The following is a 54323-nucleotide window of genomic DNA, read 5'->3' as shown; positions in this document are numbered from 1 at the left end:
AAACTCTACTTTGCTTTAAACGATGTTTAGACATACTTGTTACCTAAATGTCATGTGTTGTTGCTGTTCAGGATTAAAAGTTGTATCAAATTATCTTCAGAATGTTCATGTTAATGAGCATTTCATTTAGCGTTCTTGCGGTAAATACATCACCCTCTGTTTTTTATCCTTTGCCCGTTCAAGCGCAAGGGAATTTCCTTGCGGCAAAAAATTTATACCTGGGTACCGGCGGTGGGCTTTGGATCCACGATGTGCATGGCAAAGTGCTATTTTACGATGGTCGTACCTTGTTGCCTCGTAAGGGCAGTCTTCTGCAGTTTCCTTCAGAAAAAGTGGCGTTTCTTAACGGTGAGTTTTGGAGTTATTTCGATAATGAGGTGTATAGACACAATCCGGGTATTGGTAATGAACTCGCGTTCAGTTTAAGCCCGGGTGCCGAGATCGCTAATATCGGTGTATCGGGTGATTATATATGGGTAACAGATGGCAGTAATTTTTATACTTATGATACCCAGTCCTTAGAGTTTTCCACCTACTCATTACTTAAATTATATCGATACAACAACAGCAGTGACATTGTGGTCAATGATGCGGAAAAGGTGTTGTCAAAATGGGTGTTAGCGACAAGCTCGGGAGTTTATATCTCTGAGAATCAAGAGTTTACTCATATCGCCGCCTCAAAGAAAAAACCGATTGAGACGGTCTACTTTTCAAAAACAAGACATGAACTTGTCATCGGCACGTTAAATGGTGCGGTTATTGTTGATCTTGAAAATCCAGATAAAGAGACTTATGTGCAAGGTTCGAATGTACTGTCTGTTGCTGAAACGGCCGAGCAATACTGGATTGGGACGGAGCATGGACTGATTAGTTACAATTTTATTACGGGGCAGGTTACACGGTTTGAACAAGTCGCGAATCAAAAATTCTCCTTGCCGGGTGAGAAAATATATTCGTTGGTCAATGATCACGCTGGTGGAATGTGGATCGCAACGAATAATGGTATCCGATATTTCTCTTTGTACAGCAATAGGTTCTCTAGAAAATCGATCATTGGAAAGGGAATGAATGCCAGCAATATATTGATAAATAAGATAAAGCCTATCAGCAGTAGTCGTTCTTGGGTCGCTTCCTCTACGGGCTTGTATTTAGTCGACGCTCAAAGCAGTGAAAACCCAGTTCGTGTTTATTCTAAGCCTGTGAAGGACTTTGAAGTGATAGGCTCTTCCATTTGGTTAGCAACCGAAAATGGTATTATTATTTTTAATATCAAAACGTTAGCTATGGAATCAATCCGGTTACCCAGAGCCATTGAAGGTCTCCACATTGAGAACTTTGCGCTGCAAGCCGATAACGTACTTTGGTTTAGTTCTGGACAGAGTCTTTATTCATTGTCGCTCGATACCATGGCTTTGACCACTTTTGGAACCGATTGGTTAGTGGATAAATTTTTGCCAGCGAAAATTACGGGTATCAATATTGGTTTGCAAGGTCGTGTCTATATTGGTACTGATCACGGATTTTACGCTTTTGTTGATAAGAGAATTAGCTTTATCCGTTCGAGTGAGCGATTTGGTAAAGTTGTCGATATTGTAACAGCCAAAGATGGATCGCAATGGTTCGCGGGGAGTTATGGTGTTTATCGCATCCCTTATAATACTCATGCGATTGAAGAGATTGCTCTCATTGAGGCCAATATTAGTCCAAATTGCTTGATAAGTGATGATAACGGCGTTTGGTTAGGATCGTCAAAAGGTCTTAGTTACTACGGCTTAGATGGTCAACTGCAGAAACACATCGGTTCGCCATTTGGCCTGATCACTAATGAGTTGGTGTCGGGAGCATGCGCACGGTTTTACAGTGAGGAAAAGCAATCCTCAACGCTGGTTTTAGGCTCAAAATATGGAGTCGTTACGGCCTTATCGCATGAGTTATTAGAGTCCCAAATACCACATAGTCGAGCATTGCTTAGTCAGATAAGTGTTAATCAACAGACCGTGTCTCTTGGTGGGGCAACGGTTGATTTAGAAGCGATTCCTTACGGCTCATCCATTGGCTTTAAGCTCGGAACTCTGCCTGCCACATTTGCACCGGCGATGGAGTATAGGCTTAACCATGACGAGGCTTGGAGTGAGTTTGAGGGCGGGTTATTAACATTGGATCATTTACTGCCAGGTGACTATACACTCGAAGTAAAACCGATGAATGACGCCCAGTATCGATTTGCGGCGACCACTCAACAGTTTTCTATTGCTGAACCTTGGTATTTGACTCGCTGGGCGGTGGCTAGCTTGCTTATTATGTTGACCGGTTTAGTGATGGTTCTTGTTTTTTGGCGGTCGCGTTATGTCACTTTTGCTAACCGACACTTAAAAGCGCAAGTCGCATTAAAAACGGACCAATTGAGCCACCAAAGTCGTATCTTATTGACGACGAACCAACAACTTAAAAAGCAACTATCCGTTAAAAATGCGTTGGTCGCCCACACCGCTAAAGCACTTTCCGATGAGGTCTCCCATATTGCCGCGATGATGCCCAGTTGGAATGATGACCCCAGTCGGTCACCAATCTTGACATTGAAAAGCGGGCTGGCTCAACTGAGTAATAGCCAAGAGGGATCAGGAACCGTGTGTTGTGATGTGATCTTAATTTTGGAATCTGTGCTCAAGGCTTGGAAAGGTGAATTGGTCAAAGCCGGGATTGAGCTTGATATTAAAGTTGAAACTAATCATAGGCATGTATCGTTGTTATATTTCAACTTGGATATTATTTTCAATAGCTTGGTTGCGAGTGTTATTAAGAGAAATTTTAAGTCACAGAGTATGGTGGTATTGGTTGAAGAGGTGAAAGAACATTTAGTCGTTACCCTTCTTGATCATGGAATGCCTTTCCCTAAACTGGCTTCATCAATAAATGAGGGGAATGGAAAGTCGACGGATCTCAATATCGAAAAATTACCTTTATTGATGAATCAAAGTGGTGGTGAACTTAACGCATTTGTTTCTGATTCACAGAACAAGGTTCAGCTTTCTTGGCCGATTAAGTATCAGGCATTGGATAACATCGAATCGAGTACGATAGAACAGATTAAAACTATTCACATAGCAGCATCAACGCCAGAACAACAAAAGCTCAGTGCGGAGCAAGAATGGAAGAATAAAGTGTCGCAGCTTGTCAGTGAGCATTATGCTGATGCTGAGTTTGGTACCGCTATCGCGGCAAAGTATTTGTTTATGTCTGAGAGAAGCTTACAACGGCGTTTCAAATCTGCTTACGATAAGACATTTAAAGAGCACCTTAGCGAAGTTCGTCTGGAGCATGCTTGTGAAAGATTGTTGGCTGGAGAAAAAGTGTCAGACGTCGCATTTGATTCAGGCTTTAATGACCCCTCCTATTTTAGCCAACGATTTAAGCATCATTTTGGAATGCCTCCTTCTAAGTTTGCGGAAAACAACGAAGACTAATTAGGACGGGGTTCATTCCTGTATAAGCCTAAAATAAAACTATTGGCCTCGACATTCGTGTTGGGGCTTTTTTATGATTCTACGAGATACGAGATACGAGATACGAGATACGAGATACGAGATACGAGATACGAGATACGAGATACGAGATACGAGATACGAGATACGAGATACGAGAGGGTAAGCTGAGAGTTTAAAGATTGTTTGGATGGTGAAGTCGGGAATAAAAGAAAAAAAATGTCGTGGTATAGCCGGGGGGACTATACCACGGGTGCCAAGGACACCTTCGCTTGCTGCCGGAGTGATATGGCAAGCCACATCACCTCTGGAATAAAATTAAAGAGAAGGGATTTCTCTTCGATGAGATAACTATACGGCCAGCTACTTATTTTACTTATAAAATTAACGCCAGATGCCTGTAATAAAAGCGACAACTTTATAAGTTGCTGATATTTATTGTTTATTTTTAGTTTTGGATGGTTGTCATGATCGAACTAAACGAGGCGATTGTTAAAAGTAACGTTTTTGACGTAAATGTTTTTAACGAAACTTACGAGTGTATATTTTCGAAAAAATTGATTTCACACAATGGAATTGTGAGTATATCTGTGTATTATGCGTGTTAATAACAATCTTTCTCATTATCAATCACGAATTGGGTGTTTATGAAACTCTCACAACTAGAGCAAGGCAAAGCGGCTTCTATTGTTGCACTTACAGGCCTAACACCAGAGGTTAGAAAAAAACTAATGGTCATGGGTTTGTTGCCAAAAACCGAGGTGACACTTATCCGTCGCGCACCTATGGGTGACCCGCTGCAAGTTGAGGTGAGAGGCGTTTCTATCGCCATTCGTGAAAGTATCGCAGAACAAATCGAGGTTATCTAAAATGGATTATCAAGTTTTAACCGTTGGTAACCCGAATAGTGGTAAAACAACATTATTTAATGCACTGACTGGCGCTAAACAGCACGTGGGTAACTGGGTTGGTGTCACCGTAGAAAAGAAGATCGGTGTTTACTCACATGCGGGAGATCAATTTCAGCTAACGGATTTACCGGGCATCTACGCACTAGATAGTGGCAATGATGCAAACAGCATTGATGAATCTATTGCCTCGCGTGCGGTACTGACTCATCCTGCCGACGTTATCATCAATGTGGTTGATGCGAGTTGTTTGGAACGTAGCTTATACATGACATTGCAATTGCGAGAGTTGGGGCGTCCAATGATCGTAGTATTGAATAAAATGGATGTATTAAAGCGTGAACGTCAGGTGATTAATCTTAAAGCGCTAGAGAAAGAGTTAGGTTGTCCTGTTCTAAGTTTGTCTGCAAACGACAAAGGTCAAGTAGTTCGCTTTAAAGAACGCTTACATAAGCTGTTAGTTCAAGGTGTGAGCCTTGCTCCTATTTCTATTGATTATGATCCCGCGTTAGAAGCACTGATTCCTTCTGTTGAAGTACAGTTTGAGGAAGCGGATGTTTCTCCTCGAGCGCTCGCGATTCGTGCTTTAGAAAATGATTACTTGGTATTGAACGGGCTGGCTCCGCAAACTCGTACTCAAATTGATGGCGTGCGTCTTGGGGCTGAATTTGATATCGACCTTGCTGTTGCTGATGCGAAATACACTTTCTTGCATGATCTTTGTAAACGTGTTCGTCGCAGTGAAGGAAAGCTCAGCCGGAACTTTACTGAAAAGGCAGACCAATTCATTCTTAATAAATGGGTGGGGATTCCTTTCTTCTTCGTCATTATGTATCTGATGTTTATGTTCTCCATTAACATTGGTAGCGCGTTCATCGATTTCTTTGATATTGGTGTCGGTGCGCTATTGGTTGACGGTGGTCATCACTTACTAGACGGTCACTTACCAGTTTGGTTCGTAACGATACTGGCTGACGGTATTGGTGGTGGTATCCAAACGGTCGCGACCTTTATTCCTGTTATCTCAGCGCTTTACTTGTTCTTAGCGGTTTTAGAAAGCTCGGGTTACATGGCTCGCGCTGCCTTTGTACTTGATAAAGTGATGCAAAAGATTGGCTTACCAGGCAAAGCGTTTGTACCTTTGGTACTTGGTTTTGGCTGTAATGTACCTTCCATCATGGCAACGCGTACTCTTGATCAAGAACGTGAGCGCAAACTGGCAGCATCGATGGCACCGTTTATGTCATGTGGTGCTCGTTTACCGGTATACGCACTGTTCGCAGCCGCGTTTTTCCCTAGTTCTGGACAAAACGTGGTGTTTGCTCTTTACATCATGGGTATCGTTGCTTCTGTGTTCACGGGTCTGTTCCTTAAAAAAACCATCTATCCTGGTAGCAGTGATAGCTTGGTCATGGAAATGCCGGATTACGAATTGCCAACCGTGCAAAACGTGATGCTAAAAACATGGCAGAAACTGAAGCGTTTCGTACTTGGCGCAGGTAAAACCATCGTGATGGTTGTGGCTATTCTTAGCTTCCTAAACTCTCTCGGTATGGACGGTAGCTTTGGTAATGAAGACAGTGAAAACTCTGTGCTATCTAAGGCAGCTCAAATAGTGACACCTGTCTTTCAACCGATTGGTATTACTGAAGAGAACTGGCCTGCCACGGTTGGTATCATTACGGGGATCTTCGCCAAAGAAGCCGTTGTTGGTACGCTAAACAGCTTATACACAACGCCTTCTGACGAAGAGGCGGCTGAGTTTGACTTAGCAGCAAGCCTACACGAAGCAGTCATGACGATCCCTGAAAACCTAGCTGGTTTGAGCTACTCAGATCCATTAGGTATTGAAGTTGGCGACTTGTCTGACTCTAGCTCTGTGGCAGCTGACCAAGAAGTGGATACCTCTATCTTTGGCAACTTGAAAGACAAGTTTGTATCTGGTCATGCGGCATTCGCTTACTTGATTCTTATCTTGCTTTACACGCCTTGTGTGGCAGCGATGGGGGCTTATGTTCGTGAATTTGGTCAGACTTTTGCACGTTTCATTGCGGTTTGGACGATGGCGCTTGGCTATTTCGGTGCGACCTTCTATTACCAAGCGGCAAATTTCGCAGTTCACCCTATCAGCAGCGCGGTATGGATGGTAGCGATTGCCGGAGGTTTTGTACTGACTTATCGAGTCTTTAAGAAAGTCGGCCGTAAGCAACAAGTATTAGAGGTGCAAGTGGTATGATCTTAACTGAACTTCATCAATACATTGATAACCGAGGCGTCGCAGCGCGTAAAGAACTCGCTGCAAAATTTGGTCTGAGTGAAGACGGCGTCGATGCAATGCTGAATGTGTGGGTCAAGAAAGGCAAAATCTCGCGTTTGGTTGATACTAACAAACATGGGCATACCACCCGTATACGTTACACCATCAGCAAACAAGAGGGTCTGTCTCTTAACGTGATGATGTAGTTCAGAGTTTTGTATACTCGTTGAAAATAGCGAGAGTAGAACATTAAAAGCCGCTCAACGATTGTAGAGCGGCTTTTTGTTATGTGCTTTTTCTCAACGATCTTGTTTTAAAGCGTAATGTGATGAGTTCGAATTACGCTTTTTTGAAGATAGAACTCAGTGACAGAACATTTTGTATACGAGTTAGGATAGTGGTTTGCTCTTCTTCACTGCGCTGCTCGCCTTTGGTATTACCCCATACTGGACCTGGCCATGCGATATCGTCTTTGAAGCGTGCTATATGGTGGATGTGCAGTTGTGGCACCATATTACCCAGCGCACCAAGGTTCAATTTGTCTGGTTGGAACGTGGCTTCAAGTGCTTGGCTTACCGCCTGAGATTCATGTAGGAACTGTTGTTGCTCTTTCATGGGTAAGTGGTGCAACTCTTTGAGGTCGGCACGTTTTGGTACCAAGATAACCCAAGGCACAGCGTTATCTTTGTGTAGCAGAGCCAAGCTCAGTGGAAATTCGCCGATAAGTGTGGTGTCTTTCGCAAGTTGCGGGTGAAGTTCGAAGCTCATGATCTTTCCAATTAATTGTTTTACATGAGTATAAGGTTGGAGGTGGAATGTGGCTAGGGCTTACGTTCTTAATCAGCAGATTCCGACCACGTTAGTGCCTCACTGTAGGGTATGATGGTCGGGTAGAAATATGTTTCGTCATCTCTTAGAGCGACGAAGGAATATAGTCGCAGATCGCTTATTGAGTCGGACGGTGAGTTGCATAGATAATCGAACCTCCAGAGACAATAAAAGGTTGGCGCTTTCACACCAACCTTTCTAATTTTCTCGAACTTCGAATCGCTTACATGCGTTCTAGCGTGTCGATACCTAGAAGCGATAGACCTTGCTTGATAGTCTTAGCTGTCAGTGCTGCGAGTTTCAGACGGCTTTGTTTCACCGTTTCATCTTCAGCAACTAGGATAGGGCACGCTTCGTAGAAGCTAGAGAACTGGCCAGCAAGTTCGAACAGGTAGCTACACATGATGTGTGGTTGACCTTCGCGAGCAACAGACTGTACGGCTTCTTCAAATTGCAGAAGCTTAGCAATAAGTGCTTTCTCTTTCTCTTCAGTGATTTTGATTTCACCTTCAAGCGAGTCCATCGAAATGCCCGCTTTAGCAAAGATTGAAGCAACACGAGTGTATGCGTATTGCATGTAGGGTGCAGTGTTACCTTCGAACGCAAGCATATTGTCCCAATCGAACACGTAGTCCGTTGTACGGTGCTTTGAAAGGTCTGCGTACTTAACTGATGCCATCGCTACGGTGTTAGCGATCGCTTTCTTTTCGTCTTCTGCGAGTTCTGGGTTCTTCGATTCGATCAGCTGCGCAGCACGAACTTCGGCTTCATCAAGAAGATCAGCAAGACGAACAGTACCGCCAGCACGAGTCTTGAAGGGTTTACCATCTTTCCCTAGCATCATGCCGAACGCGTGATGTTCTAGAGAAACAGATTCTGGGACATAACCCGCTTTACGAACGATAGACCAAGCTTGCATTAGGTGTTGGTGTTGACGTGAGTCGATAAAGTACAGTACGCGGTCTGCGCCCAGTTCTTCAAAACGGTATTTTGCACAAGCAATATCCGTTGTTGTGTAAAGGAAGCCGCCGTCACGTTTCTGGATGATAACACCCATTGGGTCGCCATCTTTGTTTTTGTATTCATCGAGGAACACAACTTGTGCGCCATCATCTTCTTCGGCAATACCTTGCGCTTTCAGATCGGCAATAATGGCAGGTAGCATGTTGTTGTACATACTTTCACCCATTACATCATCACGAGTAAGAGACACGTTTAGACGGTCGTAATTACGTTGGTTTTGAATCATCGTAACGTCAACCAGCTTCTTCCACATCTCTGCGCAGAACTCGTCGCCGCTTTGCAGTTTAACAACGTAGCCACGTGCTTTAACGGCGAATTCTTCGTCTTCATCGTACAGCTTTTTAGATTCACGGTAGAAGCCTTCAAGGTCAGCAAGCTCCATTGAAACTTCGCCAGACTCAGCTTGAACGCGCTCAAGGTTTGCGATAAGCATACCAAATTGAGTACCCCAGTCACCGATGTGGTTAGCACGGATAACGTTGTGGCCTAGGAACTCAAGAGTACGAACTACCGCATCACCGATGATGGTTGAACGTAGGTGACCAACGTGCATCTCTTTGGCAACGTTTGGCGCAGAATAATCCGCAACAATCGTTTGTGTTTCAGCAAGAGTGACACCAAGGCGAGAATCAGAAAGTGCTGTGTCTGCTTGCTGTGCTAAAAAAGCTTCATCAAGGAAAATGTTTAGGAAACCTGGACCTGCGATTTCAACTTTAGAAGCGATACCGTCTAGGTTTAGAACGTCCAATACTTTTTGAGCAAATTCTCGAGGGTTAGTGCCCAGTCGTTTAGCAACACCCATAACGCCGTTTGCTTGGTAGTCACCAAATTGTGGTTTTGCAGATTGGCGAACAGCGGCAGGAGAGCCTGCAGGTGCGCCAGCGGCTTCTAGAGCCTGAGATACTTTGTCATTAATAAGTGCTTGGATATTCACGCGCGTTTCCTTCAATTCAAGGATGATAAGAGTGGGGCGTTATTTCGTGGCGACTAAATTGGTTAATTATGCTTCTAGCTAACGATTTAATGCCGAAATGAGCAACAGACTCTGTTTAAGTTCACAAAAATGGAGTTAATCATACCAATTTTGTGAGGCTTCTTATAGGTCGAATTGATAGAAAATTGACATTTCCTGAGAGGTTTTTGCTCGACGACTTTTACCTAGCTAACTTTACCTATTTAGAAGACTAAGACTGCGTATCTATTCAGTAACTTTTTGCTAAAGCAACGCTTGTTGCTAAGGACAAAACTGATAACATGCAGCCATTATTTGGAGAACACAGACAATGATGATGAGCCTGAAGCAAGCTGAACTAGAACCACAACAAATGATCGCCCGCCTTGATATCTTTATGGCAAAGATTGAGAACCTAGGAAATAGATTAGGTTTGGATTTAAGCTTTGCTCAAGCGGATCATATTGCGCTAAGAATCAATGACACTGAGCTCGCGAAATCTGCGCATCAAGCATGGTCTGATTATGGCTCTACGATTTCAGAGGCGATGATCAATGGTCGTCCAATTGTGGTGTTGGCTTTCGATGAACCGTTGCAAAGCCTTGGCTGGAAAATTGAATGCTTAGAGTTGCCATACCCTGCAGAAGGTAAAATTTACCCAAGCCAAGATTGGGAACACATTGAGTTTGTGATTCCGTCTCACGCTCAAACGGCTGATGAGTACCTAGCGGATCTTAAAGAAACTTACCCGCAGTTCGCTGCTAACTTTGAAACACTGGCTGAGCAAGGCGTTAAGATCAAACTCTCTAGCCCAAAAGGCGAGGGTGAACGTTTGAATAACCCAACTGTGGCTTTTAAACATCAAGGGATTTGCATCAAGTTGCACCCACACTCTTTGAAGAAGATTGTGGAATCAGAACAGGCTTAATTTGAGTAGATAGTTGCTGACAATAGATTCCTGATCTCGCCTAGGTTCGTCGGAATGACGGGGTGTTCGAGAGTGTTTGCCAGAGTTTCTCTTTGGAGACTGAGAGACTGAGTATTCGAGGACGTATGTTAGAGCCTATAGCTGGAAGATTCATCATCGAGTTCGTCATTCCCGATAGCGACGAAGGAGCGTAGTCGGGCATCTCATAAAGCGAGTCTGATCATCAGCTACAAAAAACGCGCAATGGGTTAATCCTATTGCGCGTTTTAGTTGGTCCCATATTTGGTTTACAGGATCACTGTCTTGTTGCCATAAACAAACACGTGATCGTTGATTACCTTATTTAACGCCTTACTTAATACATTCTTCTCTACGTCACGACCGGCTTGTGCCATGTCTTTCGCGCTGAAGTTGTGATCCACAGGGATAACATCTTGCTTAATGATTGGGCCTTCATCCAAATCGTTGGTCACGAAGTGCGCCGTTGCACCAATGATTTTTACGCCACGCTCATACGCTTGTTGGTATGGCTTCGCACCAATAAACGCAGGTAAAAAGCTGTGGTGAATGTTAATGATCTTATGATTGAATTTCTCAACAAACCCCGGAGTTAGCACGCGCATGTACTTCGCAAGTACGAGGTAGTCAGCCTCATATTGCTCAATCACTTCAAGCATCTTCTGCTCATGTTCTTCTCGGTTTAATCCTTCGTGAGAAATATGGTGGTAAGGGACATCGAAACGTTCGGTTAAACTTTGTAGAGCGTCGTAGTTACCGACAACGGCGGCGATTTCAACATCTAAGCTACCATCGAAGTTCTTCATCAGAATATCACCAAGACAGTGTGCTTCTTTGGTCACTAAGATAACAACACGCTTACGAGAGGAATCAACAAGTTTCCGCATTGCATGTTCTGGTAGGGCTTGATCTAAATCGGCAAGCAAGGTTTCATTATTGAAATACCCTTCTAACTCGGTACGCATGAAAAAGTGGCCACAGGTGTTATCTACGAACTCATTATTGTGAATAATATTGAGTTGGTGCTTGTAACAAATGTTGGTGATTTTTGAGATGAGCCCTGGGGCGTCAGTACAATGTGTTAATAACGTTTTTCTTTCCATTTGCATCTTACTTCCATGAAATATTTTTGTTCTTCAAATTAAATGCAGGCCGTCGAAGGGTGAGCTGAACCGCAATATCTTCATTATAAGTAATCTATTATCAGATTGGTTTCAACCTATTCTGCAGTCCATCCGTGACTTCGATAGATGGCTTAATGTAGAAATATCCGTTTTGAGAGACCCTGAGCAGAGGCTTTATTTTCAAAGCTTTGCCCTGAAACAAGCAGTGGAAGTTCAGCCTTGGCAGTTCAGTCTTGGCTTAAAATAGAGGTAGTACTTATGGATAAAGAGTTATTAGCAAAAAAACTGTACTGCAAGCGTGTCAATTCATTAGTGGGAGGCCCTGATCTCGATGGTCAGGTTTTAAATGAGTTGTGGGAAAGTAAAACCTCTCCAATCGATGCAGCAAAAGCGATACAGCCTTGTGATGACCAATTTGAAGGAGCCCCTTGGTTGTCGCGTTATCTCAACAGAAAATAGAAATCAGGCTTTAATCTTTCCTCAACTTTGCCTTTTTCAGGCAGATTAGCATAACCTTTATAGCGTCGGTGCAAAGTCATTCTTGATTCGCGCCGACTGACTAAACCTGCCATAATTCATGTCCTATTTTTCTCAATCTCGTACTCTATGATATCTAAAACGTTTTCTGCTGACGGTGCTCTGGGTAAAGCTATCCCTGGATTTCAACCACGACAGGCCCAATTGGACATGGCTGAAGCCGTCTCTCAAGCTATCCAACAACAGAGCCAATTGGTTGTTGAGGCTGGGACGGGAACGGGTAAGACGTTTGCTTATCTCGTGCCGGCACTGCTCAGTGGCAAGAAAATCATTATTAGTACGGGATCTAAAAACCTTCAAGAGCAGTTGTTCCATCGTGATTTACCATTAATGGTTGATGCGCTTGGCTTTTATGGTCAGGTTGCTCTGCTGAAAGGTCGTTCAAACTATTTGTGCTTAGACCGGTTGAGTCGGCAAATGATCGAAAGTCATGGTACTCACACCGATCCAACGTTTTTAGCTCAGTTGGTGAAGGTGCGCAGCTGGTCGTCGTCAACACAAACGGGCGATTTAGGTGACTGTGATGATATTGCTGAAGATAGCCCTATCATTCCTACTATTACTTCAACCAATGACAATTGCTTGGGTAAAGAATGCCCGAGTTATACCGATTGCTTTGTGCTTAAAGCGCGTAAAAAAGCGATGGATTCCGATGTGGTGGTTGTGAATCACCACCTGTTCTTAGCGGATTTAGCGATTAAAGAGACCGGATTTGGTGAGCTGATCCCTGAAGCCGATGTGTTTATTTTTGATGAGGCGCATCAACTTCCTGATATTGCCAGCCACTATTTTGGTCAATCTGTGTCGAGTCGACAGATCCAAGAATTAGCCAAAGACATTGAGATTGCCTACCGCACTGAAGCCAAAGACATGCGTCAATTGCAAAAAGTCGGAGATAAACTCATTCAGTCAGCTGCCGATTTACGCATTGTTCTTGGCGATACTGGCTTCCGTGGTAACTGGCGTGAGGCTTTAAAATCCCAATCGATAGCGAGAGAGTTGGTGCGTTTACAAGATGCTCTACAACTCGCAGTGGATGTATTGAAGTTAGCACTTGGGCGGAGTCAACTGTTAGATACGGCTTTCGAACGCGCCACCATGATTAAGTCGCGTATCGAACGTGTGTGTGATGTGTCGATTTCCGGCTACTCGTATTGGTATGACACCACGCCACGCCACTTTGCTTTGCACATCACGCCGCTTTCCGTGGCGGATAAATTTTACGAACAAATTGAGCTTAAACCGGGGGCTTGGGTGTTTACCTCTGCGACCTTGGCGGTGTCGGATGATTTCGATCATTTCACATCGCGACTTGGCTTAACGCCTTCAGCACAGTTCTCGTTGCCAAGCCCGTTTGACTATCCGAATCAGGCGCGCTTGTGTGTGCCTCGTTATCTTCCTGAACCGAATAGCCCCGGTCTCGCGGATAAACTAGTAAGAATGTTGACCCCGGTGATTGAGCAAAATCAAGGTCGCTGTTTCTTTTTGTGTACTTCACACAGCATGATGAAAGAGTTGGGCGAGCGATTTCGTGAAACACTCACTGTACCTGTTCTATTGCAAGGTGAGACCAGTAAACAAAAAACGTTGGCCGAATTCATGGAATTGGGTAACGCATTGTTGGTGGCGACGGGGGCCTTCTGGGAGGGGATCGATGTTAGGGGCGACGCATTAAGCTGTGTTATTATCGATAAATTGCCCTTTACGGCTCCTGATGATCCTTTGCTTAAGGCTCGAATTGAGGACTGTAAGTTAAAAGGGGGGGATCCTTTTGCACAAGTACAGTTGCCAGACGCTGTGATAACCTTGAAACAAGGTGTTGGCCGATTGATACGTGACAAACGCGATAGTGGTGCTCTGATTATTTGCGATAACCGATTGGTGACACGCGATTACGGTGGCATATTTTTGGCGAGTTTACCGCCGATCCCTCGCACACGTGACTTAGGGGTCATTAAAGAATTCTTAGCTAAAGATCATTCAACCGCTGCTGATTAATTGGCATGGGTGAGTTTAGCCATTATTTTTAGATTAGATAACGAATATTTGAGACACAAATGAGCGTAAAAATTCTTGCAGTAGATACCGCAACTGAAAACTGTTCAGTTGCATTAGTAATGGGTGACCAGGTATTCGCACGTAGCGAAGAGGCTCCTCGAGACCATACGAAAAAAATTCTACCTATGGTTGATGAAGTACTGAAAGAAGCGAATGTCGCTTTAACCGATATCGATGCTATTGCGTTTGGCCAAGGTCCTGGTAGCTTCACGGGCGTGCGTATTGGCATTGGGATTGCTCAAGGCTTGGCTTTTGGTGCTGATTTACCGATGATCGGTGTCTCTACATTGGCTGCGATGGCGCAGGGTAGCTACCGTAAATTTGGTGAAACTCACGTTGCAGCTGCGATTGATGCGCGCATGAGTGAAGTGTACTGGGCTCGATACCGTCGAGAGCAAGATGGTCGTTGGACGGCGGTTGATGCTGAATGTGTGACACCGCCAAGCGAATTAGCCGCGCAGCTTGACGTTGACTCTGAGACATGGGCAAAAGTCGGCACCGGTTGGGAAGCGTATGCAGAGCACATGGACACACTTGCAATCCACACTAAAGCGTGTGAGGTGCTGTTTCCAGAAGCTCAAGATATGGCCTTCCTTGCTCAATTTGCTTATGCAGAAGGTAAAGCGGTCGCAGCCGAAGAGTCTGAGCCTGTTTATCTTCGTGATAAAGTGACGTGGAAAAAGCTACCAGGCCGCGAATAAACGACGGCGAGTACGTGTAAATATCTATGACTTTGGCTCTATAATTCATTGTGTAGAGCCGCTATTAAAGTTAACCAACAAATCATTTAAATCAGGTCTACGAATCTCCAAGCATGGTTTCAATAAACGGCTTACCTCCTTCTTCGATAGGGCACACTTCCAAACCCAATCGAACCAACAAAAAGAATGGGGTAAAAAAAGGCAATGCAAAAACCTCAGTTGGTCAGCCAACTAAGGTCGCGAATGCTGTCTCGCATTCTATCCGCCAAGTCAAAGAATCTGAGATCCATAAAGCTCAGGTGCAATATGACCTTCCCGAAGGGCGTGGACGACGTGCAATGGAAGAGTATATGGACGTGATGAATCAGGCAAAAAAAGAGGAACTTGCGAAGCTTATTGGGGTTGATATTTATATCTAGCTTTGCTCAAGCCTGTGTCGCCATCTTAGTGGTTCTCCCTAATCGCATCATGGATGATGATCTTTATTTTTCTTTTGTGTGACTGGTTATAACCAACGCTTGTGACCAAACGCAGCAACCGTGATTGGTTACAATTTTATATCTATCTATTGTTCCTTTATTCATTTCTCTATTTGTGGTTGCAGGCAAGAGTTAAGCTTAAACGTGTCATTCAAAACGTGGAATAGGTGAGCACCATGCCTTCGTTCAAGAACATAAAGTGGGGAGAAACATTCTCAATGATTGAAAAGTCATACTCTTTGGCCAATGGGACGCTTGCAACACAACAGATTGGCAATCCACACCCCACAGCCACGACGGTCGTTTTTATTCATGGTTGGCTAGATAACGCCGCCAGTTTTAATCAGATCATGAAGCAAGTGGCTCAATCTTCTCCTAATGCTCACCTCGTCGCTATCGATCTTTTTGGACATGGTTTCTCATCGCACAAATTGGGCAGTTATTACCCATTTCATGACTATATTGATGACCTGTATCAGTTGGTGGTTAAATTATCACCAAACAGACTGGTTCTAGTAGGACATTCTCTTGGTGCATTGATCGCAAGTTGCTATAGTGCCGCCTTTCCTGAAAAAGTGTCAGGATTAATTCAAATTGAAGGTCACGGACCTCTTTCAGAAGCTCCCCAAGAAACGGTCTCTCGCTTGAGGGATGGGGTACTCAGTCGTCTTCGACAGCGCAGAAAACCTTCACGTCCTTTAGCTAGCCTTGAGGATGCAATTAAGTTGAGAGCTCACGCCAACCAAATTGATGCTGAACTCATCGCACCTATTGTTGAACGAGGAATCGTTGAGCGAGGTACTGTTGATCAAGGTATTGTCGAATGCGAGAACTCTTGGCAATGGCGATGCGACCCAAACCTAAAGTGTGATTCGCTCTATCGAATGTCGCAAGCGCATGCTGAAGCGATAATGGCGGCGATAGAATGTCCCCAATTAGTCATATTAGGGAGTCATGGATTTCGATATTTGCAGCATAACCGCTACAAATCAGAGCATAGTCCTCCGCAGATAGAGATGGTTCCTGGCGGACATCATTGCCATTTAGAGAGCCCAGAGTTAGTTTCAGAACTAATTCTTGGTGTAGTTAACAAAATTTAAACAAGTGTTTGAGCCTTTTAGTGCTCATGCACTAAAGCTGTGCTGTAATACCGCAATGACAAATAGCGGCGAGCAGTCGTAAGCTGATAAACGAGGAGTAACATAGTGGATAAACCTTGGCTTTCACGTTATCCAAGTGACGTACCAGAGACGATCAATCCAGATCAGTACCCATCTCTTATTGAAATGTTTGAACAGTCGGTACAGAAGTACGCCGACCAACCAGCATTCGAGAACATGGGATCTATTATGACATTCCGTAAGCTTGAAGAGCGCAGTCGTGCTTTTGCGGCTTATTTACAGAATGATCTAAAACTGAAGAAGGGCGATCGTGTTGCACTGATGATGCCAAACTTGCTGCAATACCCAATTGCACTTTTTGGTGTATTACGTGCCGGTATGATTGCTGTGAACGTCAACCCACTGTATACGCCTCGTGAACTTGAACATCAGCTGAATGATTCTGGTGCCAAGACGATTGTGATCGTTTCTAACTTTGCGAGTACGCTAGAGAAGGTCGTTGACAAAACACCGGTTAAACACGTTGTTTTAACCAGCCTTGGGCAAATGCTACCACGAGCGAAAGGGACGATTGTCGACTTCGTCGTGAAATACGTAAAAGGTATGGTACCTAAGTACGATCTACCGGGTGCTATCTCATTTAGAAAAGCATTGCATAAGGGCCGTCGTCTACAGTACGTGAAGCCATTTATGGCGGGCGATGACATCGCATTCTTACAGTACACCGGGGGGACAACGGGGGTAGCGAAGGGGGCAATCTTAACGCACCGCAATATGATTGCGAACGTCCTTCAAGCGAAAGGGGCATACAGCCCTGTGCTGCAAGAAGGCCGTGAATTGGTCGTAACGGCATTGCCGCTTTACCACGTGTTCGCACTAACGGTGAACTGTTTACTGTTTATTGAGATGGGGGGGCGCAACCTTCTGATTACGAACCCGCGTGACATTCCCGGCTTTATTAAAGAGCTGCAAAAGGTTCCGTTTACTGCGATTACCGGCGTAAACACATTGTTCAACGCGCTCGTGAATAACGAAGATTTCCACGAATTGGATTTCAGTAATATGCGTTTATCTGTTGGCGGTGGTATGGCGGTTCAACGCGCTGTTGCTGAGCAATGGAAGAAAGCAACAGGCGTTCACCTTTTAGAAGGTTATGGTTTAACCGAATGTGCTCCTTTGGTCACAGGTAACCCATACGATCTACAAGACTACACGGGGGCAATCGGCCTACCGGTACCATCGACAGAAGTTCGTATTGTGGATGATGAAGGTAAAGTGGTTGGTAATGACCAAGTGGGTGAATTGCAGGTTCGTGGTCCACAAGTGATGCAAGGCTACTGGCAGCGTCCTGAAGCGACCAAAGAAGTGATCGACCAAGAGGGTTGGTTATCGACTGGTGATATCGTCAAGTTTGATGACGAAGGCTTGTTGTACATCGTTGACCGTAAGAAAGACATGATTCTTGTGTCAGGCTTCAATGTTTACCCGAACGAAATTGAAGACGTAGTGGCTCTTCATGGCAAAGTGTTAGAAGTGGCCGCTATTGGTCAACCTCATGAAGTGTCTGGTGAGTTGGTTAAGATCTATGTTGTGAAGCGTGATCCTAGCCTAACCAAAGAAGACATTATCGCACACTGTCGTGAACACCTAACGGGTTACAAGATCCCTAAATTGATTGAGTTCCGTGAAGAACTACCAAAAACCAATGTAGGCAAAATCTTGCGCCGAGTGCTTCGTGAAGAAAACGACGCAGAGCTTGCCAAACGCGCAAGTGAGTAATGCTTGGGGTGCACCTGAAATCGTTCAGGCGCTTAATCTAAGCGAGCGCTGAAAAATGGTGTTAGAATGCCGACAGTTAATGTCGGCATTTTTGTATCCGACAATCAAAGTAAATCAGTGAGAGTTTTTGTGGATTATCAAATCATTACCCAAGTGAAAGACCTTGAGCGAGTTTGCCAACAAGCACGTGAAGCCGATGTTGTTATGCTTGATACAGAGTTCGTTCGTACAAGAACCTATTACCCTCAATTAGGCTTAATTCAGTTATTTGATGGTGAAACGCTGTCACTGATTGATCCTATTGCTCTTGATGAAATGACTCCCTTTGTTGGGCTGTTGAAAGACGCTTCAGTATTGAAAGTGCTGCACGCGTGTGGCGAAGATTTAGAAGTCTTCCAAAACGCATTTGGTTGCACACCAACGCCAATGGTTGATACGCAGATCATGGCGGCATTCTTAGGTTATGGCTTATCAACGGGCTTTGCGGCTCTGGTTTCAGAGTTTGTTGGTGTTGACCTAGATAAGAGTGAATCTCGTACTGACTGGCTAGCTCGTCCACTTTCTCAAAAGCAACTCGACTATGCTGCCGCAGATGTTCACTACTTGATGCCAATGTACAACAAGCTTCTCGAAAAAGTGATGGAAGCGGGCTGGTGGGAAGCGGCGCAACAAGAGTCTGATTTACAAGTGGCTAAGCGCATCCGTAAAGCAAACCCAGACAACGCTTACCTTGATATTAAAGGCGCGTGGCAGCTAAAACCTCAACAGTTAGCAATTTTGAGACCTTTAGCAACTTGGCGTCTAAAAGAAGCGATTAAGCGTGATTTGGCATTGAACTTTGTCTTTAAAGAACAAGACTTATGGGCAGTGGCTCGATTCGCGATCAAAGATCCTAAGCATATGGAGCAAGAAGGTTTTGATTACCGCTCTGTGCGTCGCCATAGCGCCAAGATCAGCTCCATCGTGAAATTGGCTGAGCATACGCCAGAAGAAGAGTACCCAGCGCCAGTAGAACGTCTGATGGACCACCCAGGTTACAAACAGCTGTTCAAAGTGTTGAAAGATGAAGTGAAAGTCGCATCGCAACACAGTGGCTTAGCAACTGAGTTTTTGGCGTCGAAGAAGCAACTTAACCAAGTGTTAAGTTGGGTGTGGAAGCACAATCGTAACCCAGAGAAGTTACCTGATGTGATGCAAGGCTGGCGTTTAGATGTGGTTGGTGAGAAGCTGAGTAAAGCGATCAAATAACCGCTTGTTGTTATACAATCGAATTGAGTGACAGTGATTCAATGACCGATACAAAAAAGAGAGCCTAGGCTCTCTTTTTTATTCCGTCGACATAAGCCACAGACGGCTGGTCGATTTCGAACAGAAAGGCTATCGCTCTTCTTCTGGAAGTTTAACGTTCAGCTCGAGTACTGAGATGTCGTCATCTTTGTGTTCGAACGTCAGATCAACCATCGACGGGTCGACATCAACGTACTTCGCAATGCACTTCAAGATGTCTTCTTTCAGTTGCGGTAAGTACGATGGAGCGGGGTCGTCATGACTACGGCGCTCGGCAACAATGATCTGCAAACGCTCTTTAGCTAGATTTGCGGTCGTCTTTTTCTGTGGTCTAAAAAACTCTAATAATGACATTGCGTATTAGCCCCCGAACAGTCTTTTGAAGATGCCTTTCTTTTGCTCCGTTAAGAAACGGAAGTCCACTTGGCTACCCAGTAGTCGTTCTACTGTATCATTGTAAGCCATACCGGCGTCGGTTGCTTCGTCAAAAATGACAGGAACACCCTTGTTTGACGCGTTCAGTACTGCTTGACTCTCTGGAATCACACCCAGTAGAGAAATGTGCAAAATCTCTTCAACGTCTTCAACACTGAGCATTTCGCCTTGGTTGACACGTGTAGGGTTGTAGCGTGTCAGTAGAAGGTGTGTTTTCACTGGCTCTAATCCGTCTTCAGAGCGGCGAGACTTCGAGTCAAGGATGCCTAAAATACGGTCTGAATCGCGAACTGAAGAAACTTCAGGGTTGGTGGTTACAATGGCTTCATCCGCAAAATACAGCGCCATCAGAGCTCCTTGCTCGATGCCAGCAGGAGAGTCACAAATGATAAAATCAAAGCCCATTTCATCCAGTTCATCAAACACACGACGAACCCCATCTTTCGTCAGGGCATCTTTATCGCGAGTTTGAGATGCAGGAAGAATGAACAGGTTCTCTGTACGCTTATCTTTGATCATCGCTTGGTTTAGCGTTGCTTCACCATTGATAACGTTCACAAAATCGTACACAACTCGGCGCTCACAACCCATGATTAAATCTAGGTTACGCAGACCGATGTCAAAGTCGATAACTGCGGTTTTTTTCCCTTTTAAAGCCAGTCCTGAGGCAATAGCTGCACTGGAGGTCGTTTTGCCTACCCCGCCTTTGCCTGACGTTACAACGATAATGCGTGCCATTCTTGTTTTCCTTTTATTTCTCTTATATTGCGATGACATCAACGTGTAATACACCGTTTGCCATACTGAACATGGTTTTTTTCTGCCAGTATTCGCTATCAATTTGGTCGCTGAGCCAGTAATTACCAGCAATCGAAACCAACTCAGCTTGTAAATCATTACAAATTATTTTCGCGTCAGATTGGCCACTTGCACCTGCAATCGCACGGCCACGTAGCGTGCCATGAATATGGATGCTGCCATCAGCAATCACTTCCGCGCCTGCACTCACATGACTAAGAATCAGCAAATCACCATCTTTGGCATACACTTGCTGACCAGAACGAATCGGGGTCCTGACGACTTTAATCGGTGCCATTTGGGCAGGAGCTTGAGATGGCGACTTGCTTGCCGTCATCACGGCGAATCCTGCTTCTTTAGCTAGGTTTTGCATGCGTTTATCTGAGCAACCCGTTACGCCAACGGGAATCATTCCCGCTTGAGATATGCCATTTTTTAGTTGCACGAAATCAATATCGCCAACCACTTTGCTGATATTTATAACAACAGGGGCTGCGGCGAAAAACGTCGGTGCTTGGTCGACTTTCTCTTGAAGAAAAGAGACTGCATTTTCGACTTGATCATCGGATAAGTGCAAAACAGATAGCGTAAAACTACTACCTTTTAGATCTGGGTTACTAGGCATCGAAAAACTACAGGACCTCAATAGCGAATGGGTAACAATTATTTATTAATAAAAAATAAAGGGCATTGCCTGAAACGAGACTTATCATGTTATATTCCCAAACCAAGCACAGCAAGTAATCTTGTTGTCAAATGAACGTTTTGTTCCCAAAATTTCCCTAACATAAACTATAGCTCTCGCAAGTGAGAGTTTTGTAGTCATAAACATTTAAAAAGGTTTGTCATGCTGTGTTCYATATATAAGAGTTCAAAGAAAGAAGGAACATATCTTTATATCCCCAAAAAGGATGATTTTTCACAAGTTCCTGACGCATTGATGCAAATGTTTGGTAAACCTAGTTTTGTCATGGTAATTAAAATGGACGGCCGAAAGTTAGCGCAAGTGAACATCGACAAAGTGAGAGAGTCACTCAATACCGATGGTTTCTTTTTGCAAGTTCCGCCTCCGCCTGTCAACGAACTTGAACGACACAAAGAGCGTAAAGCTCAACATAATGCTCAAGATGATGAGTGATAGTCACCCTATTCAAGGAGGAATGGTCATTGTATAAATTTTCAAAAACGATATTGGCATTATCGGCGTTACTTTTGGGTAATAGCCTAACCATTGCTTCAGTTCAAGCTGAAGGTGTCAGCTTTGAACAGTATGTGGAAACATTAAAGCAACAAGGCCGAGAGCAAGGTATTTCTGAAGCGATTATTGATGAAGCTTTCGATGGCGTGACGTTTAAGCCCAGAGCGGTGAAAGCGGACAAAAATCAACCCGAAAAGAAACTGACGTTGGATGAGTATATTCCACGAGCTGTCCCTGGTTGGAAAGTGAAACAAGCGAAATCGTTGTATAAACAACACTATCAAGCGCTAAAGCGCATTGGCGATGAATACGGTGTGCAGCCGAGATTCATTGTCGCTCTATGGGGCGTAGAGAGTAATTTTGGTCAGTTCACGGGCCATTACAGTGTTATCGATGCTTTGACGACGATGGCTTATGAGGGGCGTAGAGAAGCATTTTTCCGTAAAGAAGCGATGGCGGCATTGACGATTCTCGAACAAGGTCATATTGCCCCTAAAGATATGAAAGGATCGTGGGCAGGCGCGATGGGACAACCTCAGTTTATGCCAAGCTCATTTCTTGCTTATGCCGCTGATGGTAATGGTGACGGAAAGAAAGATATTTGGGGAACCGAAGAAGATGTCTTTGCTTCGGCGGCCAAGTATCTCAGCAAATCGGGTTGGGATGACAAATATACTTGGGGTCGTCAGGTTCATGTGCCATCAACGGTGTCTCTTGACCTGCAAGGACGAGGTGAAGGGAAAGCGAAATACCTAAAAGAGTGGTCTGAACTTGGTATCAAGCGTTACGACGATCGTCCACTTCCAATGTTAGATGAAGACATCAAAGCTTGGTTGATTATGCCGGATGACGAAGCGGGTCGCGCATACCTCGTTTACAACAACTACAATGTGTTAATGAAGTGGAATCGCTCTTATTACTTTGCTTTAGCCGTTAGCCATTTAGCTGACAGAATTAAGTTTGATTAAGAGACTAACTCTGTTTTGAATAGCATTTAGCCTATCATAGGCCAAATGAGAAAAAGGACTCCTCGGAGTCCTTTTTCTCTGCATTTATTTTAGATTTTTGCCATTGGCAGTCCCCATATTTAGGAGGCAAAATGGATTTGTCGATCACTTCTTCCTTAGCGCTAATAGGGCTTTTGTCCTTAGCGTGCCAGTTATTAGGCTGGCGTTTACGAGTGCCTGCCATTCTTCCACTCTTGATCGTTGGTTTGCTACTCGGTCCGGGGTTAAATATCCTCAATCCTGATGTCATCTTTGGCGATGTGTTGTTCCCATTGATTTCATTAGGTGTCGCCATCATTCTATTTGAAGGCGCGCTGACCTTGAATTTCAAAGAAATCAGAGGGCATGGTCGGATGGTGACTCACTTGGTGAGTTTCGGCATGTTGATTACATGGGTGTGCATTGTTATTGGAGCTCACTACTTTGTGGATTTCAGTTGGCCATTAGCGGCTTTATTTGGTGCATTAGTTGTGGTGACAGGCCCGACGGTTATTGTTCCGATGTTGCGAAGCATTCAGCCTAAATCTTCGTTAGGCAGTATCTTGCGATGGGAAGGGATAGTGATAGATCCGATTGGCGCACTGTTTGCCGTTCTCGTTTACGAATACATTGTCTCTTCAGCCGATCCGACGAGCCATGTACTGTCCGCATTAGGGCTGACTCTGTCCATAGGTTTAAGCTTAGGGATCATCGGTGGCTATGTGATAGCCAAAATGCTGCAAGGGCATTGGGTGCCGCATTATTTGCGTAACGTAGCCGTCCTGACGTTAATGTTGGGCGCATTTTCCTTTTCGAACGACCTGAGTGAAGAGTCTGGTTTACTAACTGTGACGATCATGGGGATTTGGCTAGCCAATGTGAAAAGTTTGGATCTTGAAGATATTATCGAGTTTAAAGAAACTCTGACGGTGTTACTGATCTCAGCCCTGTTTATTCTGTTAGCGAGTCGATTGGATTCGGGGCATTTTCTCTCGATAGGTTGGGGCGGTGTGGGCTTATTAGCGGTTGTTATGCTTGTCGCTCGTCCTTTGAGTGTTTGGCTCAGCGGGATCGGCACCGATCTTACTTCAGCCGAGAAATGGTTCCTAAGTTGGATGGCACCTCGCGGGATCGTCGCCGCTGCCGTTTCTTCATTGTTTGCTATTAAGCTTCAAGAAAAGCAATTAATTGAAGGGGCGGATTTGCTGGTCCCTATGGTGTTTTTGGTCATCATTGGTACGGTTGTGATTCAGAGCCTGACTGCAAGTTGGTGGGCAAGAAGATTAGGAGTGACACAAGAGAAAGCACAAGGTGTGGTTTTCTTTGGTGCGACTCTTTTTGCTAGACAGTTAGCTAAAATCTTGGCCACACACAACATTAACAGTGTGCTTACCGATACCAACTGGGAAAGCATTCGCTTGGCTCGGATGGAAAACCTGAATGTCTATTTCGGTAATCCAGCCTCAAGCCACGCAGAAATTAATCTCGAGTTGGATGGGATAGGGCGTGCCATGATTGTTTCGCCTTATCGTCAAACGAACCCATTAGTCAGTATGCACTATCAGGGTGAATTTGGTGACAACAAAGTCTTTGAACTTGAGTCATCAGAGACTAAGCACGAAAGACATCATGTGAGCCGCAGTAAAAACCGGCGTTTGTTTGCGGAAGGGATGACGTATTCGAAACTGAATTCGCTGATGGCTCAAGGCAGTCAAATTAAGAGTACAGGTTTAACAGAAGCGTTTGACCTTAATGAATTTAATACTCTTTACCCTAAAGCCATTCCACTTGGTGTGATTACTAACGGTGAGTTCCGCTTAGTTACACAAGGTTCTGATTTGGATAAGTTGATATCGACAGAATGCGAAATCATTAGTTTATTACCCGCTCCACAGCAGCTTGAACAAAATAAAGTGTAATAATACCAATCGTAGTCAATAACGGGTCATCCTAGCTTGTTAAAACACTCGATAACGTCGTTAGAAATTTTGATTGTAGAATAACGACTTATCGAAACTTCTTATCAAAAAAGCCGCAATGAGCATGACATTGCGGCTTTTTTAGTCTGTTGACGTCACGGTAGGTGTCGCGATCTATGTTGCCGTTTGTGCGTTATTTCGAGTGAAATTGCTCACAAGCAATCATGGTGTTCTCGATTAGGCTTGCAACGGTCATTGGACCAACACCACCGGGTACCGGAGTGATGAAGCTTGCGTTTTCTTTCGCGACATCGTATTCAACGTCGCCAACCAGCTTACCTGAATCTAAACGGTTAATGCCTACATCGACCACGACAGCGCCTTTCTTAATCCAAGCTCCGGGAATGAAATTTGGTTTCCCTACGGCAACCACAACCACATCCGCTTGACGAACATGACCTTCAAGATCTTTGGTGAAGCGGTGACATGTGGTTGTGGTGCAGCCAGCAAGAAGTAGTTCTAATGTCATTGGGCGACCAACGATGTTTGAGGCACCAACGACAACCGCATGTTTACCACGTAGATCGATGTTGTAACGACCAAGCAGCGTGATAATGCCTTTTGGTGTACAAGAACGTAACTTAGGCATCCGCTGAGCCAAGCGACCGACATTGTATGGGTGGAAACCATCAACGTCTTTTTCTGGCGTGATACGTTCGAGCACGTGGGTTGTATCGATACCAGCAGGCAAAGGCAATTGAACGAGAATACCGTCAATCTCTGGATCTTGGTTTAGCTGATCGACCAGGGCTAATAATTCTGTTTCTGTTGCAGTGGCTGGTAAATCGTAAGATTTAGAAACGAAGCCAACCTCTTCACACGCTTTTCGCTTACTTCCAACGTAAACTTGAGAAGCCGGGTCTTCACCCACTAAAACAACCGCTAGACCCGGAGCACGTAATCCAGCTTCATTACGTGCTTTTACACGTGCTGCTACTTCAGAACGAACCGTTTGAGAGATTAGCTTTCCATCAATATTTTGAGCAGTCATGAATTTCCTTATTATTGATATTCAAGTTAGTGGCTGATGTTTTTGGCGCATTATTCCAGAAAATCTTTTTAATTACCATTGGGCAAACGTTTGCCTTGGCTTAATTTTCAACACCCATAGGCTTATTGCCCTTTTTTTACTCACTTAGATCATAATGTTACATAAAGCCGTTGCTTTACTGATTCTAATTCGTATAATTCGTCCCTGTAGCGCGCCCTTAGCTCAGCTGGATAGAGCACCTCCCTTCTAAGGAGGTGGTCGAAGGTTCGAATCCTTCAGGGCGTGCCATTATTTAAAGAAACCCGATAACTTTCCGAGTTATCGGGTTTTTTGCATTTTATCTACCATAAAAACCAGTCTTTTGACGCGCGAGTCATTTTCCTTTGTTGTTCATTTCGTTGGGGCCATCGAACAGAAAGTTAAAATTGTTCGTTTTTTGGGGTTTACATCATTTAGTAATAAAGCGACTATGAATTCACGAAGAATAGACAAGTAAAGTTATTAGTCAGTCGGTTTATTAATCAAACTTGCTGTTTTATAGCTGATTTAGAGGAAGTAATGGCAGGAAACAGTATCGGACAACATTTCCGCGTGACCACGTTCGGAGAAAGTCACGGTATCGCACTAGGATGTATCGTAGACGGGTGCCCACCAGGATTAGACATTACCGAAGCAGACCTTCAGAGAGATTTGGATCGTCGTCGCCCAGGTACCTCACGTTATACAACGGCTCGCCGTGAAGCGGATGAAGTGAAAATCTTATCAGGTGTATTTGAAGGCCAAACTACGGGCACTTCTATTGGTCTATTGATTGAAAATACAGACCAACGCTCTAAAGACTATTCCGAAATAAAAGACAAGTTCCGCCCTGGACACGCTGACTATACCTACCATCAAAAGTACGGTGTGCGTGATTACCGTGGTGGTGGTCGTTCTTCTGCTCGTGAAACTGCAATGCGTGTAGCGGCAGGGGCAATTGCGAAGAAATACCTAAAACAAGAATTTGGTGTTGAAATCCAAGCTTACCTTTCTCAAATGGGTGATATCTCCATTGATAAAGTGGATTGGAACGAGATTGAAAACAACGCTTTCTTCTGCCCAGATGCCGACAAAGTACCAGAATTTGACCAACTGATTCGCGACTTGCTAAAAGAAGGCAACTCGATCGGTGCGAAGATTCAAGTGGTGGCGACTAAAGTGCCTGTAGGCCTTGGTGAGCCAATCTTTGATCGTCTAGATGCAGATATCGCGCACGCTCTAATGAGCATCAATGCGGTAAAAGGTGTTGAGATTGGTGATGGCTTTGATGTCGTTAATCAACGCGGTAGTGAACACCGTGACCCATTAACTCCAGAAGGTTTCAGCAGCAACCACGCTGGCGGTATCTTAGGTGGTATTTCTACTGGCCAAGATATTGTGGCAAGCATTGCGCTTAAACCCACATCAAGCATTACCGTTCCTGGTGACACGATCACGAAAGACGGTGAAGCAACGCAGTTAATCACGAAAGGTCGTCATGACCCATGTGTGGGTATCCGTGCGGTGCCGATCGCAGAAGCGATGTTAGCGATTGTATTGCTTGATCACTTGCTACGTCATCGTGGGCAAAACCATGGCGTAACGACCAATACACCTCAAATCTAGCGATTGAGTAAATGAAAAAAGGGTTGCTTCCTATTGGAGCAACCCTTTTTGTTTTCTAGTGAACGCTTTCTCTAATTAATGCACAGAGCTTTCAGGATCAAGCTGGAATGAAGGTAAGCGCCACTTGAACCGTACGGCCGCCATGCGTAGCAAGTAACCCACCACGAGTGTAACAGTCGTCGCGGTTACGTCGTTAATGCCCAGTTCAAGCAAACCTAGGTATAAACCTGAAGCGACAAGTGCGACAGAGGCATACAGCTCTTCATGCAACACCAATGGTGTTTGACGACAGATTAGGTCACGTAGCAAACCACCAAAGACACCGGTGACTAGCGCCGACACCATGCAGATCATTGGATGCAGACCCATGGTCATCGCCACTTTAGTACCAATGATGCTGAACACGATAAGCCCCAACGCATCCAAACGAATGAATAAGCCTTTTAGCTTAATTACCCATTTAGCCAGGCCCGTTGTAATAACACCGGCGATACAGGTTATCGCCAGATACTGTGGGTTTTCAACCCAACCTAAAGGGTAATGGCCGAGTAAGATATCTCGTACTGTACCACCGCCGATTGCGGTTGCACTGGCAACCAGCATTACACCAAACCAATCCATTTTTTGTTTGCCGGCACTGAGAGCACCGGTCATGGCTTCTGCCGTGATGCCAATGATATACAAAACACTTAGTAGCATTGCTGTAGCTCTATAATTTAGGTCTATACATTGCAGTGTTATAGGCCTTAGGGATATAAAAATGAAGCGCGAGTGTAGTAGCAAAAATGCTTGTTGACGAATGAATATTTGTACCCTGAATCAAGGTTTCAGATTAGTTGAAGTAATCCATTTGAGTAATTTGACATTGCCTATCGCAGAGAGGGACTGTGGTGCAATAGTAGATAATGCTTGTGTTGACAGCATTACGCTTGATAGGAGCTTTACCAAGCTGAGAAAACAACGCAAAATACACCTGTTTATTTCATTTCAAGCACGTTTTATGACTCACCAATATTCAGACATTATCGATATTTTTAATCAAACTTTTTATGACAGCTTTAATACTAAATTGGAGCTAGGCGCAGATGAGCCAATTTATTTGCCTGCCAATAATGAGACGCCACACCATAGAATTATTTTTGCGCGTGGGTTCTACGCTTCTGCGTTGCATGAAATAGCACACTGGTGTGTTGCTGGCCCTGAACGTCGTTTATTAGAAGATTTCGGTTATTGGTATGAACCGGATGGACGTAATGAGGCGGTTCAAGCTGAATTTGAAAAAGTGGAAATTCGCCCACAAGCGTATGAATGGATCATTGCGATGAGCGCGGGCTTTCCTTTTAATGTTAGCTGTGACAATCTACACGGCGATTTTGAGCCAGACCGTTTAGCCTTTATGAATAAAGTACATAGCGAAGTCATGAGTATCTTGGAAGTTGGGCTTCCGCCTCGTGTCAAAATGCTCTCTGAAGCATTACGTCGCTTCTACAATGTCGAACCTTTATGTGCTAGCCAATTTATAGTGAAATAAGAGAAGATTATGATTATCGAATTTGAAGAAAAACTCCTCGAAGTAATTGATGCTCGCATCGAAAACGCATCCGATGACGAGCTGTTTGCTGGTGGTTACTTGCGTGGACATATTTCTCTTTCTGTGGCTTCATGTGAAGAAGAAGGCATTGAGGATGTGGCAGAAGTAAAAGCTCGCATTGAAAAAAGCCTAGATGATGCTCGCACGGAATTAACGCCAGCAGACCGCACGATCGTTAATGACCTTTGGGTTGAGCTACAAAACCAAGCTTAATCTTGATGTATTGAGACTCGTTCGAAATTTTTGAATGAGTCCGTTCATTAATTGTGGTGGTGCTATTTTCTGAAGACGTTATTCTAATCCTACTTAACGGAATTACTGAAAAGGTTACATCATGAAAGTTATCGCATTTGGCGCAAGCACAAGTTCTACCTCAATCAACAAAACACTCGCAACTTACGCAGCAAACTTGATTGAAGGTGCTGACGTTAAAGTTCTAGACATCAACGATTATAATGTCCCGATGTTCAGTGAAGATATTGAAAAAGAGATTGGTCAAGCGGAAGGTGCTCAAGCATTTTTGAGTGACTTAGCCGAAGCTGACGCGTTTGTTATCTCGTTCGCTGAACACAATGGTCACTACCCAGCAGCGTACAAAAACTTATTTGATTGGGCGACACGCATTGAGCGTTCAGTGTTTGGCGAAAAGCCTGCGGTTTATCTCGCGACTTCACCGGGCCCGGGCGGCGCACAAACGGTACTGGGTACAGCAACCGGTTCTGCCCCTTACTTTGGTGGCAATGTGCAAGCGTCAGTTTCCGTGCCAAGCTTCTACGATAACTTTGATTTTGCGTCTGGTTCTATCAGTAACGAAGCGATCGCTCGACAGATTAAAGATGCGGTTGCTAAGCTTTAAGCATTGCTTCTTTTAGCGCGTCCGTTTAGAACAATACGAACAACAAAAAGCCCGAGGGACATAACGTCGCTCGGGCTTTTTAGCTTTTAGTTTCAGAGACTAGAATCGCTGAACTAGAAACTACGGGTGGATTTAGAGTGCTTGTCAGCAACCCATCCAGCCGTTAATGCTTTTCCTTTCCGCAGTCTGCGTACCCACATACGACTTGGGTGAATCGCTTCAAGCACATCAACAGGTAAAGGAAGCGGATCGCCACAGATTTGTGATGCTAACACTTCTGCCAATAATGGCGTAGAGCTTAAGCCACGTGAGCCTAGCCCGATAAAGCAATAAAGGTTAGGGAAGCTAGTGACCGTTTCAACATCCTCAACCGAGTCACGCTGCGGGTTGAAGTTGTGCAGGTCTTGGTACTGCTCCTTAATGGCTTCAAAGTCACCAACGTTTCCGACAAACGGAAGGTGGTCGCGGCTTACACTTCGGACACCTTGGCGCGATAGGTTGCCACTGGTATCGACATCTTGTGTCCACGCTTGATCCGGCAACGAGCAGTGAAGACGATCGCCATTGTGCTGTTGAACTTCAATATCAAATTCTTGGTCGATATTAGTTTTGTCGTAGTTCGCACCAATGCAGTGGTGGCCGTTATTTGGATTCTGCGGCGTTAAATAACCATCAAAACACAACACGGTTTTTAGCTGGCTGAGATTTTCCGTGGTTGGGATATGGCTCACTTGCCCTTTAACGGGCGTCAAAGGAACAGCGCGAGTTTGTTCAAATTGGGTGAACTTGTGCCCGTTCGCAATCACGACTTGGTCGTGCTGAGTTTGAATTTCACCTTGCGGCGTATCAATGGTTAGTTGCCATTGCTGTTCAGTTTCGAGCCACTTTAACTCTGTGACTTGGTGCTGATAGTGTGTGCTTACTTTATTGGTCTGTTCTAACTTGCCAATAAGACCCTGAGTCAGTTGAAGCGGGCTTAACCACCCACCCAGCGGAAAGTAAACACTCTCTTTGTCGACCGGTAAGCCAATCTTTTCGTTGGCTTGCTCTGGTGATAAACGCTGAATCAAGTCGGTGTGGAAATTGCCTTCCAACATACGATTGAGCTTCTTAGTCGAACCCTCATCCCACATCAAAATGTTCACACCACACCAGTTATGATCGAATTCAATAGTTTGTGCCGCTTGATTGATGAACTGACGAGCAAACAGCAGCCCTGGGCCAAATATGCGAGAGACGTTCGATGTTGCTTCGCTCAATAGCGGATAAATCGCGCCTTGGTTATTACCAGAGGCATTACCTGCAGCTTGTGGGTGTTCACAGTAAAGGGTGATGTTCTTACCTCGGTGGCTTAAGGCTTTTGCAAGCGCAGCACTGGCGATACCACCACCGATAATGGCGATGTCTTGCGAGTCACAGTGCTCTGATAAGCCATACCAAGGTTTGATGTTGGTGTGCGGGTGCTTCTCGCCAAGTCGGCCGGCAATCATCTCTCGCTTAGTGCCAAAGCCCTTGACCTTTTTCATGGCAAAGCCAGCTTCGATTAAACCACGGCGAACAAAGCCAGCTGCGGTGAAGGTGGCGCAACTGCAATCTTGTTTCGCGAGCTTGGCCATGCCGTTGAATAGGTTTTGGTTCCACATCTCAGGGTTTTTACTTGGTGCAAAACCGTCTAAGAACCAAGCATCAACCAAACCTTTACGTGGGGTTGGTACGTTAGGCATGCAATCTTTAATATCACCAAACCATAAATCAAGCGTGATAGCCCCGTCACCCAGTACAATGCGGTGACACTCAGGCAGAGCAATAGGGTAGTGTTGTTGCAGTTGTTCTGCGTATTGCGCTAATTCTGGCCATGATTGGTGGGCTTTGATGAGATCTTCTTTATTTAAAGGATATTTTTCAAAACTGATGAAATGTAACTCTTTGGTCATCGCTTGAGGGTTATCCTTGAGGAAAGTATCGAACCACTGCCAGACTGCAAGAAAGTTAAGACCTGTGCCAAAGCCGGTCTCCGCTATCACAAAACGACGGTGGTTGTGCTCAAGCCAACGCTCTGGAAGGTGGTTTTGCTTTAAAAAGACGTAGCGAGTTTCTTCTAAACCATTAACATTGGAGAAGTAAACATCGTTAAATTGGTCTGAGACTGGCGTGCCAGACTCATTCCATTCCAGTTCTGCATTCGTAATTGAGGTCATAAAATCTATCATTTTGTGATTTGAAGCGATATGTTGATAGAGATTGTACGAATTTCTGGGAAAGCTGACCACTTTTGTTAAGCTTCTTAGTTATTATCTAGCTGAATTTAGAATTATAGGAATGTCACATGAAACGAGTCGTAATCACCGGTATGGGTATTGTTTCAAGTATCGGTAACAACGTCGAAGAAGTTTTAGCATCATTGAAAGAGGGTAAATCTGGTATTACCGCTTCAGAGCAGTTCAAGGAACAAGGCTTGCGCTCTCAAGTTTGGGGTAACCTAAAAATGAACCCTGCTGACCATATTGATCGCAAAAAAATGCGTTTTATGGGTGATGCAGCGGCATTCGCATACCTTTCGATGGAACAAGCTATTGCTGATTCAGGTTTAACGGAAGATCAAGTCTCTAATGACCGTACGGGTATCGTTGCGGGTTCAGGTGGTGCTTCATCTCTAAACCAAGTTAACGCGGTAGACATTATTCGTGAGAAAGGCGTGAAGCGCGTTGGCCCATACATGGTGCCACGTACAATGGCTTCTACGGTTTCGGCTTGTCTAGCAACGCCTTTCAAAATCCGTGGTGTGAACTACTCAATGAGCTCTGCTTGTGCGACATCTGCACACTGTATTGGTCACGCAATGGAGCTTATCCAACTAGGTAAGCAAGACGTTGTATTCGCTGGTGGCGGTGAAGAACTGGATTGGTCTCTGACGATGATGTTCGACGCAATGGGCGCGCTTTCTACTAAGTACAACGACACGCCAGAACTGGCTTCTCGTACCTACGATGCCGATCGTGACGGCTTCGTTATCTCTGGTGGCGGCGGCATGCTCGTTATCGAAGAACTTGAACACGCTATTGCTCGTGGTGCAAAAATCTACGGCGAAATCGTAGGCTACGGTGCAACTTCAGATGGCTACGACATGGTTGCTCCTTCTGGTGAAGGCGCGGTTCGTTGTATGAAGATGGCAATGCAGAACGTTGACAGCGTTGACTACGTGAATACTCACGGCACTTCAACGCCAGTGGGCGACGTGAAAGAGCTCGGCGCAATCCAAGAAGTCTTTGGTGGCAACAGCCCTGCTATTTCAGCAACTAAAGCGATGACCGGTCACGCTCTAGGTGCGGCTGGTGTACACGAAGCTATTTACTCAACGCTGATGCTCGATAACGGCTTTATCGCTCCAAGCATTAACGTTGCAAACCTAGACGAAGCAGGCGCAGGCCTAGACATCGTAACGGAAACTCGTGAGCAAGAGTTAACGACGGTGATGTCAAACAGCTTTGGTTTCGGTGGCACGAACGCAACACTGGTTATCAAAAAATACCAAGGCTAATTGACGCTTAGGTATAAACATTGAAAGGTTTCCAGAGCTTGACCCGGACTGACTTTGGTTAGTATGGGTTAAACAGACGCAAGACTCTGTCTCCTGGAGAGCGAGATAGGAACCTTTTGTTCTGGATATTTGCCCGGTTGTTTATTCAATCGGGCATTTTTCGTTTTTGAGCTGTACGATCTTCAGTGCTGACTCCATTTGGCGTTATGGTGTGATAACTGCCAATGTCGCCCATATTTATCATGTATTCCAATTGCGACTCGACACCGTGTGTGGAATTTTGCACAATCGTTTCAATTCACATTTAGGTCGACAGACCCCAACAAAAGTATTCGCTAAATGAAAATCTTAATCGACGAAAATATGCCTTACGCTGAAGCGCTTTTTAGCCAGCTAGGGGAAGTGACAATGAAGTCTGGTCGCACATTAACGGCTGACGACCTCGTTGACGTAGACGCTTTGATGATTCGCTCTGTTACTAAAGTAAACGAGTCATTGATCAGCAAAGCCAATAAATTGAAGTTTGTCGGTACTGCGACGGCTGGTATGGATCACGTTGACCAAGAATTGATGAAAGAGCGTGGCATTTTCTTTACCGCAGCACCGGGCTGTAACAAGGTAGGGGTCGCGGAGTATGTGTTCAGTGCGATGATGGTGCTGGCTCAACAACAAGGCTTCTCTGTTTTCGACAAAACGATCGGTATTATCGGCTGTGGTCAAGTCGGCAGTTACTTAGCGAAATGCTTGGCAGGCATTGGTATTAAAGTACTGTTGAACGATCCTCTAAAACAGCAAGAGGGTGATACTCGCGAGTTTACTGAGCTAGAGACTCTGCTTGAGCAATCAGACGTTATTACATTGCATACACCCATCACGAAAACGGGTGAGTTCCCAACGCATCACTTAATCAATGAGCAAGTGCTGAACAACTTACGTGCTGACCAAATCCTGATCAATGCCGCTCGCGGTCCTGTGGTCGATAACCAAGCGCTAAAAACTCGCTTGCAAAAAGCCGACGGTTTTACTGCGGTTCTTGATGTGTTTGAATTTGAACCGGAAGTCGACATGGAACTGCTTCCACTGCTTGCTTTTGCAACCCCTCACGTAGCGGGCTACGGTTTGGAGGGTAAAGCGCGCGGTACCACGATGATCTTCAACAGTTATTGTGAGTTTTTAGGTACTGAACAGCGTGCTTATGCAAGTGACTTATTGCCGACAGCCCCGATACCTCAAATGAAATTAGATAGAGCTTGGGATGAAGCAACACTGCACAATTTGACTCAGTTGATCTATGATGTGCGCAAAGACGACGCCTTATTCCGTCGCAATATTGCTACGCCAGGGTCTTTTGACAAGATGCGTAAAGAATATTGGGACCGAAGAGAGTACAGTGCAGTCGAGTTAACGGGCGATGAATCTTGTCATTTAACGCCGTTATCTAAACTCGGTTTTATGGTAAAGCCAACTTTATAAAAGAGAGAAACAATGAGCCAAGAATTTAATATTGCTATTTTAGGTGCGACTGGTGCGGTTGGTAAGACCATTCTTGAAGTACTTAAAGAGCGTAAATTCCCTGTCGGTGAAATGCACTTACTAGCAAGTGAACGTAGTGAAGGCAAAACTTCCCGTTTTAACGGCAAAACAATACAAGTACAAAACGTAGAAGACTTCGACTGGTCTCAAGTACATATTGCATTTTTCTCTGCAGGTAGTGAACTTTCAGAGCGTTGGGCGCCAATCGCTGCGGATGAAGGTGTGGTTGTTATCGATAACACATCACGTTTCCGTTATGAGTACGATGTTCCTCTGGTGGTGCCAGAAGTGAACCCTGAAGCGATAGCTGAATTCCGTAACCGTAACATCATCGCAAACCCTAATTGTTCTACGATTCAGATGGTCGTCGCACTGAAACCTATCCACGATGAAGTGGGTCTTGAGCGTATTAACGTTTCAACTTACCAATCGGTGTCTGGTGCAGGTAAGTCCGGTATCGATGAGCTAGCGGGTCAAACGGCTAAGCTTCTTAACGGTATGCCAGCTGACAAGTCAGCATTTTCACAGCAGATCGCGTTCAACTGTATTCCTCAAATCGATGAATTTACAGAGAACGGCTACACACGTGAAGAGATGAAGATGGTTTGGGAAACTCAAAAAATCTTTGCTGATTCGTCAATTACAGTGAACCCGACTTGTGTTCGTGTTCCAGTGTTTTACGGTCACGCTGAATCTCTACACATTGAAACTCGCGCGCCAATTGCTGCAGAGCAAGTGATTCAGCTTTTAGAGAACACGGAAGGTGTTGAAGTTTTCCAAGCTTTAGATTTCCCCACTCAAGTTCGTGATGCAGGTGGTAAAGACCACGTGATGGTGGGTCGTATTCGTAATGACATCAGCCATCACAGCGGGGTGAATATGTGGGTGGTTGCTGATAACGTTCGTAAAGGCGCAGCGACAAACGCAGTTCAAATCGCTGAAGTTTTGATTCGCGATTACTTCTAAGCTTCGCTGAATAGAGAAATAAGCCTCACTCATTAGTGAGGCTTTTTTAATCGATTAAAAATATCATTCATTAAATTATGTGAAATTGCTGCGAATATTGTCTCTGCAACACATTTTTTGTTTTCATCTCTATAGTTTTACGTCATTTATCCGATATATTTAATAGTTCATCACTTTATCCGAATTTAAGCACCTAGCTGAGCCTTTTATGTTTCAAATTTTTAAGCCATGGTTAATGCCTTTTGCCGTTATCATTGCGACTCAGATTTCCGTTGTTCGTGCAGATTCCATTCGAGTTGTAGGGCCTAATGGCCAGATACAATCAGCGCCTACATTTTCAGAACCTGTTCAAAGAGCATCGCAGTTTAGTGCCTTGAATCGCGTGAGTGAACCTTCTCGTTTCTATGGCCCTACTCGTGGGTCTGAAACTCTATGGTCTATTGCCTCAAAATTACGCCCAGATAACTCTGTTTCGGTTCAACAAACCCTGTTGGCGATTTATCGATTGAACCCTCAAGCGTTTGAAGATCAGAATATTCATAGTTTGCTGCCAGCCAGTCATTTACGAGTGCCTTCTATAGAGCAAATTCGTGCGAGCTCTACACAGCAAGCTATCAATATTATGAATTTGCATCTTGCTAAGCTTGATGCATCTACGACTAAAGCTGCCGTCTCAAAACCTAAATTGACTCAAGTGCCAAGCCAACAAGAGACAAAAGCTCAATTATCAACATTAACTGAATCTACTCCGGATAAAAAATTAAGCACACCTGAAATCGCTAAAAAAACCTTGTCCCCAACTAAAGATATGGACAAGTTAGAGACGCAGTTAGAGCCTTCGAAAGCAGAATTGTTGTCATTGGAAGCGAAAAACCACCAACTCCGTTTAATGTTATCTAACGTTCAGTCTGAGGTTGATGTACTTAAAACCGAGTTGAGTGATGAAGATCGTATTCGTAGCGAAGTTGAAAAGTTACTCGCTGAGGAGCGTAGAAAGAGCGCTGAAATTGAAAAAATGACACCAACAGCGATGGACCAACTGCTATCGAATGGTTGGTTAGTCGCCGCTCTTGCCATTATTCCAGGTCTTTTACTTGGCTTAATCATAGTGATGCTATTGGGTCGCCGTTCTAAACAGGATGATCAACAGCAAATAACGCAAGACCAGCCAATTCAATCGGAGCCCAATCTTGTTGCGCCAATTATTTCAGACGATGAAATAGATGATTTTGATAACGAGCTGTCTCTAGACGAAGAATTGTTCGGTACAGAAGATGAGGCTAACAAGCTATTTGACGATCAAGCGTTAGTTGAAGAAGACGATGTATTTTCTGGTTTGGATGAGTCGGATCTCAACTTCAATCTTGACGGTGAAGATGATGATCCGTTTGCGAGTATTGGTGAAAATGGTGATTTAGATACTACCTTCGATGAGCTGGAGTTAGACAGCAGTAATGGAATCAGTGTCAATGGTGGAGAGAAGGCGCTTGGTCTTGAAGAGATGGAACGTGCACTCGACGAAACCGTTGAGAGTGCACTCGATTCTGATGACGTAGATTTTGACCTTTCTGATGATAAACCGATGTCTGCCGAAGATATCGAATATCTGTTAGCTCAAGAGTCAGCAACGGAGGATTTAGGTTCGAATGAATTAGATCAGTCGTTATTGGATGATTTGTTCGCGCTTGATGACGAAGATGACGACAGCTTTGATATTGATGCGTTGATCTCTGAGGAGCAAAACGATTCTAATCTACCATCGGGCACGCCAGCGACGGATGATTTCGATATTGATGCTCTGATTTCAGAACAACAGGATAGCTCGGCTTCAAGCGATTTAAACACCGATGATTTTGATATTGATGCTCTGATTTCAGAACAACAGGATAGCTCGGCTTCAAGCGATTTAAACACCGAAGATTTCGATATTGATGCTCTGATTTCAGAGCAACAGGATAGCTCAGCTTCAAGCGATTTAAACAACGATGATTTCGATATTGATGCCTTAATCTCTGAACAGCAAGGCTCAGGGCCTGCGGATCCGATTGCGAATGATGATATTGACGATATATTTGCTCAAGTTGCAGCACAGCCTGAACAACCGACCGAAAGCGAGCAAGCTCAAGACAGCATTGAGCTGCTTGATGAGCAATTGGCAGCAAGTGACGTTGACCTAAGTAACTCAACCGTTCTCCTTGACGAAATACTGGAAGACGAACCTGATGAGGATTCTGACGACGAACCTTTAGGCTTTGATGCGCTGTCTGAACTCGAAGAACTGTCAGGTTTATCAACCGATGGTGAACTAAACATCGCTGAAGACAGCACGGAAACGTTGGATGAATTGATCAGTGATTCTGATGATGACTTCGAAATCGCTGCAGAGAGTACCGATTTACTTGATGATTTCCTTGATAATGAATGGTCAGGTGATGAGCTTTCATCGGATGGTGACGACGATCAACAATTGGAGTCTCTCGACCCGTTTGATGACTTATTGACCCGTGGCATTGAGGACGAACTGGAATCAGAGGAACAGACCTTTGATAAAGTGCTAGACGCTGCTTTTGATTTTGACAAAGCCAATGATGATCTTATTAAGGATTCAGGTGTTGAACCCAAACCGGTAAGCACTCAGGCGGCTGACCTTGCTCCCTCAGAAGCCGAGTCAGTACAAGCTAACGAGCGAAGTGAAACATTACAGCCAGAACAACATTCAGCCAGTGATGAACCGTTCGATTCGGAATTTGCGGAAAACAATGTTGCGGTTAAGTCTGAAAATGACGAAATGTTCAATAGTGATGATTTTATTGATGATTTGTTTGGAGTAGCACCTGCAACTGATGCTCTGCTTGATGACTCATTAGAAACCACCGACGAAGCATTGATTGATGAGTTGATGACGTCTGATGACAGCGATTCGATAGACGCTGTTGAAGAGCCAGTTGAAGCAATAATCGACAATGCTTCTGAGCCAGAAATGCCTTCTTTGGATGTTACGGAGGCATTGCCTGAAGAGAGCCTCGCACCTGTTACAGACGATGAATTCGGAATCGATTCACTGCGTTCTGACAATGCTGACTTTAAAGCCCCTGATTTTGACGAGCAGGCTCAGGAAGAAGCCGAGCCGCAAGAGCTTAAGCAGGAACAGCCTGTCGCACAAGGCCGTGATGAAGACTCTTTATCTAGTTTTGGAACCCCAGCCTCACCATCGTCTTTAAATGATCTTTCTGAAGTGGATGAAGAGACGGTTGAAGATTGGCTAGCAGAGCCAGAGCCAGAGCCAGAGCCAGAGCCAGAGCCAGAGCCAGAGCCAGAGCCAGAGCCAGAGCCAGAGCCAGAGCCAGAGCCAGAGCCAGAGCCAGAGCCAGAGCCAGAGCCAGAGCCAGAGCCAGTTCGTGCTGTAAATATGCCAGAGATCATTCCCAACGAGTTCGGCGTTCCTGAAGACGATGATTGGTTGGTGGAAGAAGATACCATTAAAGGCGACGTGTTAGCGAAAGCGGATACTGACGTTGCTCCAGAACCTGTCGTCGCCGCAGTTGATTCTCAAGCAGACACTGCATCACCAGGTAACGCCGAGCCCCAAGCGGAAACACAGTCTGAAGTGACGTCACAAGACAGTGAAGACGAATTCTCTTTTGAAGACTTCGAATTGCCTGAGTTTGATGAAGAAGATGCGTTAGCGGAAGTGCTTAGCGAACCGGATGAAGTACAGTTAGAACAAGACTTAACTGATAGTGCAGAGACCTTTGAGTTTGATGATCTTGAGCTACCTGAATACGACGAAGAGAGTGCAAAAGCGGATTCAGTACTCGACGACATCGAACAAAGCCGTACTGAGCCTGTAGCGGAAGAAGAAGGTGTAGAGTTAGATGAATTTGATTTACCAGAATATGGTGAAGACGAAGCTCTCTCTGACGCGTTTGCCGAGAAGCTGACACCATTAACATCTTTCAGTCCGCAAGGCGAAGAGCAAGATGCGCTGCATGACTTATTTTCAAACCCAAATCGATTCAGTCATATCGATGAGTTTCCGGACTCAGAAGGCTCTGAATTAGCGAGCTCTGTACATTCAGACGAATTACTGAATTCACGTTCAGAACCAAAATCTGAACCAACAAGGGTTCAAGATAGTCCGTTAGAAGGTTTGGATGATTTTGATGAGACAGCACTGGCTGAGTTGCTTGCTGAGGATGTGCAAAGCTCTGTCGACAACATGTTCAATAAACCATTGGATGAGACATCGATCGCTAGTGCGGGGCTCGATATTGATGCGATGCTTGAAGCGGGTGGCGAAGATTGGAAAGGCTTTAATTTAGCGCCAGAACAACAATCAAGCATGCATGTTGATGTCCCTGAGGATCAACAAGATATTTGGGCATCGGTAGAGCAACAAGTTGAGCCTAAAATCAAAGAAGAAAATTGGGCACAGCAAGATAACTTAGCAGAGCCCGGTCACCGTCATGATAAGCAGTACATGACGATTGATGAGCTGATGGCTCAAGTCGAGCAAGAAGGCGAAGGCAGCAATAATCCAGATGACGAAGAGTTAAAGTTGGACGTTGGCCTTAATGAGTTCCCTGATGTTATCGGCGATATTGGTAATTTTGATGTGGATAGCAATGCAGAAGCGGCGGGTAAGCTTGATTTGGCTAAAATCTACATTGAGATGAGTGATTCTCAAGGGGCGATTAAGCTCTTAGAAGAGGCGATAGTAGACGGCAGTGATGATATTCGCCGAGAAGCGAAGAATCTTATTGATGCGTTAAACGGTCGATAAACTCAACGATCCATAAAGGTAATACGGGTTCTCCTTTATTTTAGACTGGTACAAAGAGCTTTTGTTTGATTGGGTTTCTCAAAGGTGTCGTCGAGGGTAGCGGGGATTGTTTGTTGAAGTTTTAGCCCATCCTATTTGGGCTAAAACCTATTTCCGTATATACTTCTCGCCCATTTTCAAAGAGAACAAGAACATGAAAATTGCTTTAGGTATTGAATATAATGGTACCCACTACTTTGGTTGGCAGCGCCAACGAGACGTAAAAAGTGTCCAAGAAGAATTGGAAAAGGCTCTTTCAGTGGTTGCGAATCACCCGGTAGAAGTTATGTGCGCAGGTCGAACCGATGCTGGGGTTCATGGTACAGGGCAAGTCGTTCACTTTGAAACGAATGTGGATCGTAAGATGGTCGCATGGACAATGGGGGCGAATGCCAATATGCCTAAGGATATCGCTGTTCGTTGGGCGACAGAAGTGAATGAAGATTTTCATGCCCGCTTTTCTGCAACGGCTCGTCGCTATCGCTACATTATCTTTAACCACGCTCTGCGTCCTGGTATTTTGAATTCAGGGGTGAGCCATTATCATGGACACCTTGACGAAAAAAAGATGCACGAAGCGGGTCAGCACCTATTAGGTGAGAATGACTTTACATCGTTCAGAGCAACACACTGTCAATCTCGTAGTCCTTGGCGAAACATGATTCATTTAAACGTGACTCGTCATGGGCATTACATTGTTATCGACATTAAAGCGAATGCGTTTGTTCACCACATGGTGAGGAATATTACGGGCAGCTTAATTGCGGTGGGTAAGGGTGAACAGAAACCAGAATGGATTAAATGGCTTTTAGAAGCCAAAGATCGAAAAGTGGCAGGCGCGACGGCAAAGGCGGAAGGCTTGTATTTGGTTGATGTTGATTACCCTGAACATTTTAAGCTACCAAGAGAGCCTATTGGCCCTCTGTTTTTACCGGATAATTTGAACTAAATGTGATAGTTAGGTTCAAAAAGCATGGCGGTTTCGTTAGTAAAGAAGTGATAAAAAATAGGTACAACCAGTTTTTTATCTACAGTTGCCGTTTTATGTGCTTTAATTCGCACGCATAATTCCCAAATTTATTTCTTTCGCAATCAAGCGGAAGAATCGAAACAAAAAGGTCTTCCATGAGTTGGCTTGAAAAGATTTTAGAAAAAAGCAACATCGTAACTTCTCGTAAAGCGTCTATCCCTGAAGGGGTTTGGACTAAATGTACATCTTGTGAGCAGGTGCTTTACCATGCTGAACTAGAGCGTAACCTAGAAGTGTGTCCGAAATGTGACCATCACATGCGCATGAAGGCACGTCGTCGTTTGGATACATTCCTAGACAAAGGCGAGCGTGTTGAACTGGGTGCTGATCTTGAACCAAAAGACAAACTTAAGTTTAAAGACTCAAAGCGCTATAAAGAACGCATTTCAGCTGCGCAGAAAAACAGCGGAGAGACCGATGCACTTGTGGCGATGAAGGGCGAACTGCTTGGTTTGCCAATCGTAGCGTGTGCATTTGAATTCTCGTTTATGGGCGGTTCAATGGGTTCTGTTGTTGGTGCTCGTTTCGTGAGAGCGGTTGATGCGGCTATCGAAAACAACTGTGGCTTGGTTTGTTTCTCTGCAAGTGGCGGTGCACGTATGCAAGAGGCACTTATGTCTCTGATGCAAATGGCAAAAACCAGTGCGGCACTAGAGCGTTTATCATCTAAAGGCTTACCTTTTATCTCAGTCATGACCGACCCAACAATGGGTGGTGTTTCTGCGAGTTTGGCAATGCTTGGTGATATCAATATCGGTGAACCTAAAGCGCTTATCGGCTTTGCTGGACGTCGCGTTATCGAGCAAACTGTGCGTGAAGACCTTCCTGAAGGTTTCCAACGTAGTGAGTTCTTATTAGATCACGGTGCTATCGATATGATTGTTGATCGTCGTGAGATGCGTCAGCGTGTTGCTAGTCTTGTTGCTAAAATGACCAATCAGCCTTCACCGCTAGTCGTTTCTGTGAACGATTCACCGAATGAAGCGACTTATGAAGTACCAGAAGCGCCAGAAAAAGGGTAAAGTACCTTCTAACAAACCTACTTAATCATGGTTATGAGTTAGATGAGTCAACAACCTACTCCTCAAGCCACATCCTCTTTGGAGATGTGGCTTGATTATTTATCAAATATCCACACAAGCGCGATTGACCTTGGTTTAGACCGAGTTCAGGCTGTCGCCTCTAAGGCCAACCTTACCAAACCAGCTCAACATGTTATTACCGTTGCTGGAACCAATGGCAAAGGCTCCACATGTGCTCTGATGGAAGCCATTCTATTGGACGCGGGTTATTCGGTTGGTGTTTATAGTTCTCCTCACTTAATTCGCTATAACGAACGTGTTCGTATTAACGGGCGAGATCTGTCTGATGAAAAGATGGTTCTATCTTTTGATTTCATTGAAAAAGAGCGGGGTGAAATCAGCCTTAGTTTCTTCGAATACGGAACGTTAGCAGCGCTGCGCGCTTTTCAGACTGAAGCTGTCGATATCGTATTATTAGAAGTGGGCCTAGGTGGGCGCTTAGACGCGACCAATATCGTTGAGCATGACGTGTCCGTGATTACTAGCTTAGCAGTCGACCACGTTGATTGGCTGGGTGACGACATTAATGTGATTGGTTTTGAAAAAGCGGGCATTTATCGTAGTGGTAAGCCAGCGATCTGTGGACAGCCTAAACCGCCAGCAACGGTCGCTGCACATGCTGATGATATCAAAGCTGAGTTTTATCAAGTGGGTATTCAATACAGCTATGCTGTTGACGGTGACACTTGGCAATGGCGCAGTGGTGCATTTCAATTAGAATCGTTGCCCATTCCAAGCTTACCATTACCGAATGCAGCAACCGCTTTAATGGCATTAGGTGTTTCAGATCTCAATATTAGTGACGAAAATATCGTTAATGGTATGAAGAACGCACAGTTGCCTGGACGCATGCAGCAAATCTGCGAACAGCCAGTGATTGTACTTGATGTGGCACATAACCCGCATTCCGCTGAATATTTTGCACAGCAAGTAGCGAAAAAGTATGCAGGCAAAAATTTACACGTTGTAGTCGCCATGCTTCACGACAAAGATATCCCAGCGACATTGGAAGTATTAGCGCCAATCGCAACCCATTGGTATCCAGCTTCATTGCAAGGGCCACGCGCAGCGACAGCCGCTGAATTGTGTCAAAGCCTACCAGCAGGCGTAGAGCAGCATTCAAACCCTGTCACAGCGTTTGAAGCGGCTTTAGCTTCTGTTAAAGGTGACGATGTTGTGTTGGTTGTCGGTTCTTTCCATACCGTGGGTGAAGTGTTGGAGCATTGGCAGAGAAAAGGAAACTAAATGGCAAGTAAATTCCAAAGCCGATTAGTCGGCACCATCATTTTAGTCGCCATTGGCGTGATTGTATTGCCTGATGTGCTCGATGGTAAGAAGCTCCACTATAAAGAAGAGTTTGCAAGCATTCCGATTAAGCCTGAGCTTGAGAGTAATGTTGAAGTGTTTGAAGTCCTCGATCCCGTTGAAGATCAGATTGCGTTACCCGATGCCCCGGTTGAGCAAGTGATTGACGGTGGCGGCGCTGATCATTCAAATACGCAAAGCATGTCAGCTTCAAGTAAGAAAGAGGCAGACAGAGTCGCTGTTGTGGTTAAGCCGGTGCCTGAAAAAAACGAATACCAAGACAGCGCTTGGATTATTCAATTGATGGCTTTGAAGAATGCTGATAACGCAAAAAACGTTGTTAAGGATCTACAAAAGCGCGGTTACCAAGCTCACACCAAACAAGAAAAAACTTTTACGCGGGTAATTATTGGGCCTGATGTCTCTAAATCCAAACTTGAGCGACAAGTTAAGGAATTAGAAAAAATCACGGGCTCAAAAGGCCAATTGCTCAAATTTAAACCGTTAAACCCATAAGAAAACGTTTGCGTCAGCATTTTTTCTGTTAAAATGCGCGCCAACTTAAGATGAAGAATTCATGAATTGGTTAGATTTTATCATTTTAGGCGTGATCGGCTTCTCTGCCGTGATCAGTTTAGTTCGTGGTTTCGCTAAAGAAGCGTTGTCACTCGTTATTTGGTTTGGAGCATTTTTTATTGCTAGCCAGTACTACGCGAAATTAGCCATGTACTTTACCAATATCGATGACGAGATGTTTCGAAATGGAACTGCGATAGCAGCATTGTTTGTTGCAACATTAGTTGTTGGTGCCTTAATTAATTATGTCATCGGTCAGCTAGTTCAGAAAACAGGCTTGTCGGGTACAGACAGAATATTGGGTGTCGTCTTTGGCGGCTTACGTGGTGTTTTGATTGTGTCCGCAGTGTTGTTTTTCATGGATGCGTTTACTGCATTCCCAAGTTCTGAATGGTGGAAGAATTCGCAATTGGTGCCGGAATTTAGCCGAATCATTGCGCCGTTCTTCGAGCATTTACAAGCAACATCTAGTTTCTTATCTGGCGCGATTTAGCGCCAGTTAATGTCGAAAATCGAGGATTAGGACATGTGTGGTATTGTTGGAATCGTGGGTTCAACACCTGTAAACCAGTCTATTTATGACGCTTTGACGGTATTGCAGCATCGTGGCCAAGATGCCGCGGGTATTTGTACCATAGAAAGCAATCGTTTCCGTCTGCGCAAGGCGAACGGTTTAGTAAAAGATGTTTTTGAAGCAAAACACATGCAGCGCCTACAAGGTGAAGTGGGGATTGGCCATGTTCGTTACCCTACCGCGGGTAGTTCAAGTGCTTCTGAAGCTCAGCCTTTCTATGTAAACTCTCCTTTTGGCATTACGTTGGCACACAACGGTAACCTGACGAACGCAAACGAAGTTCGTGAGAAGTTGTTCGAAAAAGACCGTCGTCATGTAAACACCACCTCTGATTCTGAAGTTCTGCTGAACGTATTAGCTCACGAGATCGATACCGTTAAAGGTAATGTGACTTCAGAAGACGTTTTTCGTGCAGTTGCTAACGTGCACCGCACTATTCGTGGTGCTTACGCCGTAACGGCAATGATCATCGGCCACGGTATGATTGCATTCCGTGACCCGCATGGTATCCGTCCATTGTGTCTTGGTAAGCGCGAAGTTAACGGTAAAATAGAGTATATGGTTGCGTCTGAATCGGTAGCACTCGATGCTGTTGGTTTCGACTTCATGCGTGACGTAGCACCCGGTGAAGCTATCTATGCAACGTTCGACGGTGAGCTTTTCACTAAGCAATGCGCAGATAACCCACAACTTAACCCGTGCATCTTTGAGTTTGTTTATTTCGCTCGTCCGGACTCGTTCATCGACAAAATCTCAGTTTACAGTGCTCGCGTAGAGATGGGTGAAATGCTTGGTAAGCGTATTAAAGAAGAATACGCAGACTTAGATATTGATGTGGTTATTCCGGTTCCTGAGACGTCGAACGATATTGCATTGCGTATTGCTCAAGCGATCAATAAGCCATACCGTCAAGGTTTTGTGAAAAACCGCTATGTAGGTCGCACGTTCATCATGCCAGGTCAACAACAGCGTAAGAAGTCGGTTCGTCGTAAACTTAATGCGATCCGTTCTGAGTTTAAAGGCAAGAACGTACTGTTGGTGGATGACTCGATTGTTCGTGGCACCACATCTGAGCAGATCATTGAAATGGCTCGTGACTCTGGCGCAAACAAAGTTTTCATGGTTTCAGCCGCACCAGAGGTTCGTTTCCCGAATGTTTACGGTATCGATATGCCGAGCGCGACAGAGCTGATTGCTCATGGCCGTGACAATGAAACGATTTGTAAACAGATTGGCGCCGATGCTTTGATCTTCCAAACGCTGCCAGATTTAATCTCTGCGGTCGGTATGGGTAATCAAGATATTTCTCGATTTGATACATCGGTATTTAATGGTGAGTATGTAACGGGTGATATCGATCAGGCATACTTAGATTTCCTTGATTCTTTACGCAATGATGATTCAAAGGTTCTGCGTGAGATCCAACAAGACTTAGCGAACCTAGAGTTACATAACGAAGGCGCTTAGCGAGCAATAAATCATTCTCGTCAACAATAAAGCATCATTGTTAGCGTACTCATAAAAATGAGTAATAAAAAACCAGAGCATTGGCTCTGGTTTTTTGTTGGCAGAAAAAAGAGCCGACGTTAATGAATGTGGTATGCGATCACAAAATCAATGAACAGTCTCACTTTTTCTGGCAGGTGGTCTTTGTGGTTATAGAGCATGTAAATATCGCGAGGGTTAGCGCTCCAGTCTTCTAAGACTTGCACTAAACTGCCATCTTCAATGTATTCACGGATCATCACATCAGGCATTAGGGTGATACCTAGGCCTTCAGTACACGCTTGCCTCACAACATTAAGTGCATTGGCGTTGAAACGACCTTTTTCGCTATTAATCACTGTCTCTTCATTCGAGTTACTCAACTGCCACTTAATCAGTGGATAGCCTTTAAGTAGAGAATGGTTAGCCAACTCTTCTGCATGATTTGGCGCAGGGTTCTTAGCTAAGTAGTCAGGACTGGCGATAAGAATATCTTTTACCTCACTGATCTTTCTTGCAATGAGGCTTGAGTCACGTTGTGGGCCGACTCTGAAGATAACGTCCCACTCAGTTGGATCAAGCTGATCGGCTTGGTTGTTCATCATTAACTCGATATTAATGTCAGGGTATTGAGTCATGAATTCACTGAACATCGGCATCATCATGCGTTTGGTCAGGTTAGAAGGGGCCGTAATACGAATCTTACCGGATGCTCCTTTGCACATATCAGTAAGTTCTTCTGCAGTAGAAGACAAACGTTGCAATAGCGGAGAGCATTCATTAAAAAAACGTTCGCCAGCCTCCGTTAAAGAGAGTTTGCGCGCGTGTCTATTGAGAAGCCTCAGGTTTAGAGAGTCTTCTAAGGCTTGTATGCGTCGTGTAATGGTCGCAACCGGAATCATAGTTTTGCGCGATGTTGCGGTATAGCTTCCATTCTCAACGACGAGTCTAAAGAGGTTTAAATCATCTAATTTCATAAATCCAGACACATTTGTTTACAATCTCACCTAATTTATACGCAACATTGAAATCAATGTTTGCGTCACGTCAACTTGTTGCACTATATACAAGTATTCCAACGCTTGTCACGAATTTCCAGTAAACAGAGCAAATTTGTGTATTTAGTATTTTGTTACTACGTTTTATATTAATGCTTAAAACAGATAACAATAATAATTCGACTTAGTTTTGTGAGGTTCGAGATTATGTACAAAACTTACAGTCAGCCTGTCATGACCTCGGCTCAAGAGATAACCGACCAAAAATGTGTGATGTTGGTTGATGATGACCCTATTTTTCGTCGTATAACGAGCGCGTATTTAGATGTGACGGGGTACAAAGTGGTTGAGGCTGAGAATGGGCTGGACGCTTTACAGAAGCTTAGGGGGTCAGCACCTGATTTGATTGTGTGTGACTTATCAATGCCAATTTTAGATGGTATTGAACTCGTCGAGGAGCTTAGCTTAGAGTATCCATCATTACCTATGATTGTGGTGTCAGCAACCGATGATATGTCGTCTGTTGCTAAAGCATTGCGATTTGGTATTAAAGACTTTCTAGCTAAACCGTTGGAGGATCATGCACATCTAGGGAGTGCGATAGCGAATACATTAGCAGACTCGTTTGATAATATTTCAGACCAGCGAGATTTTTCAAGCCAATGGTTTTGTGTTGATGGCGGTGGAGAGATTCCAGAAGACCAAGAATTGCATTGGCATCTGAATTACTTGCAAGATAACCCGAGTGCAGCAAAAGACTTGCTCCATGCTCTGCTTCCGGAAAAAGACACACGACAAGGAGCATGGCGCTGTAGCTATCGATTGCTGCAATCAACAGAGATGATGCCACTTGTGTTTGATTACGCATGGATGATGAACGGGCAGTTTGCTTTTTACCTCGTCGATTCGTCGTCGTCTGATCATGGCGGCTCGGCGACAACACTGTTGGTGAGAGCGCTGTTCCACGATTACATCAGAAACAGAAAAGATTTTAATATTGATCTCAAAGATATTGCTGAGATCTTAGAGAAGGGCATTCGTTGCTCTAAATGTTCCACCCCAGTAAATGCTTTGTTTGGTGTTGCGGACCTTGCCGAGGGAACCATTTCCATTTTGCCTGCGGGTTTAGATGGGCAATGGTCGAATGGTGAATTTAATCAACATATTGCAGCAGGTGAGCGCTTGGGCGAGAACTGCAAAAAGAACTTTATTACCCGCGACCTTCCGATTGAACAGGGCTGCCAACTTTCATTGAGCCTACTCGGCGCGGCAAGTTTTAGTTTAGACATTCACCAAGGGTCTATTGATTAACTCTATATTTCCTCTGTTTGGGTGAATAATCGATTAAGGTATGGCTGTGCAGTGGGTGCAGCTATGCCTTTTTTGTGGCATATCGAGACAAGCTTTGTTTGTTAGTCGCTTACTTTTCCTAACAAAAACAAGAAGTCATCATGAGAGATAATCAAGATTTTCACGGCCTGTTTCATGTATTCTATTTCCAAGGCTTATTAGCCGTGTTTTGGTACCAGTAACACTCACGTTGATTCAGGTCATCAAAGATGACGCCACATTCTAGTCAGCTATTTTTGACTGCCTATTATTAACTCAAGGAGACCACAATTAGCATTCGAGTTTTAAGTCTGAATATTGTTGGTGGTCTTTGCGTACTCCTCGCCGTTCTGGGGATGGTATTACCTGTTCTGCCTACGACGCCTTTTCTCCTTCTTGCCAGTGCATGCTTTATGCGAAGCAATCCGAAAGTCCACAAGTGGATGCATGAGCACAAAACGCTGGGACCTTTGCTGAATAATTGGTATCAATATGGTGCCGTCACCAAACAGGTTAAAACACGTGGCGTACTCTTTATCTTGTTGAGTTTTGCGTTATCTATCTACTTTACCCCTATCATTTGGGTGAAAGCTTTCCTAATTTGCGTACTTGTTATTCTTCTCACATGGTTTATGCGACTTCCAACCCATGAGTTGGTTGCTGACAGCAAAGAAAATCACTACCATTAAGCCAGTGTGCCTGCTTGTATAGCGGGCGTTTATTATTTCAGCAGTCAGAGTTATGACTCTCATTGCAATGAATACCAATCGTACCTTTCCTTAATTCCGAACGTTGATGTTTAATTCGTTAACGAGAGTTGGGAAAGCAGCCTAATGAAGTGCATAAGATTATGAACACAGAAAAAATCTCTCTGATCAAAGCAAGCATCAAAAGCATTCCTGATTACCCTAAAGCGGGTATTTTGTTCCGCGACGTAACAAGCTTGATGGAAGACCCAGCAGCTTATAAGGCGACTATCGACCTGCTAGCGGAAACATACAAGGACATGGGCTTTACTAAGATCGTGGGTACTGAAGCTCGTGGTTTCCTATTTGGTGCGCCTCTTGCACTTGAGCTAGGTGTTGGCTTCATCCCTGTTCGTAAGCCGGGCAAACTGCCTCGTCAAACTGTGGCACAATCTTATGAGCTTGAGTACGGCACTGATACACTAGAAATCCATACCGATGCTATCGTTGAAGGCGATAAAGTGCTTATGGTTGATGATTTGCTAGCAACGGGCGGTACGATTGAAGCAACAACAAAGTTGATTCGTCAGCTTGGTGGTGTGGTAGAACACGCTGCATTTGTTATTAACCTTCCAGAAATCGGTGGTGACAAGCGCTTACAAGGCTTAGGTCTAGAAGTGTTTAGCATCTGCGAATTCGACGGTCACTAATCCTTTTCGGAATTATTCATGAGCTATCTTGCGTTAGCGCGAAAATGGCGACCAACCAAATTCAAAGAAGTGGTTGGTCAAGCCCATGTTTTAACAGCATTAGAGAATGCCCTTAGCCAGAATAGGTTGCACCACGCATACCTGTTCAGCGGTACACGAGGTGTTGGTAAAACAACCATCGGCCGTTTGTTTGCTAAGGGACTCAACTGTGAAACAGGCATTACCTCAACCCCTTGTGGTGAATGTGTAACCTGTAAAGAGATCGATGAAGGTCGCTTTGTTGACCTACTTGAGATTGATGCGGCATCACGTACAAAGGTAGAAGATACCCGCGAGCTTCTGGATAATGTTCAGTACAAACCGGCACGCGGTCGCTTCAAGGTTTACCTAATCGATGAAGTACACATGCTGTCTAGGCACAGCTTTAACGCGCTTCTAAAGACCTTAGAAGAGCCGCCTGAGTATGTGAAATTCTTGCTCGCAACAACGGATCCACAGAAGCTTCCAGTGACTATCTTGTCGCGTTGTTTGCAGTTCCACCTTAAGCCGATCAGCGTTGATAATATTCACGAGCAGCTCGATCATATTCTTGAACAAGAGAGTGTGATGTCTGAGTCTCGTGCGCTTGGAATGATTGCTCATGCTGCTGATGGCAGTATGCGAGATGCATTAAGCCTTACTGACCAAGCTATCGCATTGGGTAACGGCAATGTTGTAACAGATACTGTTGCTCACATGCTCGGAACACTGGATACCGACCAAGCTATCCATTTGCTTGAAGCGATTAGCAGTAAGCAGTCACAGCAAGCGATGGCGTGTATCCAAAGCCTTGCTGAGAACGGTGTTGAGTGGGATGGTTTACTGAATCAACTTGCGACTCAACTGCATCGTCTTGCGATGTTCCAAGCTCTGCCGTCTACCTTAGACAAAGCTCAGCCTGACGCAGAGAAGCTTGAACTGCTGAGCAAAGCGCTTAGCCCACAAGACATTCAACTCTACTACCAGATTGTGTTGAAAGGTCGTGAAGACTTGCCATTATCGCCAACCGCTCGCGTTGGTATTGAGATGGTAGTTTTACGCATGTTGGCGTTTAGACCGGCTGAACAAGCGGTTGCTACGGTAATCTCGACTCAGTCGACAAGCCCAGTGCTAGCTCCTGCAGCTCAGAACCAGGTTCAGAGCGTTGCTCAACCTGTGAGCCAACCTGCGGTAGTGGCAGCTCCGAGACAGCCACAGGTGCAACAACAGGCGTCTCAACAGCAGCCTATTCAGCAACCCGTACAACAGGCTCCGCAGCAGAATCCAGCACAGTATTCAGATTCGCAAGGTTACGCTGATCACTCGGGCAACCAAGGTTATCCAGAACAGGATTATCCGCATAGCCAGTATGATGCACCACCGGCTTATGATGAGTGTCCAAGCTACGGTGCAGAACAGCCTCAGCCGCAACAAACGAATTATCAGAACCAGGGGCCGGTTCAACAGCCAAGCGCTGCACCTTCTGCTCCGCAAGAGCAACCAGCGCGTGCCACTTCGCCTGTGAGTGGTTTACGCCACCAATTGCGTTCTCAACGTAGAGGCAGTTCGGCAACAGAAAACAAAGGCTCGGCGCCAAAAAAGGCTAAAGCGACACCAGCTAAAAATTCAGTTCTTGATCGAGTTGCTCAGCAACGCGGTGGTTCTGGGCGGGTGTCGCCAGCTTCTTTATCTGCCTCTTCGACAGAGAATGTGACCAACGAAAATGAACCTTATCGCTGGAAACCGTCTAAACCTGTAGTGAAAGAGGTGAGCAAAGAGCTGACACCTACTCAGATCAAGCGTGCGTTAGAGCATATTAAGACACCAGAAATGGTCGATAAATTACTGCAAGAGTCGATTGCTCAAGATGAATGGTCCGCCACGATTCAAAAGCTAGACACAGCCAAGCTTGTTGAACAGTTAGCTTTGAACTCAGTGTTTGCTAAAAACGACACATCAATCACTTTAACGTTAAGAGCGAGCCAAGCTCACTTGAATACGGATCGTGCACAGAGTGAGCTATTGCAGTCTCTCAATACTGTGCTTGGAGAAGAGTGTCATTTGAGTGTTGAAATCGGTGATGGTGGAGAAACGCCGCTAGAATTACGAGAACGATTGTATCAAGGTAAGTTGAAAGATGCGTTTACCGCTTTAGAAAACGATGCCAACGTACAGTTCATTGAAAGACGTTTTGCCGCTGAACTCGACAGAGACAGTGTTCGTCCTATCTAGAACGTTTTCTCGTTTCGTGACCGACGTATCATCCCAGATAAGCAAATCTGAGAACTGAACATCGAGGGGTTGAATCACACGGTTTTAACCCCCATTTAAGCTCGTATAGCTTAATTAATTTTAATAAACCAATTAGACCAGAGAGTATTAACATGTTTGGTAAAGGCGGTATGGGCAACATGATGAAGCAAGCCCAGCAAATGCAAGAGCGCATGCAAAAGCTTCAAGAAGAAATCGCGAATATGGAAGTTACAGGTGAGTCAGGTGCTGGCCTTGTAAAAGTAACGATCACTGGTAGCCACAGCGTTCGCCGTGTTGATATCGATGAAAGCCTAATGGAAGACGATAAAGAGATGCTTGAAGATCTTATCGCTGCTGCTTTCAACGATGCGGCTCGTCGCATTGAAGAGACTCAAAAAGAGAAAATGGCTAGCGTAACTGGCGGAATGCAACTTCCACCAGGTATGAAGATGCCTTTCTAAGTAACTTATTTTTAAAGGTTAATTCAGGTAGTGGTTTGTGTTGAACAAGCTATTACTTGAACATTAGAACGGTTAACTATGCGTACCAGTCATATGCTGGAGCATTTGATGGAGGCCTTACGTTGTCTGCCTGGGGTTGGCCCCAAGTCGGCGCAGCGTATGGCCTTTCATTTGTTACAGCGCGATAGAAAAGGCGGCCTGCAGTTGGCTGAAGCTCTTAGCCAAGCAATGACCGAAATTGGTCACTGTAATGAGTGCCGTACTTTTACTGAAGAAGATACTTGCCACATTTGTACTAATCCTAAACGTCAGGAAAATGGTCAAATCTGTGTCGTAGAGAGTCCCGCCGACATTGCAGCAATTGAAGCAACTGGCCAGTATTCGGGTCGTTACTTTGTGTTGATGGGACACCTTTCTCCACTTGATGGAATCGGTCCAAGTGATATCGGTCTCGATGTTTTGGATTACCGTTTACGTCGTGGTGATATCACAGAGGTTATTTTAGCGACCAACCCAACGGTTGAAGGTGAAGCAACAGCGCACTACATTGCTGAGCTATGTAATGCCCATGAAGTGAACGCTAGCCGTATCGCGCATGGCGTTCCTGTTGGTGGTGAGCTAGAGCTGGTGGATGGCACCACGCTTTCGCACTCCTTACTCGGTCGCCATAAGATCTAAAAAAGCCGCTTGGTGAGTCATCACTATGAAGTGACCCCATAAAGTTGGACATTTCTGTTAAGCGGCTTTCAAGGCCTGAGTTCGATATTCTATCGGAGTCAGGCCTTTTAGTTTCACTTTTATACGTTTGGTATTGTAGTACTCGATGTATTCTTTAATTTTCTCTATCAGTGCATCTGCATCTTCAAAGCTTTGGTTGTGATACATCTCTGTTTTGAGTAAAGCAAAAAAGTTTTCAGCAACCGCATTATCCAAGCAGTTACCTTTTCTCGACATACTTTGTGTTAACCCACTCTCCGCTACCTTTTTTTGATACTGT

Annotated in this window: 46 protein-coding genes and 1 tRNA gene; 36 read left to right on the top strand and 11 right to left on the bottom strand. The window is 44.7% G+C overall.

Going from position 1 to position 54323, the window contains the following annotated elements:
- Window positions 1–113: 113 nt before the first annotated feature.
- The 4 genes from L4B77_RS10930 to L4B77_RS10915 all read left to right on the top strand — a co-directional run bounded on the left by L4B77_RS10930 (window position 114) and on the right by L4B77_RS10915 (window position 6853).
- Window positions 114–3464 (top strand): AraC family transcriptional regulator, encoded by a 3351-nt coding sequence (locus tag L4B77_RS10930; RefSeq protein ID WP_261837782.1) that lies wholly within the window; start codon window positions 114–116, stop codon window positions 3462–3464.
- Window positions 3465–4129: 665 nt separating this feature from the next.
- Window positions 4130–4351, top strand: coding sequence for a FeoA family protein (locus L4B77_RS10925; RefSeq protein WP_261837781.1), 222 nt, complete (start codon window positions 4130–4132; stop codon window positions 4349–4351).
- Window position 4352: 1 nt separating this feature from the next.
- Window positions 4353–6626, top strand: a complete 2274-nt coding sequence (gene feoB / locus L4B77_RS10920) for a Fe(2+) transporter permease subunit FeoB (protein ID WP_429750390.1) — start codon at window positions 4353–4355, stop codon at window positions 6624–6626.
- A complete protein-coding gene (locus L4B77_RS10915; protein ID WP_429750388.1) occupies window positions 6623–6853 on the top strand; it encodes a FeoC-like transcriptional regulator in 231 nt (76 codons plus the stop codon). The genes feoB and L4B77_RS10915 overlap by 4 nt, the downstream gene beginning before the upstream one ends.
- 133 nt (window positions 6854–6986) lie before the next feature.
- On the opposite strand, the gene L4B77_RS10910 is transcribed toward L4B77_RS10915, so the two are convergent.
- Both L4B77_RS10910 and argS read right to left on the bottom strand, forming a co-directional pair.
- The gene (locus L4B77_RS10910) at window positions 6987–7415 is read right to left on the bottom strand and encodes an HIT family protein (protein ID WP_372041352.1); all 429 of its coding nucleotides are present in this window, start codon (window positions 7413–7415) and stop codon (window positions 6987–6989) included.
- Window positions 7416–7698: 283 nt separating this feature from the next.
- Window positions 7699–9432, bottom strand: a complete 1734-nt coding sequence (argS, locus tag L4B77_RS10905; RefSeq protein ID WP_261837777.1) for an arginine--tRNA ligase — start codon at window positions 9430–9432, stop codon at window positions 7699–7701.
- Between the two features lie 349 nt (window positions 9433–9781).
- Here argS and L4B77_RS10900 point away from each other — a divergent pair, with 349 nt between their 5' ends.
- Complete coding sequence (locus L4B77_RS10900) at window positions 9782–10378, top strand: VOC family protein (protein WP_261837776.1); 597 nt, start codon at window positions 9782–9784, stop codon at window positions 10376–10378.
- Window positions 10379–10665: 287 nt separating this feature from the next.
- Here L4B77_RS10900 and purU read toward each other — a convergent pair whose 3' ends face one another.
- Window positions 10666–11499 (bottom strand): formyltetrahydrofolate deformylase, encoded by an 834-nt coding sequence (purU, locus tag L4B77_RS10895; protein WP_261837775.1) that lies wholly within the window; start codon window positions 11497–11499, stop codon window positions 10666–10668.
- Between the two features lie 279 nt (window positions 11500–11778).
- Here purU and L4B77_RS10890 point away from each other — a divergent pair, with 279 nt between their 5' ends.
- The 7 genes from L4B77_RS10890 (at window position 11779) to rnd (ending at window position 19443) form a co-directional block, all read left to right on the top strand.
- The gene (locus L4B77_RS10890; RefSeq protein ID WP_372041356.1) at window positions 11779–11979 is read left to right on the top strand and encodes a hypothetical protein; all 201 of its coding nucleotides are present in this window, start codon (window positions 11779–11781) and stop codon (window positions 11977–11979) included.
- Window positions 11980–12126: 147 nt separating this feature from the next.
- Window positions 12127–14055 (top strand): DNA repair helicase YoaA, encoded by a 1929-nt coding sequence (gene yoaA / locus L4B77_RS10885; RefSeq protein WP_429750385.1) that lies wholly within the window; start codon window positions 12127–12129, stop codon window positions 14053–14055.
- A 59-nt stretch (window positions 14056–14114) separates the two neighbouring features.
- Window positions 14115–14816, top strand: a complete 702-nt coding sequence (gene tsaB, locus L4B77_RS10880) for a tRNA (adenosine(37)-N6)-threonylcarbamoyltransferase complex dimerization subunit type 1 TsaB (RefSeq protein WP_429750383.1) — start codon at window positions 14115–14117, stop codon at window positions 14814–14816.
- A gap of 113 nt (window positions 14817–14929) precedes the next feature.
- On the top strand, window positions 14930–15235 hold the full coding sequence (locus tag L4B77_RS10875) for a chromosome partitioning protein ParA (protein WP_261837771.1): 306 nt from the start codon (window positions 14930–14932) through the stop codon (window positions 15233–15235).
- Window positions 15236–15513: 278 nt separating this feature from the next.
- Window positions 15514–16395 (top strand): alpha/beta fold hydrolase, encoded by an 882-nt coding sequence (locus L4B77_RS10870; protein WP_261839721.1) that lies wholly within the window; start codon window positions 15514–15516, stop codon window positions 16393–16395.
- A 105-nt stretch (window positions 16396–16500) separates the two neighbouring features.
- Complete coding sequence (gene fadD, locus L4B77_RS10865; protein WP_261837770.1) at window positions 16501–18195, top strand: long-chain-fatty-acid--CoA ligase FadD; 1695 nt, start codon at window positions 16501–16503, stop codon at window positions 18193–18195.
- Between the two features lie 129 nt (window positions 18196–18324).
- Window positions 18325–19443, top strand: coding sequence for a ribonuclease D (gene rnd, locus L4B77_RS10860; RefSeq protein ID WP_429750397.1), 1119 nt, complete (start codon window positions 18325–18327; stop codon window positions 19441–19443).
- A gap of 129 nt (window positions 19444–19572) precedes the next feature.
- Here the strand turns inward: rnd and minE are convergent, their stop codons facing one another.
- From minE to minC, 3 genes are read right to left on the bottom strand one after another with little or no spacing between them, the layout of a single operon-like run.
- A complete protein-coding gene (gene minE, locus L4B77_RS10855) occupies window positions 19573–19836 on the bottom strand; it encodes a cell division topological specificity factor MinE (RefSeq protein WP_261837769.1) in 264 nt (87 codons plus the stop codon).
- A gap of 6 nt (window positions 19837–19842) precedes the next feature.
- Window positions 19843–20655 (bottom strand): septum site-determining protein MinD, encoded by an 813-nt coding sequence (gene minD / locus L4B77_RS10850; RefSeq protein ID WP_429750380.1) that lies wholly within the window; start codon window positions 20653–20655, stop codon window positions 19843–19845.
- 22 nt (window positions 20656–20677) lie between these two features.
- The gene (gene minC, locus L4B77_RS10845) at window positions 20678–21340 is read right to left on the bottom strand and encodes a septum site-determining protein MinC (protein WP_261837768.1); all 663 of its coding nucleotides are present in this window, start codon (window positions 21338–21340) and stop codon (window positions 20678–20680) included.
- A gap of 222 nt (window positions 21341–21562) precedes the next feature.
- Between minC and L4B77_RS10840 the strand changes: the two genes are divergently transcribed.
- From L4B77_RS10840 to L4B77_RS10830, 3 genes are all read left to right on the top strand, one after another.
- The gene (locus tag L4B77_RS10840) at window positions 21563–21853 is read left to right on the top strand and encodes a YcgL domain-containing protein (RefSeq protein ID WP_261837767.1); all 291 of its coding nucleotides are present in this window, start codon (window positions 21563–21565) and stop codon (window positions 21851–21853) included.
- Between the two features lie 29 nt (window positions 21854–21882).
- The gene (locus L4B77_RS10835) at window positions 21883–22881 is read left to right on the top strand and encodes a lytic murein transglycosylase (protein WP_261837766.1); all 999 of its coding nucleotides are present in this window, start codon (window positions 21883–21885) and stop codon (window positions 22879–22881) included.
- Window positions 22882–23012: 131 nt separating this feature from the next.
- Window positions 23013–24818 carry a cation:proton antiporter gene (locus L4B77_RS10830; RefSeq protein WP_261837765.1) on the top strand — a complete coding sequence of 602 codons (1806 nt, stop codon included), beginning with the start codon at window positions 23013–23015 and terminating at the stop codon, window positions 24816–24818.
- A gap of 193 nt (window positions 24819–25011) precedes the next feature.
- Here L4B77_RS10830 and folD read toward each other — a convergent pair whose 3' ends face one another.
- Entirely contained in the window at window positions 25012–25869 is an 858-nt protein-coding gene (gene folD, locus L4B77_RS10825; RefSeq protein WP_261837764.1) for a bifunctional methylenetetrahydrofolate dehydrogenase/methenyltetrahydrofolate cyclohydrolase FolD, read from the bottom strand.
- Window positions 25870–26080: 211 nt separating this feature from the next.
- On the opposite strand from folD, the gene L4B77_RS10820 reads away from it, so the two are divergent.
- Window positions 26081–26157: transfer RNA gene (locus L4B77_RS10820), tRNA-Arg, on the top strand.
- A gap of 270 nt (window positions 26158–26427) precedes the next feature.
- Complete coding sequence (gene aroC / locus L4B77_RS10815; protein ID WP_261837763.1) at window positions 26428–27513, top strand: chorismate synthase; 1086 nt, start codon at window positions 26428–26430, stop codon at window positions 27511–27513.
- A 75-nt stretch (window positions 27514–27588) separates the two neighbouring features.
- Here the strand turns inward: aroC and L4B77_RS10810 are convergent, their stop codons facing one another.
- Complete coding sequence (locus L4B77_RS10810; protein ID WP_429750376.1) at window positions 27589–28212, bottom strand: trimeric intracellular cation channel family protein; 624 nt, start codon at window positions 28210–28212, stop codon at window positions 27589–27591.
- A gap of 301 nt (window positions 28213–28513) precedes the next feature.
- On the opposite strand from L4B77_RS10810, the gene L4B77_RS10805 reads away from it, so the two are divergent.
- From L4B77_RS10805 to L4B77_RS10795, 3 genes are all read left to right on the top strand, one after another.
- A complete protein-coding gene (locus L4B77_RS10805) occupies window positions 28514–29044 on the top strand; it encodes an elongation factor P hydroxylase (RefSeq protein ID WP_429750395.1) in 531 nt (176 codons plus the stop codon).
- A gap of 9 nt (window positions 29045–29053) precedes the next feature.
- Window positions 29054–29317, top strand: a complete 264-nt coding sequence (locus L4B77_RS10800; protein ID WP_261837761.1) for a YfcL family protein — start codon at window positions 29054–29056, stop codon at window positions 29315–29317.
- Between the two features lie 121 nt (window positions 29318–29438).
- Window positions 29439–29960 (top strand): NADPH-dependent FMN reductase, encoded by a 522-nt coding sequence (locus L4B77_RS10795; RefSeq protein WP_429750373.1) that lies wholly within the window; start codon window positions 29439–29441, stop codon window positions 29958–29960.
- A gap of 113 nt (window positions 29961–30073) precedes the next feature.
- Here the strand turns inward: L4B77_RS10795 and mnmC are convergent, their stop codons facing one another.
- On the bottom strand, window positions 30074–32158 hold the full coding sequence (mnmC, locus tag L4B77_RS10790) for a bifunctional tRNA (5-methylaminomethyl-2-thiouridine)(34)-methyltransferase MnmC2/FAD-dependent 5-carboxymethylaminomethyl-2-thiouridine(34) oxidoreductase MnmC1 (protein WP_429750371.1): 2085 nt from the start codon (window positions 32156–32158) through the stop codon (window positions 30074–30076).
- A gap of 128 nt (window positions 32159–32286) precedes the next feature.
- Here mnmC and fabB point away from each other — a divergent pair, with 128 nt between their 5' ends.
- The 10 genes from fabB to purF all read left to right on the top strand — a co-directional run bounded on the left by fabB (window position 32287) and on the right by purF (window position 46853).
- Window positions 32287–33498 (top strand): beta-ketoacyl-ACP synthase I, encoded by a 1212-nt coding sequence (fabB, locus tag L4B77_RS10785; protein WP_429750369.1) that lies wholly within the window; start codon window positions 32287–32289, stop codon window positions 33496–33498.
- A 339-nt stretch (window positions 33499–33837) separates the two neighbouring features.
- Complete coding sequence (locus L4B77_RS10780; RefSeq protein WP_429750367.1) at window positions 33838–34971, top strand: 4-phosphoerythronate dehydrogenase; 1134 nt, start codon at window positions 33838–33840, stop codon at window positions 34969–34971.
- 12 nt (window positions 34972–34983) lie between these two features.
- On the top strand, window positions 34984–35997 hold the full coding sequence (locus tag L4B77_RS10775; RefSeq protein ID WP_429750365.1) for an aspartate-semialdehyde dehydrogenase: 1014 nt from the start codon (window positions 34984–34986) through the stop codon (window positions 35995–35997).
- A 208-nt stretch (window positions 35998–36205) separates the two neighbouring features.
- Window positions 36206–40780, top strand: a complete 4575-nt coding sequence (locus tag L4B77_RS10770) for a FimV/HubP family polar landmark protein (RefSeq protein ID WP_429750363.1) — start codon at window positions 36206–36208, stop codon at window positions 40778–40780.
- 193 nt (window positions 40781–40973) lie between these two features.
- Window positions 40974–41768 (top strand): tRNA pseudouridine(38-40) synthase TruA, encoded by a 795-nt coding sequence (truA, locus tag L4B77_RS10765; RefSeq protein WP_372041369.1) that lies wholly within the window; start codon window positions 40974–40976, stop codon window positions 41766–41768.
- Window positions 41769–41944: 176 nt separating this feature from the next.
- Complete coding sequence (accD, locus tag L4B77_RS10760; RefSeq protein WP_261837753.1) at window positions 41945–42871, top strand: acetyl-CoA carboxylase, carboxyltransferase subunit beta; 927 nt, start codon at window positions 41945–41947, stop codon at window positions 42869–42871.
- Between the two features lie 42 nt (window positions 42872–42913).
- The gene (folC, locus tag L4B77_RS10755; protein WP_372041371.1) at window positions 42914–44176 is read left to right on the top strand and encodes a bifunctional tetrahydrofolate synthase/dihydrofolate synthase; all 1263 of its coding nucleotides are present in this window, start codon (window positions 42914–42916) and stop codon (window positions 44174–44176) included.
- Complete coding sequence (locus tag L4B77_RS10750) at window positions 44177–44752, top strand: SPOR domain-containing protein (RefSeq protein ID WP_261837751.1); 576 nt, start codon at window positions 44177–44179, stop codon at window positions 44750–44752.
- A gap of 61 nt (window positions 44753–44813) precedes the next feature.
- Window positions 44814–45305, top strand: coding sequence for a CvpA family protein (locus L4B77_RS10745; RefSeq protein ID WP_372041373.1), 492 nt, complete (start codon window positions 44814–44816; stop codon window positions 45303–45305).
- A gap of 33 nt (window positions 45306–45338) precedes the next feature.
- Window positions 45339–46853 (top strand): amidophosphoribosyltransferase, encoded by a 1515-nt coding sequence (purF, locus tag L4B77_RS10740; RefSeq protein ID WP_429750359.1) that lies wholly within the window; start codon window positions 45339–45341, stop codon window positions 46851–46853.
- Between the two features lie 119 nt (window positions 46854–46972).
- On the opposite strand, the gene L4B77_RS10735 is transcribed toward purF, so the two are convergent.
- Window positions 46973–47848 (bottom strand): LysR family transcriptional regulator, encoded by an 876-nt coding sequence (locus L4B77_RS10735; protein WP_261837748.1) that lies wholly within the window; start codon window positions 47846–47848, stop codon window positions 46973–46975.
- 228 nt (window positions 47849–48076) lie between these two features.
- On the opposite strand from L4B77_RS10735, the gene L4B77_RS10730 reads away from it, so the two are divergent.
- The 6 genes from L4B77_RS10730 to recR all read left to right on the top strand — a co-directional run bounded on the left by L4B77_RS10730 (window position 48077) and on the right by recR (window position 54004).
- Entirely contained in the window at window positions 48077–49180 is a 1104-nt protein-coding gene (locus L4B77_RS10730; RefSeq protein ID WP_429750356.1) for a response regulator, read from the top strand.
- Window positions 49181–49515: 335 nt separating this feature from the next.
- On the top strand, window positions 49516–49887 hold the full coding sequence (locus L4B77_RS10725) for a YbaN family protein (protein ID WP_429750393.1): 372 nt from the start codon (window positions 49516–49518) through the stop codon (window positions 49885–49887).
- Between the two features lie 161 nt (window positions 49888–50048).
- Window positions 50049–50594, top strand: a complete 546-nt coding sequence (apt, locus tag L4B77_RS10720) for an adenine phosphoribosyltransferase (RefSeq protein WP_017101994.1) — start codon at window positions 50049–50051, stop codon at window positions 50592–50594.
- Between the two features lie 18 nt (window positions 50595–50612).
- Entirely contained in the window at window positions 50613–52844 is a 2232-nt protein-coding gene (gene dnaX, locus L4B77_RS10715) for a DNA polymerase III subunit gamma/tau (protein WP_429750353.1), read from the top strand.
- Between the two features lie 152 nt (window positions 52845–52996).
- Window positions 52997–53326, top strand: a complete 330-nt coding sequence (locus L4B77_RS10710) for a YbaB/EbfC family nucleoid-associated protein (protein ID WP_261837744.1) — start codon at window positions 52997–52999, stop codon at window positions 53324–53326.
- Between the two features lie 78 nt (window positions 53327–53404).
- Window positions 53405–54004 carry a recombination mediator RecR gene (recR, locus tag L4B77_RS10705; RefSeq protein WP_017079504.1) on the top strand — a complete coding sequence of 200 codons (600 nt, stop codon included), beginning with the start codon at window positions 53405–53407 and terminating at the stop codon, window positions 54002–54004.
- A 57-nt stretch (window positions 54005–54061) separates the two neighbouring features.
- Here recR and L4B77_RS10700 read toward each other — a convergent pair.
- A partial coding sequence (locus L4B77_RS10700) for an IS3 family transposase (protein ID WP_429750350.1) occupies window positions 54062–54323 on the bottom strand: 262 nt, incomplete at its 5' end.

Source organism: Vibrio minamisatsumaniensis (assembly GCF_050337445.1).
Classification (GTDB): Bacteria; Pseudomonadota; Gammaproteobacteria; order Enterobacterales; family Vibrionaceae; genus Vibrio; species Vibrio artabrorum.
The sequence above is the reverse complement of the archived record's forward strand: the minus strand, read 5'-3'. Positions and strand labels throughout refer to the sequence as shown.

Excerpts from the sequence above, each read along its gene's own strand:
- minE (WP_261837769.1), bottom strand. The coding sequence starts at position 19,836 with ATGTCATTATTAGAGTTTTTTAGACCACAGAAAAAGACGACCGCAAAT.
- aroC (WP_261837763.1), top strand. The coding sequence starts at position 26,428 with ATGGCAGGAAACAGTATCGGACAACATTTCCGCGTGACCACGTTCGGA.
- dnaX (WP_429750353.1), top strand. The coding sequence starts at position 50,613 with ATGAGCTATCTTGCGTTAGCGCGAAAATGGCGACCAACCAAATTCAAA.
- minD (WP_429750380.1), bottom strand. The coding sequence starts at position 20,655 with ATGGCACGCATTATCGTTGTAACGTCAGGCAAAGGCGGGGTAGGCAAA.
- fabB (WP_429750369.1), top strand. The coding sequence starts at position 32,287 with ATGAAACGAGTCGTAATCACCGGTATGGGTATTGTTTCAAGTATCGGT.
- L4B77_RS10805 (WP_429750395.1), top strand. The coding sequence starts at position 28,514 with ATGACTCACCAATATTCAGACATTATCGATATTTTTAATCAAACTTTT.
- L4B77_RS10830 (WP_261837765.1), top strand. The coding sequence starts at position 23,013 with ATGGATTTGTCGATCACTTCTTCCTTAGCGCTAATAGGGCTTTTGTCC.
- L4B77_RS10915 (WP_429750388.1), top strand. The coding sequence starts at position 6,623 with ATGATCTTAACTGAACTTCATCAATACATTGATAACCGAGGCGTCGCA.
- L4B77_RS10930 (WP_261837782.1), top strand. The coding sequence starts at position 114 with ATGAGCATTTCATTTAGCGTTCTTGCGGTAAATACATCACCCTCTGTT.
- L4B77_RS10770 (WP_429750363.1), top strand. The coding sequence starts at position 36,206 with ATGTTTCAAATTTTTAAGCCATGGTTAATGCCTTTTGCCGTTATCATT.
- L4B77_RS10730 (WP_429750356.1), top strand. The coding sequence starts at position 48,077 with ATGTACAAAACTTACAGTCAGCCTGTCATGACCTCGGCTCAAGAGATA.
- L4B77_RS10910 (WP_372041352.1), bottom strand. The coding sequence starts at position 7,415 with ATGAGCTTCGAACTTCACCCGCAACTTGCGAAAGACACCACACTTATC.
- tsaB (WP_429750383.1), top strand. The coding sequence starts at position 14,115 with ATGAGCGTAAAAATTCTTGCAGTAGATACCGCAACTGAAAACTGTTCA.
- L4B77_RS10810 (WP_429750376.1), bottom strand. The coding sequence starts at position 28,212 with ATGCTACTAAGTGTTTTGTATATCATTGGCATCACGGCAGAAGCCATG.
- purU (WP_261837775.1), bottom strand. The coding sequence starts at position 11,499 with ATGGAAAGAAAAACGTTATTAACACATTGTACTGACGCCCCAGGGCTC.
- minC (WP_261837768.1), bottom strand. The coding sequence starts at position 21,340 with ATGCCTAGTAACCCAGATCTAAAAGGTAGTAGTTTTACGCTATCTGTT.
- truA (WP_372041369.1), top strand. The coding sequence starts at position 40,974 with ATGAAAATTGCTTTAGGTATTGAATATAATGGTACCCACTACTTTGGT.
- accD (WP_261837753.1), top strand. The coding sequence starts at position 41,945 with ATGAGTTGGCTTGAAAAGATTTTAGAAAAAAGCAACATCGTAACTTCT.
- feoB (WP_429750390.1), top strand. The coding sequence starts at position 4,353 with ATGGATTATCAAGTTTTAACCGTTGGTAACCCGAATAGTGGTAAAACA.
- L4B77_RS10780 (WP_429750367.1), top strand. The coding sequence starts at position 33,838 with ATGAAAATCTTAATCGACGAAAATATGCCTTACGCTGAAGCGCTTTTT.
- L4B77_RS10890 (WP_372041356.1), top strand. The coding sequence starts at position 11,779 with ATGGATAAAGAGTTATTAGCAAAAAAACTGTACTGCAAGCGTGTCAAT.
- apt (WP_017101994.1), top strand. The coding sequence starts at position 50,049 with ATGAACACAGAAAAAATCTCTCTGATCAAAGCAAGCATCAAAAGCATT.
- L4B77_RS10745 (WP_372041373.1), top strand. The coding sequence starts at position 44,814 with ATGAATTGGTTAGATTTTATCATTTTAGGCGTGATCGGCTTCTCTGCC.
- L4B77_RS10925 (WP_261837781.1), top strand. The coding sequence starts at position 4,130 with ATGAAACTCTCACAACTAGAGCAAGGCAAAGCGGCTTCTATTGTTGCA.
- folC (WP_372041371.1), top strand. The coding sequence starts at position 42,914 with ATGAGTCAACAACCTACTCCTCAAGCCACATCCTCTTTGGAGATGTGG.
- L4B77_RS10870 (WP_261839721.1), top strand. The coding sequence starts at position 15,514 with ATGATTGAAAAGTCATACTCTTTGGCCAATGGGACGCTTGCAACACAA.
- L4B77_RS10775 (WP_429750365.1), top strand. The coding sequence starts at position 34,984 with ATGAGCCAAGAATTTAATATTGCTATTTTAGGTGCGACTGGTGCGGTT.
- L4B77_RS10735 (WP_261837748.1), bottom strand. The coding sequence starts at position 47,848 with ATGAAATTAGATGATTTAAACCTCTTTAGACTCGTCGTTGAGAATGGA.
- yoaA (WP_429750385.1), top strand. The coding sequence starts at position 12,127 with ATGATATCTAAAACGTTTTCTGCTGACGGTGCTCTGGGTAAAGCTATC.
- mnmC (WP_429750371.1), bottom strand. The coding sequence starts at position 32,158 with ATGACCTCAATTACGAATGCAGAACTGGAATGGAATGAGTCTGGCACG.
- L4B77_RS10795 (WP_429750373.1), top strand. The coding sequence starts at position 29,439 with ATGAAAGTTATCGCATTTGGCGCAAGCACAAGTTCTACCTCAATCAAC.
- L4B77_RS10875 (WP_261837771.1), top strand. The coding sequence starts at position 14,930 with ATGGTTTCAATAAACGGCTTACCTCCTTCTTCGATAGGGCACACTTCC.
- folD (WP_261837764.1), bottom strand. The coding sequence starts at position 25,869 with ATGACTGCTCAAAATATTGATGGAAAGCTAATCTCTCAAACGGTTCGT.
- L4B77_RS10750 (WP_261837751.1), top strand. The coding sequence starts at position 44,177 with ATGGCAAGTAAATTCCAAAGCCGATTAGTCGGCACCATCATTTTAGTC.
- L4B77_RS10800 (WP_261837761.1), top strand. The coding sequence starts at position 29,054 with ATGATTATCGAATTTGAAGAAAAACTCCTCGAAGTAATTGATGCTCGC.
- recR (WP_017079504.1), top strand. The coding sequence starts at position 53,405 with ATGCGTACCAGTCATATGCTGGAGCATTTGATGGAGGCCTTACGTTGT.
- purF (WP_429750359.1), top strand. The coding sequence starts at position 45,339 with ATGTGTGGTATTGTTGGAATCGTGGGTTCAACACCTGTAAACCAGTCT.
- L4B77_RS10710 (WP_261837744.1), top strand. The coding sequence starts at position 52,997 with ATGTTTGGTAAAGGCGGTATGGGCAACATGATGAAGCAAGCCCAGCAA.
- L4B77_RS10900 (WP_261837776.1), top strand. The coding sequence starts at position 9,782 with ATGATGATGAGCCTGAAGCAAGCTGAACTAGAACCACAACAAATGATC.